The organism is Paenibacillus tabacirhizosphaerae (genome assembly GCF_040812395.1).
Classification (GTDB): domain Bacteria; phylum Bacillota; class Bacilli; order Paenibacillales; family NBRC-103111; genus Paenibacillus_E.
Genome location: NZ_JBFNXH010000008.1, coordinates 113753 through 171423 on the forward strand (window position 1 = coordinate 113753; position 57671 = coordinate 171423).

General features: G+C 48.4%; 64 protein-coding genes and 1 pseudogene (2 of these 65 running past the window's edge). 49 read left to right on the plus strand and 16 right to left on the minus strand.

What is annotated here, in order from left to right; genetic code table 11:
- Positions 1-2125, plus strand: the final stretch of a protein-coding gene (locus ABRS97_RS15940; protein ID WP_367815461.1) for an S-layer homology domain-containing protein. The gene continues 2258 nt to the left of window position 1, outside the view; only the last 2125 of its 4383 coding nucleotides appear in the window; its start codon lies off the left edge, out of view; it ends in the stop codon at positions 2123-2125.
- A gap of 932 nt (positions 2126-3057) precedes the next feature.
- Here the strand turns inward: ABRS97_RS15940 and urtE are convergent.
- The 5 genes from urtE to urtA all read right to left on the minus strand — a co-directional run bounded on the left by urtE (position 3058) and on the right by urtA (position 7881).
- Positions 3058-3753: an urea ABC transporter ATP-binding subunit UrtE gene (gene urtE, locus ABRS97_RS15945; RefSeq protein ID WP_367815463.1), complete on the minus strand. Its 696-nt coding sequence runs from the start codon at positions 3751-3753 to the stop codon at positions 3058-3060.
- Positions 3731-4540 (minus strand): urea ABC transporter ATP-binding protein UrtD, encoded by an 810-nt coding sequence (gene urtD / locus ABRS97_RS15950; RefSeq protein WP_367815465.1) that lies wholly within the window; start codon positions 4538-4540, stop codon positions 3731-3733. The genes urtE and urtD overlap by 23 nt, the downstream gene beginning before the upstream one ends.
- 47 nt (positions 4541-4587) lie before the next feature.
- On the minus strand, positions 4588-5661 hold the full coding sequence (gene urtC, locus ABRS97_RS15955; protein WP_367815467.1) for an urea ABC transporter permease subunit UrtC: 1074 nt from the start codon (positions 5659-5661) through the stop codon (positions 4588-4590).
- Between the two features lie 18 nt (positions 5662-5679).
- Positions 5680-6585: an urea ABC transporter permease subunit UrtB gene (gene urtB, locus ABRS97_RS15960; protein ID WP_367815469.1), complete on the minus strand. Its 906-nt coding sequence runs from the start codon at positions 6583-6585 to the stop codon at positions 5680-5682.
- Between the two features lie 78 nt (positions 6586-6663).
- Positions 6664-7881: an urea ABC transporter substrate-binding protein gene (urtA, locus tag ABRS97_RS15965; protein WP_483312467.1), complete on the minus strand. Its 1218-nt coding sequence runs from the start codon at positions 7879-7881 to the stop codon at positions 6664-6666.
- 342 nt (positions 7882-8223) lie between these two features.
- Between urtA and ABRS97_RS15970 the strand changes: the two genes are divergently transcribed.
- From ABRS97_RS15970 to ABRS97_RS16005, 8 genes are all read left to right on the plus strand, one after another.
- Positions 8224-8526, plus strand: coding sequence for an urease subunit gamma (locus ABRS97_RS15970; protein WP_367815472.1), 303 nt, complete (start codon positions 8224-8226; stop codon positions 8524-8526).
- Positions 8527-8551: 25 nt separating this feature from the next.
- Positions 8552-8929: an urease subunit beta gene (locus tag ABRS97_RS15975; protein WP_367815474.1), complete on the plus strand. Its 378-nt coding sequence runs from the start codon at positions 8552-8554 to the stop codon at positions 8927-8929.
- A complete protein-coding gene (gene ureC, locus ABRS97_RS15980) occupies positions 8916-10631 on the plus strand; it encodes an urease subunit alpha (RefSeq protein WP_367815475.1) in 1716 nt (571 codons plus the stop codon). Before ABRS97_RS15975 ends, ureC begins: the two co-directional genes overlap by 14 nt.
- Before the next feature lie 43 nt (positions 10632-10674).
- Positions 10675-11373 (plus strand): urease accessory protein UreF, encoded by a 699-nt coding sequence (locus tag ABRS97_RS15985; protein ID WP_367815476.1) that lies wholly within the window; start codon positions 10675-10677, stop codon positions 11371-11373.
- A 32-nt stretch (positions 11374-11405) separates the two neighbouring features.
- Complete coding sequence (gene ureG, locus ABRS97_RS15990) at positions 11406-12065, plus strand: urease accessory protein UreG (RefSeq protein ID WP_367815478.1); 660 nt, start codon at positions 11406-11408, stop codon at positions 12063-12065.
- Entirely contained in the window at positions 12058-12912 is an 855-nt protein-coding gene (locus ABRS97_RS15995) for an urease accessory protein UreD (RefSeq protein WP_367815480.1), read from the plus strand. The genes ureG and ABRS97_RS15995 overlap by 8 nt, the downstream gene beginning before the upstream one ends.
- Positions 12913-13751: 839 nt before the next feature.
- A complete protein-coding gene (cyoE, locus tag ABRS97_RS16000) occupies positions 13752-14732 on the plus strand; it encodes a heme o synthase (protein ID WP_367815482.1) in 981 nt (326 codons plus the stop codon).
- 117 nt (positions 14733-14849) lie between these two features.
- Positions 14850-15482, plus strand: a complete 633-nt coding sequence (locus ABRS97_RS16005) for an SCO family protein (protein ID WP_367815484.1) — start codon at positions 14850-14852, stop codon at positions 15480-15482.
- Positions 15483-15499: 17 nt separating this feature from the next.
- Here the strand turns inward: ABRS97_RS16005 and ABRS97_RS16010 are convergent, their stop codons facing one another.
- Positions 15500-15853, minus strand: a complete 354-nt coding sequence (locus ABRS97_RS16010; RefSeq protein WP_367815486.1) for a toprim domain-containing protein — start codon at positions 15851-15853, stop codon at positions 15500-15502.
- Between the two features lie 162 nt (positions 15854-16015).
- Positions 16016-17185, minus strand: coding sequence for an MFS transporter (locus tag ABRS97_RS16015; protein WP_367815487.1), 1170 nt, complete (start codon positions 17183-17185; stop codon positions 16016-16018).
- Between the two features lie 117 nt (positions 17186-17302).
- Here ABRS97_RS16015 and ABRS97_RS16020 point away from each other — a divergent pair, with 117 nt between their 5' ends.
- The 9 genes from ABRS97_RS16020 to ABRS97_RS16060 all read left to right on the plus strand — a co-directional run bounded on the left by ABRS97_RS16020 (position 17303) and on the right by ABRS97_RS16060 (position 27416).
- Positions 17303-17458: a hypothetical protein gene (locus ABRS97_RS16020; RefSeq protein WP_367815489.1), complete on the plus strand. Its 156-nt coding sequence runs from the start codon at positions 17303-17305 to the stop codon at positions 17456-17458.
- A gap of 74 nt (positions 17459-17532) precedes the next feature.
- The gene (locus ABRS97_RS16025; RefSeq protein ID WP_367815491.1) at positions 17533-17967 is read left to right on the plus strand and encodes a hypothetical protein; all 435 of its coding nucleotides are present in this window, start codon (positions 17533-17535) and stop codon (positions 17965-17967) included.
- A gap of 17 nt (positions 17968-17984) precedes the next feature.
- Positions 17985-19133 (plus strand): transglutaminase domain-containing protein, encoded by a 1149-nt coding sequence (locus ABRS97_RS16030; protein ID WP_367815493.1) that lies wholly within the window; start codon positions 17985-17987, stop codon positions 19131-19133.
- Between the two features lie 120 nt (positions 19134-19253).
- Positions 19254-19979: an HAD-IA family hydrolase gene (locus ABRS97_RS16035; RefSeq protein WP_367815495.1), complete on the plus strand. Its 726-nt coding sequence runs from the start codon at positions 19254-19256 to the stop codon at positions 19977-19979.
- 18 nt (positions 19980-19997) lie between these two features.
- Complete coding sequence (locus tag ABRS97_RS16040) at positions 19998-22061, plus strand: peptidoglycan D,D-transpeptidase FtsI family protein (RefSeq protein WP_367815497.1); 2064 nt, start codon at positions 19998-20000, stop codon at positions 22059-22061.
- Between the two features lie 491 nt (positions 22062-22552).
- Complete coding sequence (asnB, locus tag ABRS97_RS16045) at positions 22553-24427, plus strand: asparagine synthase (glutamine-hydrolyzing) (RefSeq protein WP_367815499.1); 1875 nt, start codon at positions 22553-22555, stop codon at positions 24425-24427.
- A gap of 35 nt (positions 24428-24462) precedes the next feature.
- Positions 24463-25203: a Cof-type HAD-IIB family hydrolase gene (locus tag ABRS97_RS16050; protein WP_367815500.1), complete on the plus strand. Its 741-nt coding sequence runs from the start codon at positions 24463-24465 to the stop codon at positions 25201-25203.
- Between the two features lie 35 nt (positions 25204-25238).
- A complete protein-coding gene (locus tag ABRS97_RS16055; RefSeq protein ID WP_367815502.1) occupies positions 25239-25721 on the plus strand; it encodes a DUF456 domain-containing protein in 483 nt (160 codons plus the stop codon).
- Between the two features lie 33 nt (positions 25722-25754).
- Positions 25755-27416: a putative polysaccharide biosynthesis protein gene (locus ABRS97_RS16060; RefSeq protein WP_367815503.1), complete on the plus strand. Its 1662-nt coding sequence runs from the start codon at positions 25755-25757 to the stop codon at positions 27414-27416.
- A gap of 5 nt (positions 27417-27421) precedes the next feature.
- Here ABRS97_RS16060 and ABRS97_RS16065 read toward each other — a convergent pair whose 3' ends face one another.
- The 3 genes from ABRS97_RS16065 to ABRS97_RS16075 all read right to left on the minus strand — a co-directional run bounded on the left by ABRS97_RS16065 (position 27422) and on the right by ABRS97_RS16075 (position 29880).
- Positions 27422-28699, minus strand: a complete 1278-nt coding sequence (locus ABRS97_RS16065; protein WP_367815505.1) for a DUF2515 family protein — start codon at positions 28697-28699, stop codon at positions 27422-27424.
- A 124-nt stretch (positions 28700-28823) separates the two neighbouring features.
- The gene (locus ABRS97_RS16070; protein ID WP_367815506.1) at positions 28824-29027 is read right to left on the minus strand and encodes a type II toxin-antitoxin system antitoxin; all 204 of its coding nucleotides are present in this window, start codon (positions 29025-29027) and stop codon (positions 28824-28826) included.
- Positions 29028-29040: 13 nt separating this feature from the next.
- Positions 29041-29880: an SPFH domain-containing protein gene (locus ABRS97_RS16075; protein WP_367815508.1), complete on the minus strand. Its 840-nt coding sequence runs from the start codon at positions 29878-29880 to the stop codon at positions 29041-29043.
- 179 nt (positions 29881-30059) lie between these two features.
- On the opposite strand from ABRS97_RS16075, the gene ABRS97_RS16080 reads away from it, so the two are divergent.
- From ABRS97_RS16080 to ABRS97_RS16110, 7 genes are all read left to right on the plus strand, one after another.
- Entirely contained in the window at positions 30060-30404 is a 345-nt protein-coding gene (locus ABRS97_RS16080) for a thioredoxin family protein (protein ID WP_367815510.1), read from the plus strand.
- A 915-nt stretch (positions 30405-31319) separates the two neighbouring features.
- On the plus strand, positions 31320-32222 hold the full coding sequence (locus tag ABRS97_RS16085; protein WP_367815512.1) for a COX15/CtaA family protein: 903 nt from the start codon (positions 31320-31322) through the stop codon (positions 32220-32222).
- 56 nt (positions 32223-32278) lie between these two features.
- Complete coding sequence (locus tag ABRS97_RS16090) at positions 32279-34042, plus strand: UbiD family decarboxylase (RefSeq protein WP_367815514.1); 1764 nt, start codon at positions 32279-32281, stop codon at positions 34040-34042.
- On the plus strand, positions 34039-34995 hold the full coding sequence (locus ABRS97_RS16095; protein ID WP_367815516.1) for a DMT family transporter: 957 nt from the start codon (positions 34039-34041) through the stop codon (positions 34993-34995). The genes ABRS97_RS16090 and ABRS97_RS16095 overlap by 4 nt, the downstream gene beginning before the upstream one ends.
- Positions 34996-35028: 33 nt before the next feature.
- A complete protein-coding gene (locus tag ABRS97_RS16100) occupies positions 35029-35739 on the plus strand; it encodes a Cthe_2314 family HEPN domain-containing protein (RefSeq protein WP_367815518.1) in 711 nt (236 codons plus the stop codon).
- Positions 35740-35746: 7 nt separating this feature from the next.
- A complete protein-coding gene (locus tag ABRS97_RS16105) occupies positions 35747-36538 on the plus strand; it encodes an SDR family oxidoreductase (protein ID WP_367815520.1) in 792 nt (263 codons plus the stop codon).
- 96 nt (positions 36539-36634) lie between these two features.
- Positions 36635-36874: an NUDIX hydrolase gene (locus ABRS97_RS16110; protein ID WP_367815522.1), complete on the plus strand. Its 240-nt coding sequence runs from the start codon at positions 36635-36637 to the stop codon at positions 36872-36874.
- Positions 36875-36898: 24 nt separating this feature from the next.
- Here the strand turns inward: ABRS97_RS16110 and ABRS97_RS16115 are convergent, their stop codons facing one another.
- Complete coding sequence (locus tag ABRS97_RS16115; RefSeq protein ID WP_367815524.1) at positions 36899-37144, minus strand: NifU family protein; 246 nt, start codon at positions 37142-37144, stop codon at positions 36899-36901.
- Between the two features lie 97 nt (positions 37145-37241).
- Here ABRS97_RS16115 and ABRS97_RS16120 point away from each other — a divergent pair, with 97 nt between their 5' ends.
- Positions 37242-37496, plus strand: a complete 255-nt coding sequence (locus ABRS97_RS16120; protein WP_367815526.1) for a YuzB family protein — start codon at positions 37242-37244, stop codon at positions 37494-37496.
- Positions 37497-37499: 3 nt separating this feature from the next.
- Here ABRS97_RS16120 and ABRS97_RS16125 read toward each other — a convergent pair whose 3' ends face one another.
- Positions 37500-38564, minus strand: a complete 1065-nt coding sequence (locus ABRS97_RS16125) for an NAD(P)/FAD-dependent oxidoreductase (RefSeq protein WP_367815528.1) — start codon at positions 38562-38564, stop codon at positions 37500-37502.
- Positions 38565-38608: 44 nt separating this feature from the next.
- Positions 38609-39709, minus strand: coding sequence for an aminofutalosine synthase MqnE (gene mqnE, locus ABRS97_RS16130; RefSeq protein ID WP_367815530.1), 1101 nt, complete (start codon positions 39707-39709; stop codon positions 38609-38611).
- Positions 39710-40047: 338 nt separating this feature from the next.
- Between mqnE and ABRS97_RS16135 the strand changes: the two genes are divergently transcribed.
- From ABRS97_RS16135 to ABRS97_RS16150, 4 genes are all read left to right on the plus strand, one after another.
- Positions 40048-40230 (plus strand): Spo0E family sporulation regulatory protein-aspartic acid phosphatase, encoded by a 183-nt coding sequence (locus tag ABRS97_RS16135; protein ID WP_367815532.1) that lies wholly within the window; start codon positions 40048-40050, stop codon positions 40228-40230.
- A 93-nt stretch (positions 40231-40323) separates the two neighbouring features.
- Complete coding sequence (locus ABRS97_RS16140; RefSeq protein WP_367815533.1) at positions 40324-40683, plus strand: HesB/IscA family protein; 360 nt, start codon at positions 40324-40326, stop codon at positions 40681-40683.
- A 220-nt stretch (positions 40684-40903) separates the two neighbouring features.
- A complete protein-coding gene (locus ABRS97_RS16145; protein WP_367815535.1) occupies positions 40904-41941 on the plus strand; it encodes a tyrosine-type recombinase/integrase in 1038 nt (345 codons plus the stop codon).
- Between the two features lie 356 nt (positions 41942-42297).
- A complete protein-coding gene (locus ABRS97_RS16150) occupies positions 42298-43362 on the plus strand; it encodes a tyrosine-type recombinase/integrase (RefSeq protein WP_367815536.1) in 1065 nt (354 codons plus the stop codon).
- A gap of 148 nt (positions 43363-43510) precedes the next feature.
- Here ABRS97_RS16150 and ABRS97_RS16155 read toward each other — a convergent pair whose 3' ends face one another.
- From ABRS97_RS16155 to ABRS97_RS16165, 3 genes are all read right to left on the minus strand, one after another.
- A complete protein-coding gene (locus tag ABRS97_RS16155; RefSeq protein WP_367815538.1) occupies positions 43511-43705 on the minus strand; it encodes a hypothetical protein in 195 nt (64 codons plus the stop codon).
- A gap of 130 nt (positions 43706-43835) precedes the next feature.
- The gene (locus ABRS97_RS16160) at positions 43836-45332 is read right to left on the minus strand and encodes a P-loop ATPase, Sll1717 family (RefSeq protein WP_367815540.1); all 1497 of its coding nucleotides are present in this window, start codon (positions 45330-45332) and stop codon (positions 43836-43838) included.
- Positions 45333-45355: 23 nt separating this feature from the next.
- Complete coding sequence (locus ABRS97_RS16165) at positions 45356-45589, minus strand: helix-turn-helix domain-containing protein (protein ID WP_367815542.1); 234 nt, start codon at positions 45587-45589, stop codon at positions 45356-45358.
- Between the two features lie 124 nt (positions 45590-45713).
- Here ABRS97_RS16165 and ABRS97_RS16170 point away from each other — a divergent pair, with 124 nt between their 5' ends.
- From ABRS97_RS16170 to ABRS97_RS16260, 19 genes and pseudogenes are all read left to right on the plus strand, one after another.
- Positions 45714-45944, plus strand: coding sequence for a hypothetical protein (locus ABRS97_RS16170; protein ID WP_367815544.1), 231 nt, complete (start codon positions 45714-45716; stop codon positions 45942-45944).
- Complete coding sequence (locus ABRS97_RS16175; protein WP_367815546.1) at positions 45941-46063, plus strand: hypothetical protein; 123 nt, start codon at positions 45941-45943, stop codon at positions 46061-46063. Before ABRS97_RS16170 ends, ABRS97_RS16175 begins: the two co-directional genes overlap by 4 nt.
- Positions 46064-46074: 11 nt before the next feature.
- The gene (locus ABRS97_RS16180) at positions 46075-46446 is read left to right on the plus strand and encodes a hypothetical protein (RefSeq protein ID WP_367815547.1); all 372 of its coding nucleotides are present in this window, start codon (positions 46075-46077) and stop codon (positions 46444-46446) included.
- 1199 nt (positions 46447-47645) lie between these two features.
- A complete protein-coding gene (locus ABRS97_RS16185) occupies positions 47646-48113 on the plus strand; it encodes a hypothetical protein (protein WP_367815549.1) in 468 nt (155 codons plus the stop codon).
- Between the two features lie 214 nt (positions 48114-48327).
- Positions 48328-49725, plus strand: coding sequence for a TOTE conflict system archaeo-eukaryotic primase domain-containing protein (locus ABRS97_RS16190; protein WP_367815550.1), 1398 nt, complete (start codon positions 48328-48330; stop codon positions 49723-49725).
- 131 nt (positions 49726-49856) lie between these two features.
- Positions 49857-50345 (plus strand): hypothetical protein, encoded by a 489-nt coding sequence (locus tag ABRS97_RS16195; RefSeq protein ID WP_367815552.1) that lies wholly within the window; start codon positions 49857-49859, stop codon positions 50343-50345.
- An 84-nt stretch (positions 50346-50429) separates the two neighbouring features.
- Positions 50430-50657, plus strand: coding sequence for a helix-turn-helix domain-containing protein (locus tag ABRS97_RS16200; RefSeq protein WP_367815553.1), 228 nt, complete (start codon positions 50430-50432; stop codon positions 50655-50657).
- Positions 50658-50713: 56 nt separating this feature from the next.
- Positions 50714-51007 (plus strand): hypothetical protein, encoded by a 294-nt coding sequence (locus ABRS97_RS16205; protein ID WP_367815555.1) that lies wholly within the window; start codon positions 50714-50716, stop codon positions 51005-51007.
- 60 nt (positions 51008-51067) lie between these two features.
- On the plus strand, positions 51068-51289 hold the full coding sequence (locus ABRS97_RS16210; protein WP_367815557.1) for a hypothetical protein: 222 nt from the start codon (positions 51068-51070) through the stop codon (positions 51287-51289).
- A complete protein-coding gene (locus tag ABRS97_RS16215) occupies positions 51286-51546 on the plus strand; it encodes a hypothetical protein (RefSeq protein ID WP_367815559.1) in 261 nt (86 codons plus the stop codon). The genes ABRS97_RS16210 and ABRS97_RS16215 overlap by 4 nt, the downstream gene beginning before the upstream one ends.
- Before the next feature lie 97 nt (positions 51547-51643).
- Complete coding sequence (locus ABRS97_RS16220; protein WP_367815561.1) at positions 51644-52510, plus strand: hypothetical protein; 867 nt, start codon at positions 51644-51646, stop codon at positions 52508-52510.
- Positions 52511-52537: 27 nt separating this feature from the next.
- Positions 52538-53059, plus strand: coding sequence for a hypothetical protein (locus tag ABRS97_RS16225; RefSeq protein WP_367815563.1), 522 nt, complete (start codon positions 52538-52540; stop codon positions 53057-53059).
- Between the two features lie 67 nt (positions 53060-53126).
- Complete coding sequence (locus ABRS97_RS16230; protein WP_367815565.1) at positions 53127-53540, plus strand: hypothetical protein; 414 nt, start codon at positions 53127-53129, stop codon at positions 53538-53540.
- The gene (locus tag ABRS97_RS16235) at positions 53500-55224 is read left to right on the plus strand and encodes a tape measure protein (RefSeq protein WP_367815567.1); all 1725 of its coding nucleotides are present in this window, start codon (positions 53500-53502) and stop codon (positions 55222-55224) included. The genes ABRS97_RS16230 and ABRS97_RS16235 overlap by 41 nt, the downstream gene beginning before the upstream one ends.
- Positions 55225-55270: 46 nt before the next feature.
- Positions 55271-55579 carry a DUF2577 family protein gene (locus tag ABRS97_RS16240; protein ID WP_367859120.1) on the plus strand — a complete coding sequence of 103 codons (309 nt, stop codon included), beginning with the start codon at positions 55271-55273 and terminating at the stop codon, positions 55577-55579.
- Complete coding sequence (locus ABRS97_RS16245) at positions 55580-56047, plus strand: HK97 gp10 family phage protein (protein ID WP_367815570.1); 468 nt, start codon at positions 55580-55582, stop codon at positions 56045-56047. It begins immediately after the preceding gene.
- Positions 56048-56049: 2 nt separating this feature from the next.
- Positions 56050-56445: a phBC6A51 family helix-turn-helix protein gene (locus tag ABRS97_RS16250; protein ID WP_367815571.1), complete on the plus strand. Its 396-nt coding sequence runs from the start codon at positions 56050-56052 to the stop codon at positions 56443-56445.
- Between the two features lie 739 nt (positions 56446-57184).
- A pseudogene (locus ABRS97_RS16255) lies at positions 57185-57283 on the plus strand (iron-sulfur cluster assembly accessory protein); the annotation flags it as partial.
- Positions 57284-57425: 142 nt separating this feature from the next.
- Positions 57426-57671: the beginning of a glycoside hydrolase family 73 protein gene (locus tag ABRS97_RS16260; RefSeq protein ID WP_367815573.1), read on the plus strand. Its footprint extends 432 nt past the window's final position; 246 of the gene's 678 nt are visible here — the first part of the coding sequence; its start codon is at positions 57426-57428; its stop codon lies off the right edge, out of view.

Here is a 57671-nt window from a genome sequence, read left to right on the forward strand (position 1 = left end):
TATGAAGCAAGTATGGGATGCTTACCAGAAGAATGATACGGAAGATACGAACTATTTTGCAGTGCAGGTGAATGGCGACAAATTAACGATCAAGTCTTTGGAAAAGAACGGTACCTTGCTTGACGAATATACAATCGATAAAGTGGCCGATACGGGAATACCGTACAAAGAGATGCCGAAGATTCCTATTGCTAAAACAGAGAACTTAAGCAGCTTTTCTGAAGTGAAGGCTGTTGGAACTGCTGTAACCATTTCTTCTGAGGTGAATGCAGCCAATGTGACTAATTATAAAGGCCGGGGGATACATATCCGCGCCCAGTTGGGATACAAGGCTGAAATGGGGACTTCCTATACATGGACAGATGCATTTTATTCAGCCGACAAGGGCAAGAACGACGAGTATAAAGCTAATTTTACTCCTGTAAAATCCGGTATTTGGAAGTACTTGATGCGATTCTCCGGAGATGCAGGGGCCACCTGGACGCAAACGGAGGAGAAGACATTGAATGCGGTCGGCGAATCGGTTCCTGAGGCACCGGGTGCGCCAGCGAATGTAACGGCTTCGGCGGGCGACGGTCAGGTAAGCCTGCAGTGGTCGAGCGTAACGGGTGCTGTGTATTACAGCATAAAGCGTGGCGCGAGCAGCGATGGCCCGTTTGCAGTGATTGCCGCGAACGTAACAAGCGCAACGTATACGAATACTGGCTTAAGTAACGGAACCACGTATTACTATGCGGTCACGGCGGCGAACGCGGGCGGAGTAAGCGCGAATTCAGTTGTCGTTCATGCAACGCCTTATAGGAGTGGGGGGGCAAGCGGTTCCGGGGATCACTCTTCTTCTACTTCATCTAATCCTTCTATTCCTTCCCAGCCGGAGCCTTCAAAGAACAGCTCGACTACTATCGATGCTCAGCCGAGAATCGAGAAAACGGGAGACGGAAAATCAGTTGCTATAGTGACGATCGAAGGAACCGTGCTCAATCAAGCGCTAGAGGTGTTGAAAAGTTCAGCCGGATCGGCAGAGCGCCGCATCCATGTTGATGTGAAGAGCAATGAGGCATTGGGCAAGGTTGAGATTCCGTCCGCTTCATTGACAGAGCTGTTATCCAAAGCGCCAGCAGTGATATTGTCCATGAAATATGGCAATGCGACTTATGATCTTCCTTTGCAAGCACTTCATATCTCCAGTCTTGCGAAATCGCTAGGTGTTTCGGAAAAAGATATCAAGATCAGTATAACTATCGAGAAACTTAGCGGCGCGACCGCAATGGGAATAGAGTCCAAAGCGAAGGAAAAGGGCCTTAAACTCCTAACCGCTTCCATTGACTATATGGTAGTGGCTGAGGCTAACGGGAAGCAGGTGCCTGTTAATGACTTTGGAACAACTTACATTTCCAGATCGCTGGATATTGGAAAAGCAATTGATATGAAGAAAGCGACAGCTGTGCTTTATGACCCTGCGACGGGTAATATGGTTTTTGTACCTGCCGTCTTTTCGATGAAGGACGGAATTGCGCAAGCAGAGATAAAACGACCGGGGAATAGTATCTACGCGGTTGTAGAGAATCTTAAAACCTTTGATGATCTGAAAGGGCATTGGTCCCAGGCTGACGTTGAACTATTGGCATCAAAATTGGTTATTCAAGGAACGACGGAGAGCAGCTTCGCTCCTCAAAAAGAGATAACCCGTGCAGAATTCACAGCTTTGCTAGTGCGAGCACTAGGGTTATCGGAGACGAAGGCGGCGCCGTTCACTGACGTGAAGACGAATGACTGGTTTGCAGGGGCGATCGGTGCGGCAAGTAAAGCAGGCTTAGCGGATGGCTTCGATGGCGGTGCATTCTATCCGGCAGCGAGTATTACCCGTGAGCAAATGGCTGTCATGCTTACACGCGCAATGAAAATTGCAGGCAAGCAGGTGGCAGCTGACACCGCAGCATTGACCAAATTCTCTGATCATTCATCTATCAGTGGTTGGGCAAAGGAAGCGGTAGCGCAATCTGCTACTGCGGGAATCGTCAATGGCGTAACCGAGCGGACCTTTGTTCCAAGTGCAAATGCCACTAGGGCAGAGGCAGCAGCGATGCTGAAACGGTGGCTGCAATTCGAGCAGTTCATGAACTAATCATTACAAAATAAAACCGGAGTGCGGCGTTTCTTTGCAGACGCCGCACTCTGTTTTTATTAACAGAAAGCATATATCGTCAGGTATGCGTGTGTGGCGGGTTCGCAGAGTGGAGAGGTTTCGCACGCATCGTGTGGTGCGAGTATTTGACAGGATGGACGTAGAAGACCCGGAAGTGCTACCTCGGTTTGGAGTATTGAAATACCACCTCGTTTTGCGATAGATCGTCTTTTTGCAAGGGTGAGCGGAACGTAGATGCGTTGAGTGGCGGTATTTTCGATTGCAGGGACGTTTCGCGGAACTACCGTGCGTTATGAGCAGGACATGCTGGGTTCTAGGAACAGTTTCGCTCATTTAACGCATCCTAGTTCCGCTTCATGGGGAGAAAAGGGACGTTACCGTGGAATAAGGCATCGTAGTTCCGTCGATATCGCTGTGCATGGGGAATAGGCGGTTCGGTAGTACCTCCTCGGTTTTCTTGCGAAGCTTGCGGAGCTGAAATGTCCCCGGAATCTTACTTTTACGGGGGTGTTTATGGGCAGGAATACCGGATGGAAGACAGGTTAGTTAAAAGAGAAGTGGAAGGCAGAACGAAGTAGAGCAGAAAAAGGCCGACCAGATATTTCTGGCTAACCTGATAATACGAAAAGGGAATGCGTATGGGGAAAAGCGATAGCGTCCGCCTTTAAAGTCATGTTCGCACTACTTTGTCCATGCAAGGAACACGACTTTAACAGCGGTTGGAACCCCATATCCAATTCACTCCCCATGCTCAAACGTAGGGGGTTAGTGCATGGTTTTTAGACAAGGACCTGAGGCGCGGCCTCAGGTTTTTCATATCCAAAATTGCATGGATCGTTCAGGAGCCAAGCCAATTCAGGGATCAAGAGGGGGAAACGGGCTCGATTCTTAGTGAGATGCGGCATGGGGGATCACACAATCAAATACTTTCTGACTTGCTCCTCGCTAAGCTCTTCGGCATTGCCCTCAGCAACAATGGTGCCGCGGTCAAGAACGTAATAGTAGTCGGCGATACTCGTGGCGAATTCAAGGCTCTGCTCGACAAGCAGCACGGCAATTTCGCGGTTGCGCTTGATGGATTCAATAATCGCTTCAATTTCCATCACAATCGAAGGCTGAATGCCTTCCATCGGCTCATCAAGCAGCAGAAGCTTAGGGCCGGCTGCCAATGCGCGGGCGATAGCCAATTGCTGTTGCTGTCCCCCGCTGAGGTCGCCGCCTTTGCGGTGGAGCATTTGCCGAAGCACGGGGAAGGTGTCAAAGAGGGATTCGGGCAGCTTTCTCCGTCCGTCCGCGGCAGCTTCTAGACCTAGGAGCAGATTGTCCTCAACCGTCAGCTGAGGGAAGATGTCGCGGCCTTGCGGCACATAGCCGATGCCCGATCTCGCACGCCGATCGGGCGTAAGGGCATTCATTTCACGCTCATTGTAATGGATGGAGCCTGATCTGAGGCGAATAAGTCCCATGATGCTTTTCATCAACGTTGATTTCCCCACGCCGTTGCGCCCCATTAAGCATACGATTTGTCCGGGTTTCACACGGAGACTCACATGGCGAAGAACCATGCTTTCGCCGTAGCCAGCTTCAACTTTTTGCAGATTCAGCACCGCGCTCCACTCTCCTCCCAAGGTAAACTTCAGCTACCCGTTCATCGTTCTGAATATCCTGCATCGTTCCTTCTCGCAGCATGGTGCCCTCATGCAGTACGGTAACGGTTTTGGCAAATTGGCGAACGAACTCCATATCGTGTTCGACGACGATGATCGTTTGGTTCGAACTGATTTCATGAAGCAGTTCGCCGGTCTTCTCGGTTTCGCTGTCGGTCATGCCGGCCGCGGGCTCGTCGAGCAGCAGGAGTTCTGGCTCTTGCATCAGCAGCATGCCGATTTCGAGCCACTGTTTTTCCCCGTGGGAAAGCGAACCGGCCCTTTCTTTGGCTTTCGTAGTCAGCCCTATCATATCCAGCCTGAGCTGCAATCGATCGAGCTGTTCGCTTGAAGTTTTGGTCCACAGTGCACTGAGCAGCCCGCGCCGCTGCTTCATGGAGAGAGCAAGATTCTCAAAGACGGTGAGCGTAGAGAAGACAGAGGGAGCTTGAAATTTGCGGCCAATTCCGAGTTGGGCGATCTGGTGCTCCTGATGTTTAGTGAGATCAATGGTATCTTTAAACAAAACCTGGCCCTGGGAAGGCTTTACTTTTCCACAAATGACGTCCAGCAGGGTTGTTTTTCCAGCGCCATTTGGCCCAATAAGGAAGCGCAGTTCGCCCTGTTTCAATGAAAAATCCAAATTTCGCAACGCTTTAAAGCCGTCAAAGCTGACTTCTAATCCCTTCACCCGCAGAATGTCCCCGCCAGGTGCAGGTTCTTGGTGTGTGGCTAATTGTCCAAGCATGGGATGGCCTCCTCCTTTGTGATTTTGTGAATGTGCAGGGTATCTCATTAATTTGCTTCTTGCGAAGAAACTGGTTTAGAAAGCGCAGGCCTTTTCCAATTTGATAGATAATGAGCGATGGTACCGGTGATGCCCTTTGGCAGCAGCAAGACGACGATAATGAACATGGCGCCGAGCATAATCGGCCACCACTCCGGATAAGCTTCACTGAACGTTGTTTTGGCTGCGTTGGTGAGAAGTGCGCCTAGTACCGCACCGCCAATCGAAGCGCGCCCGCCAATGGCGACCCATAGCACCATCTCGATGGAAGGAACAATGCCCATTTGGGCCGGGGAAATGATGCCTTCCTGCAAGACGAAAAGCACGCCTGCGAGTCCGGCAAGCCCTGCGGAGACGCAATAAATGAATACTTTATAGGCAACAGGATTGTATCCGATAAAGCGAACTCTATTTTCTCCATCACGGATGGCGGTGAGGATATTGCCCATCCGGCTCGAAACGAGCAGGGAGCATAGGATAAGGACGATCAGAACAGCAGCTAAGGTGATGTAAAAAAATAAGAGTTTGGTGGATGGCGAACGAAGGTTCATCCCTAAAAAGGTTTCAAAGTTCGTCAGCCCATTCGTGCCGCCTGTATAGCCTTGTTGTCCGACAAACAGCGTAACGGTAATGATCACAAGCGCCTGTGAAAGGATAGAAAAAAAAGCGCCTTTGATTCGATTGCGAAAGGTAAAGTAGCCCAAGATGAAAGCGACAATCATGGGCAATACAAGTGCCATGAGAAAGGCGAAGGCAGCGTTATGGAAGGGGATCCAGAACCAAGGGAGTGTTTCTACGCCGCTCCATGACATGAAATCGGGCAGTTGGTCCGGTGATGAAGCCAGTTTCAAATGCATCGCCATACAATAAGCGCCGAGACCGAAGTAAACGCCGTGTCCCAAGCTGAGGATACCGGTATAGCCCCAAATGAGGTCAATCCCTATAGCAATAATCGCATAAGCGAGAAATTTTCCAAGGAGAGATAGCCGAAACTCGGATAAAAATACAGGCGCAAGCGCAATAACGGCTAAGCAGACCGTATAAATCATCCATTTGAGTTTGGAATGTCCAGCAGCAAGCATAGAGATCACATCCTTTCTTCAATCTAAGGATCTTGAACGCATAGTTACTAGCCCCATCGGTTTCCATTGCAGGAAGGCGATGATAAGCGTGAAAACTAATACTTTTCCGAGTGTAGCGCTTGTTGTATATTCCAAAGCTGTATTAAAGACGCCAATGCCTAAAGCGCCGGCTACCGTACCGATGAGCTTGCCGATGCCGCCAAGGACGACAACCATGAATGCATCCACAATATAGTAGGTGCCAATGGTAGGGCCGATGGGTCCAAGCAAAGATAGGGCGCATCCCGCGATACCCGCCATTGCGGAGCCGAAGGCGAAGGACTGAGCGTCGACTCTTCGGGTCGAAATGCCAAGACAAGCGGCCATTTCCCGATTTTGCATGACTGCTCTCATTTTTCTGCCGCCAGCAGAGTGATATAGATACATATAGATAGCTGAGATGCATACGATGACTAGTGCGATAATAAACAGCCGCTTATAAGGCAGTATGAGATCAGCAGTCAGATGAAGGCCGCCTTCCAGCCATTGCGGCGCTTTGACCGCTACGTTAGGAGCTCCGAAGATCGAGCGGGCGAGCTGCTGCAGGGCAAGGCTGACGCCCCAGGTCGCGAGTAAGCTGTCTAGCGGCCTGCCGTACATAAATCGAATGAGCAAGGCTTCCAACAGCCAGCCAATCACGAAAGCGACAACGAAGGCGACGCCTAATGAAACGATGAAATACCAGCCGAATGCGGAGGCGGGAAGAAATTTCTGGAACCATTGCTGGACCAGGTACGCCATATAAGCCCCGATCATGATGAATTCGCCGTGTGCCATGTTCATCACGTTCATAAGCCCGAATGTGATGGCGAGACCAATGGCAATTAAGAGCAGAATCGAGCTGAGACTGAGGCCGTTGAATAATTGAAGCAGCAGAAGACTCATAACATTCCTCCCCGATATGGATGAAATACAGGACTGCCGTACGGCAGTCCTGGCTTCAAGAGATGACAGAAGTATGAATTATTTTTTCGTTACCTCTGCGCCCCATGGATATGTTTTGAGGTAAGGGTCGGGCTTCAGCGCTTGGCCTGAATTCCATATTTCCTTAATTTGCCCGTCAGCTTGAATTTGCCCGATCCGAGCCGTTTTGGAAATGTGTTGATTTTCGCCGTTAATTGTCACTTTGCCTTCCGGCGCGTTCCATTCGATGCCTTTGGCAGCGGCTTTCACCTTCTCAACTTCGAAGGAACCGGCCTTCTTCACAGCTTCCGCCCAAAGGTAAACGGCTGTGTATCCGGCTTCGATGGGATCGTCGGTAACGCGGTCTTTTCCGTACTTGGCTTTGTAGGCATCAACAAACTTTTTATTTTCTGGAATATCTGTTGTTTGATAATAGTTCCATGCGGTGTAGTGTCCATCCAGAACGGAAGCCCCAATGCCTCGCACTTCTTCTTCCGCAATACTTACGGACATGGTTGTCAAATCTTTGGATGAAAGGCCTGCATCCTTCAATTGCTTGAAGAAGGCAACGTTGCTGTCGCCATTGAGCGTATTGAAGATAACATCCGGCTTCTCTTTTTTGATCTTACTAATAATTGTGTTGTAATCCGTATGTCCAAGCGGCGTGTATTCTTCGGCTACGAGTGTGCCGCCTTCCGCTTTGAGCTGCTCTTTAATGATTTTGTTGGCTGTTCTAGGGAATACGTAATCAGATCCAAGCAAGTAAAATTTCTTGCCTTTGTTTTGCAGGAGCCAAGTGACTGCGGGGATGATTTGTTGGTTCGTCGTTGCGCCCGTGTAGAAAATATTCGGTGAAGATTCGAGCCCTTCATACTGTACCGGATACCACAGCAAGCCTTTGTTTTGCTCGACGACCGGAAGCACCGCTTTGCGGCTGGCTGATGTCCAGCATCCAAAAATGGTCACGACGCTATCCTTTTGCAGCAACTTCTTCGTTTTCTCTGCAAAGGTCGGCCAGTCGGATGCCCCGTCTTCAATAACGGGTTTGATTTTTTTGCCCAAAAGTCCCCCAGCAGCATTAATCTCATCAATCGCCATTAGCTCCGCATCCCGCACGGAGACTTCACTAATGGACATGGTGCCTGTTAAGGAGTGGAGAATACCGACAGGTACCGTTTCAGCCTTGGATTCCGCCTTAGTTTCGGTGGCTTTCGTTGCCTCAGGTGTAGTTGTCGTGGATGCGGCGGGCTCGGTTTTTGCGCAGCCTGCCATGACCATCATGAGTGCCAGACTCATCGTAACGGTAAGCCTGCTGATTGTTCTTATCTCTCTCATTCACGTCCCACTCCCTTTACAAAAATTGGATTTAGATTACATCGCCTATAATAAAGTTTAAAATAACACGATGTCAATATACATAACGTAAAAAGTTAATTATTGATGGTTAATTACAAAAATATCTCAAATATTTGTTTGTTTTATATAATCTACGAAGAATATATTCAAGAACCAAGTTTTTTATGTCATTTAATCTAACATAAAATGATTTACTTTCCATATAATCACGAATATAATTAGGTTAAGAGATTCCAATTATTCGGTTTTTGAAGAGGTGAAGATGTGCATTTAACGGAAAGAGAGAAGGAGAAATTGCTCATCACTGTGGCGGCGGATGTAGCTCGCCGCAGACTCGCGAGAGGGTTGAAGCTGAATTATCCAGAAAGCATAGCATTGCTGACGTCGGAAATTATGGAGGGCGCCAGGGATGGTTTAACGGTTGCTGCGCTCATGGCGTTCGGCACAACCATCTTGAAGGCGGATCAGGTTATGGAAGGTGTGCCTGAAATGATACATGAAGTACAGGTAGAAGCGACCTTTCCTGATGGTACGAAGCTTGTTACGGTACATCAACCCATTACTTAAATCGACGGTCGAAGGGGTGAGAAACATGGTTCCTGGAGAATATCGAACGGGTAAAGGCTTTATTGAGATGAATGCAGGCAGAAATACAGCTGAGGTTATCGTAAGCAATATGGGCGATCGTCCTGTTCAGGTAGGCTCTCATTTTCATTTTTTTGAGGTGAATCGCGCGTTAGAATTCCCTAGAGAGTTAGCGTATGGCATGCGTTTGGATATTCCGGCAGGCACGGCTGTCCGTTTCGAGCCTGGGGAGCAGAAGCCGGTTCAACTGGTGGAGCTAGGCGGGGCGAAGTTGTCATACGGTCTCAACGGTCTAAGCAGAGGGCTTGCGACGCAAGGTGGAATGACGGCAGAGGTCAGAGACAGATGGAAAGCATGGGAGGGGAAACCCGATGAGTCAAATTGATCGCAGAAGCTATGCCCTGATGTTCGGGCCTACGACAGGGGACGCGATTCGCCTGGCGGATACGGAGATATGGGCGCAGATCGAGCATGATTACACCGTTTACGGTGATGAATGCAAGTTTGGCGGAGGCAAGGTTATACGCGACGGGATGGGGCAATCCAGCGGAGCGACACGGGACCAAGGCGTGCTGGATACGCTGATCACCAATGCCGTCATTATTGACCATTGGGGCATCGTTAAAGGGGACATCGGAATCAAAGATGGTCATATTGTCGGCATTGGAAAAGCAGGGAACCCGGATATTATGGATGGCGTTCATCCGAATTTAATCGTTGGAGCGAGTACGGAAGTCATCGCGGGCGAAGGCAAAATCGTGACAGCTGGCGGCATCGATGCGCATATCCATTTTATTTGTCCGCAGCAAATAGAAACTGCGCTATCCTCTGGAGTGACGACGATGATCGGCGGAGGGACTGGGCCGGCAACGGGAACGAATGCAACGACTTGCACCCCGGGAGCTTGGCATATGCGCCGCATGCTGGAAGCAGCGGAAGCGTTCCCGATGAATCTCGGCTTTACAGGCAAAGGAAATGCAGCTTTTCTTGCTCCGCTTACAGAACAGATTGAAGCGGGTGCCATCGGGCTTAAGCTGCATGAGGATTGGGGAACGACCCCGGCTGCTATCGATGCATGCTTGGAAGCGGCTGATCAATATGACGTTCAAGTCGCGATTCATACGGATACATTAAATGAAGCGGGATTTTTGGAGGACACGCTGGCTGCGATCAAAGGGCGTACCATTCATACATATCATACCGAAGGGGCTGGCGGTGGGCATGCGCCAGATATCATCAGCGCGGCCGCTGAGTTGAATGTGCTTCCGTCTTCAACGAATCCCACACGTCCTTACACGATCAACACGATTGAGGAACATCTCGACATGTTAATGGTGTGTCATCACTTGGACAGCCGCATTCCTGAAGATGTCGCCTTTGCTGACTCGCGGATTCGTCCGGAGACGATTGCAGCCGAAGATATTCTTCATGATCTTGGTGTATTCAGCATGATAAGCTCGGATTCGCAGGCCATGGGCCGTGTTGGTGAAGTGATCATTCGGACGTGGCAGACCGCTGATAAAATGAAAAAGCAGCGCGGTCCGCTGGCCCCGGACACAGAGGAAAATGACAATTTCCGCATCAAACGGTACATTGCGAAATACACGATCAATCCGGCCATTACGCATGGGATTTCCCATATAGTTGGCTCCATTGAGCCTGGGAAATTCGCGGATTTGGTCATCTGGAGTCCGATGTTCTTCGGTGTAAAGCCAGATCTTGTGCTCAAAGGCGGCAGCATCGCTTATGCGCAAATGGGCGATCCGAACGCTTCCATACCGACGCCTCAGCCGGTCTTTGGCCGACCCATGTTTGCCGCTTTCGGCAAATCGCTCTTGCAAAGCTCCATTACGTTCGTATCTCAGGCGGCGTACGAACGCGGCATCGCACAGTCGCTCGGCTTGCAAAAGCGCGTGGAACCTGTGAAGGGCTGTCGCCATATTTCCAAGAAAGATATGGTCCATAACGGTGAAACGCCGGCCATTGAAGTGAATCCGGAAACCTATGAGGTTAAAGTGGACGGGAAATTGATCACGTGTGAGCCGGCAACGGAGCTGCCGATGGCACAGCTATATTTCATGTTTTAGAGGATGTAAAGATAAATGCAAACGCGTTTGATAGGGGGCGGCGATGACAACCATAACGAAGTTTCACTGGCTTGCCTATCAGCAGCTTCTAGATTCGGCACTCCCTATCGGCGGGTTCTCTCACTCTTTCGGGTTGGAGACTCTGGTGCAGCAGGAACGGCTGCAAACGGTCGATGAGCTGGAGGCTTACATCCGGTCAATGCTGGCGAACAGCTGGGCATCGTCCGATGCGATGCTGATCAAAGCCGCTTACGCGCATATCCCTGCGCAGCAATGGGAAGCGCTGTGGCTTATGGACCGGATGCTGCATGTTCAGCGGGCGTCTGCCGAGGCGAGGAATGGCGTCCAGAAGATGGGACGCCGCCTCCTTCAGCTGACGCGCTCGATGTATCCCCAGCTCGGCTGGGGACCGCTAGAGGAAGCAGTTCGCCTGGAGCGGTGCAGTTCCAGCCATGCGCTCATCCATGGTTGGGTGAGCTATCAGTTGGGTGTGCCGCTGGATCAAGCCGCTGAAGGCTATTTGTACAGCTGCACGGTCACTTGCGTCAACAGCGCGCTGAGGCTGATGTCGATGGGGCAAACCCAAGGCCAGATGCTGCTGGCGAAGCTGGTGCCTCTATTGGGAAGCGAGTGGCAGCGCGTGGCGCAGATGGATCCTTTGGATGCCTATACGAATACGCCAGCTGCAGATATAGCCATGATGCAGCATGAGACGCTGTACTCACGGTTATTTATGTCTTGAAATCACTCGAAAATTTCGAAGGAGGCATGTATATGTGTCAAGGACAAGGACATCATCATCACCACTGGGAGAAACCGGAAGTCGACCGTACGCGCCCGATGCGAATCGGTATAGGAGGGCCCGTTGGCTCAGGTAAAACAGCGCTCGTGGAGCGGTTGGCACGTAAGCTTACTAGCCGCTACAGTATTGCGGTTATTACGAATGACATCTACACGAAGGAAGATGCACGCATTCTGATCTCCTCGGAGGCGCTGCCGGAGGAGCGCATTATAGGCGTTGAGACCGGCGGATGTCCGCACACGGCGATACGCGAGGACGCTTCGATGAATTTCGAGGCGATTGAGGAGCTTGAGAAGCGTTTTGATCATTTGGATATCATTTTTATCGAGAGCGGCGGAGACAATTTAGCGGCGGCATTCAGCCCTGAACTGGTCGATCGCTTCATCTATATTATCGACGTAGCGCAAGGCGAAAAAATTCCGCGCAAAGGCGGACCCGGCATTATGCGCTCCGATATGCTCGTGATTAACAAGATCGATCTGGCGCCTTACGTGGGAGCAAGCTTGACTGTCATGGATGAAGATACGAAAAAGATGCGCGGAGAGCGCCCGTACATCTTCTCGAACCTGATGGGCGGAACAGGTTTGGACGATATTGTCACCTGGGTGGAGCAGGAGTTCAGCCATGCCTAAGGTGACCGGGGAGATCTCCGCCGAGTTTGCGGTTCGTGGCGGCTTGACGCACCTCGTCCGCAAATATCACGCCTCCCCGCTGAAGATTGCCAAGACGTTTCGCTATGAAAACGAAACACGAATGAAAGACGGAGACCGGGCAGAGCAGTTGGGCGTCTATATGATGGACTGCTCTCCTGGTATGATGTCGGGGGATCACTATGAGATAGACGTGCGCCTGCAAGAGGGCGCGCGCGTTTTTCTAACCAACCAGTCATTTACGAAGGTTCATCCTTCTCCACAGGGGGGAGGCAGTATGCAGCGGCAAACGATTCAACTAGAGGCAGATTCGCTTTTGGAATACATTCCTGAACCGTTAATGCTCTTCAAGGATGCGGATTTGCATGCTGAGCTGGACGTACGTCTCGCTCCTGGCGCAGCCTTGGTTTTCTCGGATGTGCTATGTCCAGGCCGAACCCAGCGAGGTGAAATCTTCGCTTATTCCAGTTATTCGAACCGGATGAATGTCTGGTACGGGCATGAACTTATTTATTATCAAAATCAGAAAATAGAGCCGAAATCGATGCTGCTGGCTTCGCCGGGCTGTTGGGAGCATGAGACGCACCTCGGTAACTTATACATTTTCTCCGATGGGTTGGAACGGAGACATTTGGAGAAAGTGCTGGAGGGGATGGAGGAACTAGCTCGTTTCCAGGTTCGCGTTGGAGCAAGTTTAACGTTCAAGCATGGCTTGATCGTAACTGTGATGGGCCGGCATGCGTGGGAGCTGCAAGCCGCGTTGTCGAAAGCATGGAATATCATTCGCAGCAGCTTATTTTCGTTAACCCCGTTAAGGGTTAATAAATAGCAGATAGATTGAGGAGCCTCTGGGCTCCTTTTTTGGCATTATAGAATTTATAAAATTTCAGGGAAGATCCGGAAGTGCCACAGCGCTTTGGAGTATTGGAAATACCGCCTCGACTGGGATAGATTGTCTTTTTGCATGGGTGAGCGGAACGTAGGTGCGTTATGCGGCGGTATTTTCGGTTGTAGGTACATTTCGCGGAACTACAGTACTTTATGAGCAGGAAATGTTGGGGTTTAGACACAGTTTTGCTGATTTAACGCACCATAGTTCCACTACAGGGGGAGAAAAGGGACGTTACCGTGGAATAAGGCTTCCTAGTTCCGTCGATATCGCTGTGCAGGGGCGTTCATGGGCAGGAATACCGGATGGAAGACAGGTTAGTTAAAAGAGAAGTGGAATCCAGTACGAAGTAGAATAGAGGGAATGGGTGTGGGGTGGAAAAGCGATAGCGGCCGCCTTTAAAGTCGTGTTCGCACCACCTTGATTATTCAATGAACCGATTTTAACAGCGGTTGGAATCCATACCCGATTCCCTCCCAATGCGCCAACGCATGGGTTTATGCCAACGACGCCGCTAGGCGTTTTCTTCATCGATAACTTCCATGCAGCGTCACAACGAGCGCCAAGTATTCGCGTGCGATGAACGGTTAAGCTGTTGGTTAAGTTATTCTTGCATGGGTATGGGAATGGAGAGCGTAATTTCCACGCATACTTGAAAGAGAATCGACAATATGATGACAACTGCCCCCGCTTCATTGTCAAACGGTGCTCGGGTTGATATGATGAGATTGTTTAAAAGTCTGTTTGCTCGGAAGTTCCAATTACAGGAGGGCAATAACGTGAGTAATGAAGTAAGTTACGACTCGGCTTCGAATGCTTCGCTGCAAGCAACCGAGCGGTCGGAATTGTTGGAAACAAGCGCAGTCAAAGCTTCGGCAGGGCCTGTGACATTGAAAGATTTTTATCGCTTGGTTAAGCCGGGCATTATTTATTCGAATTTAATGACGGCATTTGCTGGTTATTGGGTAGCAGCCCGCTGGGATGTAGATTGGCTGCATCTTCTTTTTACTATGTTAGGGACCGCTCTCGTGATGGCTGGGGGAACCGTCCTTAATAACTACTTGGACCGTGAGATGGACGCCAAGATGGAGCGTACGCAGAACCGTGCGCTGCCAAGTGGCAAAATGTCGCCGAATCTTGTGCTCGGGTACGGCATCGTTCTCGGCATTATCGGTCTGGCCGTTCTCTATTTTGCGGCGAACTCGCCTCTAGCGACGTTAGTCGGACTTGTTGGACTGTTCCTCTACGTGTGGCTCTATACAGCATGGTTCAAAAGAACATCCGTGTGGAGCACGTTTGTCGGCGCATTTTCAGGAGCTACACCGCCAGTCATTGGTTACTGCGCAGTAAGTGGAACTATTGATCTAGGTGCTATTTTGTTGTTTGCTTTCTTGTTTCTCTGGCAGCCTCCGCACTTCTGGGCGCTGGGTATCCGCCGTATGGAGGAGTACCGCGCTGCAGGCTTTCCGCTGCTTCCGGTTGTAAGAGGTTCTTATGTAACCAAGATCAGCATGGTGCGCTATGTTGTGCTGCTTGTTCCGGTCACGGTAATGATGACTGCTTTCGGCTATGTGGGCTATATTTTCCTGTTCGGGTCAACGATCCTGGGCTTGATCTGGGCCTTCATGAGCGTCAAAGGCTTTAAAGCAACAGGTGAAGCTGAAGTGTTATGGGCGAAACGTATGTTTCTGTTTTCCATTCTTTATTTGACACTCTTATCCATTCTTATGGTTGTTGATACACCTGGATTTGGATCATAGGCAAGGATCTTAATGGCAACTGCAAATTCCCATGGCGACATGGGATTTTCTTTTGCGGATGTGACATAGATGCCAGCGTCATTCATCCTATCTTATTAAAGCGAGGGATTATATCATATGAGCACTTTTTTTGCGAAAAATTGGTTTAAGCTGGCGATTGGCGTGATTTTGGTCGCCATGATTGCATCCTTTGCCTACAAGCTGGTGTTTACAGGAGGAGCGCAGGATGAGCGGTTGAAGGCGATGAAGCCTGCTCCTGCATTTGAGCTGCAGGACTTGGACGGCAAAACCGTTTCATCCAAAGATATGGATGGGAAAGTAAAACTGGTCTATTTCTTTTATTCCTTTTGCCCCGATGTTTGTATGCCAACTTCATTCTTGCTCTCTAAGGTGCAGGATTCTTTGAAACAAAAAGGGCTGCTCGGCGATAAAGCCGAGATTGTATCGATAACCGTTGATCCGACGAGAGATACACCAGCCGTTTTGAAAGAGTTTGGGACGAATTTCGAGTCGAAACCGATACCCGGGGGATGGGTATTCCTTCGCGGTGATGAGGCGAAGACACATAAGCTGGCCGAGGATTTTGGCATCATGGTGATCAAAGAGAAGGATGGCAATTTCTCGCATTCCAATGCGATTTTACTTGTCGATAAAAAAGGGATGCTCCGTATGTATTATGACGCGGGCAATCCGGAGCTGGATGAGAATCACATCGTGAAAGATGTTGTTACGTTATCTAAAGAAAAGTAAACCTGGTTAACATATATTTAATCATAAGCAGGGTCTGGAGCGGGGTAAATAATGTACGCTTCCAGCCCTGCTTTTTCTAATTGCTGAATGAGATACTCCTCAGGCGTTCCTTCGACTCCTGCATACCCTTTGCGCGTATAGATTTGTTCGGCGTCCGGGAAGGTATCCCGCAGAAGACCGCGAATTTTTTTGCCGGATGAGTCATTATCCGTGAATAAGTATACTTGCATACTGCCAACCTTTTGCCTCAAGTCTTCCAGTGTTGTCGAACTGGGAGTTCCGTACGTGCACAGGATCGCAATTTGTTCGCTTACAACCCGTTTCAATTTACTTTTGTCGTTTTTTCCTTCAACAATAATGGCAATCGACATAGGGACCCCTCGTTTCAAGTGCTTTTTTGTAGTATAACCAGTTTTGAGGAGTGATCCAAGCCTTATTTCGACCCTGCGGTATTCAGTGAAGTCGTCATTTCCCGGGAAATGACATACATTGACAGCAAAAAGACGGCTTGTTCGTTCAAGCCGCATGACGAATTAAGTGGTGAGAGGTACCTTGAATGAGCGCAACGGCAGCAATGAAAGTGCTAGCATGAGGATGAAAAATGCAATGAAGTAGGATGAAATCTGATCCCGAAGCTGCCCTGCCAGCATGGGTCCGAAGAAGGCGCCGATCGAGTAAGAAATAGAAAGCAGCGAGAAAACGCGACCATACCGGTTGCTGCTCGTAATACTTGCCAGAAGCGCTGCAAGCGCGGGGAATATGACGCCTTTGGCCATGCCGATCATGAAAAGGGAGATGGAGAGCGGGATCGGCCATTGTATCGCTAAGCCGAAGAATATGACAGCGAGCGACATGCTGCCGACCACGGTTCGGACAAAGGGAGAAATTTTGTTCAGAAACCACAGGCTGATACTGAGAAGCGCCCCGAGACTGACTAAGGTGAAGAAGACGCCGGACGTCAGAATCGAGCCTCTGGCCGCTTGCATGAGCGGAAGCTCAAAAAATAGAATGCCCTGCGAGCATGAAAGCGCCACGGGGATCAGAAAGAAAAGCCATGGGATCGCTACATCGGATGTTGGTTGAAGATCTTCCTTTAGACTGCTATGACCATGGTGATGATTCATAAGATCTGATTTATCGACGGCATGTACGGATTCTTTACTCTCTCTTACGCCGACTATCGCGAGTAAGCCCGTCACGATGAGTATCCAACCGAGGACCGAAAAGGCTGTCGTGAAACCGATTTTGGCAACGAGCAAGGCGCCGGCAGCGGGAGAAACGACGGAAGCTAGCGTATGGACTAGACCATTACCCGCCATTAGCTTGCTTTGATGAATGCGATCGCGGGCAATCCGCGCGAGGAGCGACAAGCATGCCGGGGAAAGAAAGGCCAGCACGAAACCGCTGATGGAGCGAATATACAGCAAGTGCCAAGGGTCTTTCACATTGGATTGAAAAAGCAGGATAATCCCTGCTACAATCAGGCTAAAGACGATGAAAAATTTGCTGCCGTATTTATCCACGCCATAGCCTGCAATCAGATTGCCAGGCAGGTGCGTGATGGAGTATACGCCCATAATCAAGCCGATGAACGAGGGGGCCGCCCCTAAAGATAGGGCGAAGGGTGACAAGATAGGGTACTGCGCGTGCAAATCAAAAAAAGCGACAAACATAAATAAGTACAACCAGATCGCTGTTCGCATGTTCTCACCGCCTACATCATATTGAGTCTTGTCTCTCCTTAGATGTACGCCGCTCGTCCATGCGTTATGACCTTTCCACGCAAATGACACAATTTCAATGAGGAGGCTTCGATCGATTTGGATTCATTTGCAATTTTGCTATTAGCCGCCGTTGCGGTATTTCTAATTCTGCGGTTGAGACAGTCGTTTCGCAAAACGAGAGGGCAATTGGATAAAACCGAAGAAATTCAACATAAGCTTGAGCAGCTGAGGAAAAAAAGAGATGAAGAGTAGAGATACGCTGTAGTATGATAGGAAAGACCTTTTTGCCATGCAATCTAAGTAATCTAAACTAGGAGGCGTTTTGATTGGATCAGTGGATTTCTTTTGCTCAAGATCGATGGTATTTAATTGTAGCGGCCATCATTGTCCTTTTTATTGTTATCGGTATCGTAAAAACGGTTGTAAAATGGTTGATTATCCTTGTCATTGTAGGCTGTTTGGTGTTATATGGGGCCAACTATAAGGATAAACTGCAAGATATAGGGGCTAGTGTGGTTAGCCAAGTTGGCGACGAAGTGAAAGATAAGGCGCTAAGCGCCCTGACCTCGGAAGCGAAAGATGCCCAGTTCAAAGCGAGTCCGGACGGTTCCTTCCAGATCACGACGAAAAGCTTGAAGGTAGAAGGCAAAGCGGGTTCGGATGAAGTGAAGGTGACCTTCCTGGGCCAAACATTCAGCATGAATGCGAATGCGGCAATCAACGCATTGATTGAACAAGCCAAGAAAAACGAGAAGCAATAAACGGGAGGCGTTTCATCATGACAGATATGACATGGGCGCAACTATCTTCATTCAACCTCATATCGATCGTGATCGTACTCACGTTTGCCGGGTCTGTCATTCAGGGCTTTTTTCGCGGGGGATCCGGTTCGGCCAAGCATCTCATGTTCATGCTGGTGGAGGCCGTAATCGCCATTATCTCCATGTTCCTGGCTTGGAAGGGCGTCCAACTGGTATCTCCGCTTATCCAAACCTGGTTAAAAGGGCAAGATCTTCAGATCCCTTCAGGTGAAATCGGGATGTTAAAACAAATTTATTATACGGCTATGACGAGTGTGCGAGATTTTCCGCTGTTGCGATTCGGCGTACTATTCCTCTTGGGTTATATGTTGGTTAAGCAAATTCTCAATTTTCTGCTCGATCCTTTGATCGCGTCCTTGCTTGCAAGACGCAATGCGTACAGGACGGACAGCAGATCGTTCATCAGTTCTCTTACGGGAGGGGCGATCGGTTCGGTGGCCGGCTTTGCTCGCGCGCTGCTGGTGATTGCCGTGCTTTTCATTTATGTGACGTTGTTCCCGCATTCCTTGGTTACCCCTTACATTCAATCATCGCAAATGTATCAAAAGGGAGCAAAGGAAGTTATATCGCCTTTTACCGGTGACTTTATTGCAGATAAAGCGCCTGTGTTTACCCGGGCTGTGGAACAGGAATTTACGAACATCCTGCAGCGCAAATATGAAGTGTTGGATGCCAAAATCCCTGGTGATATTGCCGAGGCAGCCAAAGAAGTCACCGCCAGCGGGAAAACGGACGAAGAGAAGGCGAAACAGCTGTATAAGTGGGTAGGTACGCGAGTCCAGTACGACTGGGATAAGGTCAAGCTCTATGAGGATCAGCGCATATGGAAGGAACAAACGCCAGAGGATACGTATCTTACTCGCAAAGGCGTTTGCATCGACTATTCCCGGCTGTATGCATTAATGGCTAGATCGGCTGGCCTTGATGTGAAAGTTGTGACGGGGCTTGGCTATGACGGGCAAGGCAGCTACGGTCCTCACGCTTGGAATGAGGTCTATTTGAAGGAATCGGAGCGCTGGGTACCGCTGGATTCAACGTGGGTGGCGAGTGGAGGCAATTGGTTCAACCCGCCTAACTTTGACCAGACGCATATTAAAGAAGCGTGACCCTTAAGGGTAAGCTCAATGAGAAGTCACTCCCTGCATCTGCTAAGGGAGGACTTCTTTTTTCTTCCTTCGCAAGTGTGGTACACTTAGATTTGGCATTATATAAGATGAGGAGAACTTATGCGTAAACCACTACAGCAGTACCAAATGATTTATTTTGATGCGGGGGATACTTTGCTTACCATTCCTGCTGCGCAAACGATTTTGAAACAGTATTTGCAGCTGCGTTCCATGGATAGAGATGAATCCCATATTAGTGAACTTTTTACAGAAGCCTTTCGTCTATTTTATTATGTGAAGAAGCATGATTCATTCGAGGTTTGTACACCGGAGTCGGATCGGGAATTTTGGGTGAATCTATATAAATACGTGCTCCACAAACTGGGGATTCACGAAGAATGGTCAGAGAGCGAGATTTATGACTGCTGCCATGAACTGTACGACATCTACACAGCGCCAGAATATTATGAGCTGTTTGACGATGTGAAAGAGACCCTAGATCGGCTGCTCGGGATGGGCTTCAGATTGGGGATTGTGAGCAACTTTGCTCCAACGCTTAAGGCTATTCTGGAGAGCAAAGGCATTCTGCACTACTTTGAGCCCGTTCTCGTCTCGACAGAAGTCGGTTTGGAGAAGCCGGACCCCGCTATTTTCAAGCTTGCCTTGGATAAGGCCCAGTTGGAGCCGGAGCATATTCTCTACATCGGCGATCATGAGACTAACGATATTTGGGCACCGAATCAAGTCGGTATCGATGCGGTCCGGATCCTTCGGTATTCTTATCATACGGGAGAAGGCATACACTCTTTACTGGAATTGTTCGATGAAGAACAGGCAATCGTGTGAGAAAGGAAATGAGAAGCAATGAAGTCATCCATCATGGATGATCCGAAAAAAAATGAAATGACAAAGAAGCGGCACTTTTCGTTTCGGATCAATATTTTTTTCTTTTTGACCTTTGTGCTATTTTCCGTTTTGATTGTTAGACTGGCCATTCTGCAGTTCGTGCAGGCCAAGGATTTGAAGGCAGCAGAAAATACGAACACGAACCAGACGACGAAGATTGCACCAATTCGCGGCAATATTTATGATTCCACAAGATCGCCGCTGGCTTATACGATTCCTGTTCAGTCGTTGTTTTTCCGGATTGAGCCGTCACAGATCAAAAAAGAAGATGACGTCATTGCTTTAGCCTATAAGCTGCAAGAGGTGTTCGACAAATATGGCAAGAAGGAAGCCAAAAAACTGACGCCTGCGGAAATCGTGCTAGCCATGGATCTGGGATACGATATTGACAAGAAAAAGGTCAAAGAGCCCAGCTATTATTGGGTTCCGCGCCGGATTAAGCCTGATTTATCCAAAGAAGAAATCGCTGTTCTTTTGGAGCGGCGCGACGAGTTTAAGTGGTTGGAAGTGAATGAAGAGAGTATCCGTACATATGAGATGGACGATGATAATAAAACGACGATTGCTCCCCAATTACTAGGCTATCTGAAATCCTACTCCACAGAAACGGCTAAAACCATTTACAAAGATAATCCGAACAGCAAGGAGTATCTGGATTCAGAAAATGTTGGTTTTGACGGTATCGAGCGCATGTATCAGGATGAGTTGAGAGGCAAAAATGGCTCCAAACTGTATCCCGTCAACGCCGCTATGAAGATTATCGGTAGAGCCACAGTGACTGCTCCTACAAAAGGCAACAATCTGTTTCTTTCCATCAATAAGGATATACAGAAAACGGCGGAGAAAGCGATTGAAGACCAAATTAATTTCCTGCATACGCCTTATGCGAGGAACGATGCCTATATCAAATATGGTGCAAATGCGCAAGCCGGTTATGCTGTAGCCATGGAAGTTGATACAGGACGTGTAGTCTCGATGGCGAACTATCCGGACTATAACGCAAACGATTGGACGGGCGGCATCTCCCCGACAACGTATGAAGAGATCGGTTCTTTTATCCCCAATGGCACGATTACGACCGCCTATCCGAAATATACGGATAAAGAGCGGCCGAAGCATCCTTCTTCTATCGTTTTCATGGGTTCGACGATCAAACCGCTGTCGGTTTTGATCGGTCTGAATGAGAAGCTGTTCGGAGCATATGATTCTTATAATGATTCGGGTTCTTTTTCCTTCGGTAAAACAGGAAGTGCAAGTACGATTACAAACTCAGGTAAGACCGCTTACGGAATACTGAATGCTTCCACAGCAATTGAACATTCATCGAATACGTATATGTCCGCAATGGTCGGTATCCCTTTCTACTCGAAGTTTGGCGGTGAGAATCCGGCGGTAACCGATAAATGGGCGGAGTATTTAGCCAAGTTCGGGATTGGCGTCAAAACAGGCAGCGGGTTGCCGAACGAATTCGTCGGCGGGAATGATTTTATCAAAAATGCCAAAAAAGACAGCTACCAGTCAGCGATGGTATACGCCTCCTGGGGGCAGAATGAGAAGACGACAACTTTGCAGCTCGCCCAGTATGCGGCAACGCTTGGCAATCGCGGCAAACGAATGAAGCCTTTATTCGTAGATGAAATTCAGAGCTACGAAGGCGAATTGATTACAAAGGTGGAACCGGAAGTGCTGGATGATTCCTCGGCGGCATTTTCCAAAAACGATTGGAATACGATCATCCACGGGATGAAGAGTGGAGCCGAAGGCATCGATGAGCTGCCATACAACGTTGCCCGGAAAACGGGAACATCCACGCAACAAGTTTCTGGAGGAACGATTGATAATGCGGTGTTCATCGCCTTCGCTCCTGTCGAGAATCCGAAGCTGGCTGTTGCGGTCGTAGTTCCTGAGGGCGGTTTTGGTCGCTATGGGGCATCTCCGATCGCGGCGAAAATTTTCCAAGCGTATGATGCGGCCAATGACGGCATTTTAACGAAGCTAGGCGGCGGCAAAAAGCCGTGGTAATTCATTTATGTAAAAAAGAGCTTGCTGCGGCAAGCTCTTTTTCATTTTCAGAGATGAGGAAGCCAAAGCTGAGTAGCCAATAACAAAGGTGATAGTTCCGGCGAGAGGAACGTGGGTACGTTATGGATCGCCATTTGAGTTAGCAGGAGGGTTTTGCGGAACCTGGGTACGCTATTTATGGGGAAAGTGGTGCCAATCTGAAATGACACATTAATGGTTGTTCGTGCATAAAGTAGTGTAAGGATTAGAAACTTTTGCCATCCTAAATGTTGCCTTCGGTAAACTTTTGTGCACAAAGGAAAGGTGGTGGATCTTGTGAAAAAAATTCGGGTGTCTTCCTCGTTGAAAAGACTCATCATTACCTTCATCTTTCTATAAGAATCAGCCATATTGACCCTCGCATCGTATTTCCAGTATGGACAGCTGATATGGTATACTTATGTATCGATAATCCAACTGATTGATGATGGCGCGGAGGAGTGAGTTTCACCATGTGTGGTATTACGGGTGTAATGTATTTTGAAGATAGAGAACCGGCAGTCGCGATGTTAGAGCAAATGACGAATGTCATTGTGCATCGGGGACCGAACGATTCAGGATTTTGGACAGATAATCGGATTGGACTCGGTTTTCGCAGACTGTCGGTTATTGACCTTAAAGAAGGGCATCAGCCTTTAACGAACGAAGATGATTCCGTATGGATCGTTTTTAACGGAGAAATTTATAATTATAAAGCTTTGCGCAAAATGCTTCAGGAGCGCGGCCACCAGTTCCGCACCCAAAGTGATACAGAGGTCATCGTTCACCTCTACGAGGAATATGGAGAAGAATGCGTCAAGCATATGCGCGGCATGTTCGGTTTCGTGATTTGGGACAAAAAGAAAAAACAGCTTTTCGGGGCGAGAGATCATTTCGGCATTAAGCCGTTTTATTATCATGTCAATGATCGTCAATTCCTTTTTGGTTCAGAAATCAAGAGCCTGCTTGCTGCGGATGGGATGAACCGGCTCATTCATACGGACAGCTTGCTGAATTACTTGACGTTTCAATATGTGCCTGAGCCAAATACGATGTTTCACGGCATCCATAAATTGCCGCCAGCTCACTATGTGAAAATAACGTTTGACGGCGAAATGTCTATACATAAGTATTGGGATCCGATGTTTGAACCGGAAGAGCGTCCATTTGAAGAGTATGTGGAACAACTTCGTGAAACCTTGAAGGATTCAGTAGAGCATCACATGGTCAGTGATGTGGATCGCGGCTGCTTCCTGTCCAGCGGTATCGACTCCACCGCGATTGCTACGCATATGCGGAACATCGAACCGATCCGCACGTTTTCCGTTGGCTTCGAGGGCGCCAACAACGAAACGCTGATTGCTGCCCAAACGGCGGCAGCACTTGGCACGGAGCACTACGACAAAATCATCACACGAGATGATTTCTTTGGCACGCTGCCGAAGGCGATCTGGCATCAGGACGAGCCTGTCGCTGATCCTTCGGCCATTGCGCTCTACCACGTTGCGCAGCTTGCGCGCGAGCACGTGACGGTCGTTCTGTCCGGCGAAGGCGCGGACGAGCTGTTCGGCGGCTATCGGATTTACCGCGAGCCGACGTCCTTGCGTCCGATCGACCGGCTGCCGCACTCGGTGAAGCGCATGCTGAACAGCTTCGCGCGGATGCTGCCTAGCGGCATGAAGGGCCGCAACTATTTGCTGCGCGGTACTACGCCGCTGGAGGAGAGGTTCCTCGGCAACGCCAAAATCTTTTCCGAAGACATGAAAGCGGAAGTGCTTCGCCTCGACAGCGAAATGCTGAAAGCTTACAAGAATCCTTTCCAAATCGCCGGCGATTTCTACGCGAAGACTCGCCATCTGGATCCGGTGAGCCGGATGCAGTATATCGATATGAATCTCTGGATGCCGGGCGACATTCTGATGAAAGCGGACAAAATGACGATGGCGCATTCGCTAGAGCTGCGCGTGCCATTCCTGGATACGAAGCTGTTTGACGTTGCACGCCGGATTCCGGCGAAGTATCGCATTGCGAATGGAACGACGAAGTATATTTTCCGCAAAGCGATGGAAGGCATCATCCCTGATTTCATTCTGAACCGTCCGAAGCTCGGCTTTCCCGTGCCGCTGCGCGAGTGGGTGCAAGGCCCAATGGGGGATATGCTCCTTGAGCAGATTAAGTCCAGCGGCATTGAGGATTACATCAATACGACAGCCGTTCAGCGTATGTTGCAGAAGCACCGCAGCGGACAAGGCGACTATGCCCGCCGGATTTGGACGATTTATGTGTTTGCCCTCTGGCATATGACTTATATGGAAGAACTGCCAAAGAAAGTATTAACAGCATACTAGGTCTTATGAAGGAACAAGAACAGGGGATGAAGAACATGGGAGCTTATAAACTTATAGCGCTCGATATGGACGGAACACTCTTGAATGAGGACAAGCAAATATCCACTGAAAATCGTGAAGCGATTCATGCGGCTATCGAAGCGGGCAAAACCGTCATCATGTCTACGGGACGAGGCGTACAGAGTGCGATGCCTTATGTCAAGGAGCTAGGACTTTCCACGCCGATCGTGGCCGTGAACGGCAGTGAGGTGTGGGAATCGCCAGAGAAGCTGCTTAGTCGCAAATTGCTCGCCACAGAGACCGTGCGCAGTCTGCATAGCCTTGCGCAAAAATATGACGTATGGTGGTGGGCCTACGCGGTCGAAGGCATTTTCAACCGTGAAAGTGAATCTATGGAAATGGAAGATCTGCATTGGTTGAAGTTCGGTTATTACACGGAGAACTTAGAGAAGCTAAAGCAAATCCGGGAAACGGTCGAGGGTTGGGGCACACTCGAAATTACGAACTCGCATCCTTGCAATTTAGAGCTAAATCCGCTTGGAATTAGTAAAGCCAGCGGTGTCGACGCTGTATGCCAACTGCTCGGCATAGAAATCTCCGAAGTCATCGCCATGGGCGACAGCGAGAACGATATTACGATGATTCGCGCCGCAGGCCTTGGCGTTGCCATGGGGAACGCGCAGGACGAAGTCAAACGCATTGCTGATCTTACAACGGTTACGAATGAAGAGCATGCTGTGGCAAAGATTATTCACCAGTACTTGTTAAAAACGTAGTATCCACACCTGCTTGACAGAGGGAGCTGCTAAAAATGGTTGTACTAGGATGGATTTTAGTTGTTCTATTATTTGCAGTGGGTATGCTGGGTGCCGTTTATCCCGTGCTGCCCGGGGTTTTGGCGATATATGGAGCCTTTTTCTTATACGGGTGGCTGATTGGCTTTGAACCGTTTGGCGTTTGGTTTTGGTTGATTCAGTCATTGATCGTGCTCATTATTATTGTGGCCGATTATGTTGTTAGCGCCCTAGGCGTTAAAAAATTTGGAGGTTCCAGAGCATCCGTGATAGGAAGTACGATTGGTCTAATCATTGGACCTTTCGCCATTCCTGCGTTTGGTCTTATTATTGGCCCTTTTTTAGGTGCTGTTATAGCCGAACTCATCATAGGGACTCCGTGGAACAAGGCGTTTAGCGTCGGGCTTGGCTCGGTGCTCGGATTTTTCTCCAGCGTTGTTGTCAAAATTGTGCTGCAGCTCCTCATGATCGTCATTTTCTTGATCTGGGTCTTACACTAATTAAAGCGAAATAAAAGAGAGTAGGAACGGACGTTGACGAAAGAAACGAAGGATTCTCTAGTAAAAGGTACGCTAATTCTCACCGTGGCCGCGCTTGTAGCGCGGTTTCTCGGTGTTTTTCAGCGAATTCCGCTGGTTCACTTGCTTGAAGATAAAGGAATGGCCAGTTATACGATTGCTTTTAACTTATATTCGATTTTGCTCGTCGTAGCGACAGCCGGCATTCCAAGCGCGTTAAGTAAAATGGTGTCCGAGAAGTATGCCATCGGCCGTCATGAGGAAGCCGAGCGCATTTATCGGGCTTCTGTCTGGTTCGCTGTCATTGCAGGTTTCGTGATGACAATTCTGCTATATGTGTTTGCCCCGCTTTATGCGGAAACCATCTCTCATGGTGGACCGGATGCTACCTTAGCAACGCGGGCAATTGCTCCAGCGATGCTTTTCTTCCCGCTGATTGCCATCATGCGGGGGTATTTCCAAGGTAGACGCAATATGATGCCCAATGGGATATCCCAAGTGGTAGAGCAAATATTTAGACTTATTGTATCTATCGCTTTGGCTTATTTCTTACTCAACGTCAGCTTGGGCTGGGGTGTGGCAGGGGCTTCATTCGGGGGTGTAATCGGCGGGATAGCTGCGCTCGCAGTAATGGTTTACTACGCCTTAAAGCTAAAGCGCAGAGATGTGTCAACAGCACAAGAAATAGCTGCCACTGGAACAGCTGACGCGAAACAGGAGTTAGCCAGCTACCGTTCCATTTATCGAAGCCTGCTCACACTGTCGATTCCGATTGTTGTGTTCTCGGTGACGGTGACGCTCGTTTATCTCATCGACACTTCCATTATCATTCGACTCTTAGAGGGTAAGATTGGCGCCATTGAAGCCAATGGGCTTGTCGGTATTATTGGAGGGCGCGCACAGTCATTAGCAGGGATTCCGATCATTTTAGCTGTCGCCTTAAGTCAATCTGTAGTTCCCATTATATCCGGCGCATATTCCCGCAAGGAAATGAAGCAAGTGGGCAATCAAACGACGAGAGTGCTGCAGTTAGCTATTTTATCCGGTCTTCCCGCTGTGCTGGCCATTGGTATTGCTGCCCGTCCCCTCGATTTCTTCCTGTTTGGGCATGAAGATACAGCCTATGGGATGAGCCACGGTCCTCATATGATTTCCTTGCTTACCCTCAGTGCCATGTTCCAGATTGTCATGCAAACCTCGGGAGCGGTGCTCATGGGGATGGGACGCATGAAACCTCTAATGGTGCATGTGGGAGTTGGTATTGCCGTTAAACTAGTGGGCAGTTTTGTATTGAGCCAGTGGTTTGGCATCTATGGCATAATTGCGTCTACAGGGCTTTGTTTTATTGTGATGTCCTGGTTGAATCTTCGTGAATTGCGGAAGGAAATCGAATTTACCATTCTGGGTCGCCGCTTCCTCGGGTTACTGCTCACGATCGCTGTTATTGTGATTCTGGGTCTAGGGGCTGAATGGTTGACTCACACCTATGTGCATCCTTTTGCGTGGTATCGGCTGAATGAAGGTATCAATGCGATTCTGGTTTGTGGATTTACCGCGGCATTGTATCCATTGATGCTTATGATTACGCGTGTTATTAACAAAGACGATGTGAAGAACTTCCCTGCGCCACTGCAGAAGCTTATAGCCAAAGCAGGCAGGTTGATTGGGCGCTCATAAGGTTCTTATGGTATCTTGAGCGCCTGTGCCGCTAGTATAGCGAGTTCGATTTTGTTCAAACCGAAGTAAGCATCACGGGTGAGATCGTACGGAAATGGAACTGGAATGGGCTGCATATGCTGCAGCGGCTCTTGGACATTTACAAACCAATCGCCAAGCTCCACAGGCTCAAGCTTCCGGTCTGGCCAAGCAAGATCTAATGTAGGACTATAGAAGGGCATAGCTCCAGTCTTCAGCATGCTTCCGTCAAGCCTCTCCTGATATGTGATATCGGGAGGGGCTTTTCGTATGGCTGCGAATAGATGAGGCCAGTAATCTGATCGAGATCCGGTATGGGGTGTTCGTTCTGTGAAACGTTGTACGCCTTGAAGAACTGGCCCAATGCCGAATAGGATGGCATATAAACTTTTGCCGAATTCAATTCGCTCGGAAAGGTGTGAGAAATTTTCTAGAATGAGACCGGCCAGATGCATGGGCGTTAAGCCCATAATGTTCACGGGCTCTTGAGCTATCAAGGGAAAGAAAACCTGATTCAGCTGAAGCCAGGCTTGTGTTTTGAATAGCGGTTTATCTAGAACGGTTTGTTGAAAGTGCTTGTTGTGCACCACGCGTTGTTCGATGTAATTTTGCTCGTTAACGATAAGTGAAATCGTGAGCACGGCAGATTCTGGGTGGGACCAGAAGTCATGCCATACAGGCTGCATCCATGCGGATACACCTAGATGCGGCAGCAAATGAAACAGACTGCGCTTTCGTTTCCGGCTTTCTTCATACAGCAGCAGTTGCGGATAAGCATCATGGAAGATGAGGGCGTTAGCGCGCTCCAGAAAAGCAAAGATATGAATGGACTGCTCTTCATTAAGCAATTGCGGAAATAAATCCCCTCGAAGGTCGGTCATGCACCAGCCGCCATTTCGTGAAACGAGATGGGCGAGCAGTGCCCAATGGATGGTCGGGTTTGCCTGATACGCAGCCCAGTACGCTTGAGTGCGCGTCACGTTGTTCCGGTTTCTATGCTGAGTTTTCTTCGTGATTTCTTGCAGGATATGGCTTTCCTCAAAAGAAAGTGGCGAGCTCATGACACCAGCTTGCCGAAGCTGCAGCTGCCGAGCCCATTCTTTCTCCAGTCGCCGCATCGTATTTTCTGAGATCGGAATGGCAAGACGCGAATCGCCTGTTTCGGTGTTTAGAAGCTTTACAGTGAGAGGCTTCAATAAGCGCAATAGTGCATGCTGAAGCTGCTCAACCTTTCGGAAAACACGCTTATTGTTTGTATGTCCCAATGTCCGAGCCTCCTTTATTTGCAGACTTCTGCATGTCTAGTAGTGTTTGCCTATTCCTGAACAGGTATGTGAATGCAAAAAAACCATCCCACACTGGACCTGTAGAGATGGTTTTTTCGTTTAGTTATTGCTCGTTGTCCTCATGGGGCGGCGTCACGGGGCTTGCTCCTGAGCCGGGCTTAGGCAGCCGGCCTGCTCGCTGTAGCGATTCACGGAGCAAATACTCGATGTGCCCGTTTACGCTGCGGAACTCATCCCCAGCCCAACGCTCCAACGCCTCATAGAGCTTAGGATCGAGCCGCAGCGGGAAATTTTTCTTGGGAGCCATGGCAATCGTCCCATTAGTATAGCGTACCGGTATTAATGACCGGGCTCGCTGAACGGTCAGACACAATCGCTACCAGCAGATTGTTGATCATTGCCGCTTTTTTCTCTTCATCCAGATGCAACCCCTCGGCTTCCAGTTGAGCGATAGCCATTTGGACCATGCCGACGGCGCCCTCCACAATTTTCTGGCGAGCAGACAGAATGGCGGAAGCTTGTTGACGCTGGAGCATAGCGCTAGCAATTTCCGTTGAGTAAGCAAGGTGAGTCAGGCGGGATTCGATGACTTCTACACCGGCAACGGCTAGGCGCTCCTGCAGCTCTAGGCTGAGCTCAGCGGCGACCTCGTCGGCATTGCCCCGCAGCGAATAACCGTCGCCTTCATAGCGGTCATAAGGGTATTTGCTTGCGACATGGCGCAGAGCGGTTTCACTTTGAATTTCAACGAATTTATCATAGCTGTCCACTTCAAAAAGGGCTTTATACGTATCGACAACTCGAAAGACGACAACAGCAGCAATTTCAATCGGATTGCCTTCCACATCGTTAACTTTCAGCTTTACACTGTTAAAATTACGCACGCGAAGGGAAATTTTCTTTCTAGTCGAGAAGGGCACAACCAACCACAGACCGCTTTTCCGAATCGTTCCAGTGTAACTGCCGAAGAAAGTGATGACGGAAGCTTCATTGGGCTGAATGGCTGTAATCGTCGAGACGAAAATAAGGCCAAGCACGACGAGAAGTACGCCCAGAACAACGTATTGTTGCGTAAGTAAATAAATGCCAATGCCAGCCCCAATAATAAACAGGAGCAACCCCAGAAATCCATTTAACGACCAGGCTTTCGTTTCTTTCATAACTGACCAGCACCTTTCACTTGATTATATTGTTTTGATATTTATATGATATCACTTTTTACTTTAAATGTAAATCCCGATGAAAACCCACCCGGTTCCTTGTATTCACCTCACCACCTTGACACTGGTTTTCGGGCATGCTATAAGTTAGTAAATTCCATTCCAATGAGGTGTCCGTGATGCGTAAAGTATCGAATGAACAGGATTTTCAAGCAGCTGTTTCGCAATCTCCAATGACAGTCGCTGTTTTCAAAACAACATGGTGCAAAGATTGCCACTATATTGAGCCGTTTATGCCGGATCTGGAAAAAGTTTACGCAGATCGTATCTCATTCATCGAACTGGATCGTGATGAAGTGCCGGATCTCTGTGAGCAATTAAATATCTTAGGCATTCCTAGCTTCATCGCCTTCCGGGAGGGCAACGAGCTGGTCCGCTTCGTCAGCAAGCTTCGCAAAACACGTGAAGAAATCGAGCAGTTCCTTGATCGCGCCCTTGAAGTGTCCGCTGCTCTTTCTAAATAATCGTAGATAAAATAGGTACTACGGAACATGTGACGGCCAAGCGACCCTGGATAGGGTCGTTTTTTCATCCGCGGCGCGCCAAGCCAAGCTAGGCACAACTAGCTGATGAAAGTCCGGTCGAGCTAAGAGCCAAGTTGCCTCGTGTGTTTTGGAGCATTGAAATGTCGCCTCAATCTGCGATAGATCGTCTTTTTGATGGGTAAGCGGAATGTAGATGCCTTAAGAGGTGGTATTTTCGGATGTAGGGACGTTTCGCGGAACTACCGTATCTTATGAGCAGGAAATGCTAGGTTGTAGGCACAGTTCCGCTCATTTAACGCACCCTAGTTCCACTTCAGGGGGAAAAAAGGGACATTGCGGTGGAATAAGGCATCGTAGTTCCGCCGGATATCACTGTGCATGGGGAACTGGCGGTCCGGAAGTACCTCCTCGGTTTTCTTGCGAAGGCGAAATGTACCCGGAATCTTATAGGGTGTTCATGTTATGAAAACTGGATTGACCGGATGGAAGACAGGTTAGTCAAAAGAGAAAGTGGAAGGCAGCACAAAGTAGCACAGAAAAGGGAATGGGTCTGGGGTGGAAAAGCGATAGCGTCCGCCTTTAAAGTCGTGTTCGCACCACCTTGTCCAGTCAAGGAACACGACTTTAACAGCGGTGGAACCCCATGCCCAATTTCCGCTCCATGCTCAACCGTATGGGTCTAGACAAGCACCTGAGCCACAGCCTCAGGTTTTTTCCATCCGTAGATTCATGCAGAATAACCTGGACATCGGCAAGGTATTCCTAGGCGGCCTGCGGTTTCGGAGCTTTGTAACATTTGCGAATGGATTTGGGCTTCATTTACAGATATAATTGAAACGGAAAGCATTTTCGACAAATGGTTACAGAAGTTATGACATAAAAGTAGGTGCATTCATGCAAAAATGGATACAACGATTAGCGAATCTTTCGGCGATCGGCATGTTTCTCATCCTGGCGATGGGCGCGCTTGTCACGAAGGCTGACGCTAGCAGGGGCTGCGGCGACGATTGGCCGCTGTGTAATGGCAAATTTGTGCCGGCTTATACGATTTCCTCTTTTATTGAATACAGTCACCGTCTAGTAGTCGGTGTTGTGACGTTACTATTAGTTGCAACGTTCATTCTTGTGTTTCGCTATGTGAAGCGTGCAGATGCCAAATGGTTCATTACCGGCACAGTCGCGATGACGCTGATCCAAGCGGTTATGGGTGCGTTAGCCGTCGTTTGGCCGCAATCGTCGATTGTATTGGCACTCCATTTTGGACTTTCGCTGCTGGCTTTCGCTTTTGCACTGCTGCTGGCGCTGGTCTTTACCCCATGGGGGCAGTTCCAACGCAACAAGAGGATCAATCCCGGCTTTAAAGCACTGGTTTGGATCACGGCTATATACAGTTATGTAGTTGTTTATCTAGGCGCATTCGTCCGGCATACCGTATCCTCGGGCGGTTGCTCGGGATGGCCGCTGTGTAATGGCGAAGTGATTCCGGAATTGAGCGGGGCTACGGGCATTGTGTTCACACACAGAGTAGCCGCATTACTTTTGTTTTTCTGTATTTTGTTTCTGTTTTTGCAAGCGAAGCGCCGCTATGAGTCTTCGGATCGATTGGTTTCCGGGAGCAAATGGTCGCTGATTTTCGTTTTGCTTCAAGTATTTAGCGGAGCAGTCGTGACTTGGTCGATGGGCAATGAAGTCGCCTATTTATTTACAAGCATGATACACGCAATGATTGTTGCCTGTATGTTCGGTTTCTTATGTTACCTATGTGTATTAACGTTATTTGATCGCAAAGCCTTCTAACCGAAGGCTATTTTCTCTTTCATACCCCATTAATTATCGCTAAAGGTGGATCTTAAATGGTACCTACAAATTTACGCGCTTTTCTTGAAATACTACGCAAAGAAAATCAATTGATCGAAATATCAGCTCCGATTGATCCTAATCTCGAACTAGCGGAGATTCATCGCCGTGTCATTGACGAGCAAGGCCCTGCCTTGCTGTTTACCAACGTAAAGGGCAGTTCGTTTCCTGTAGTGAGCAATCTGTTTGGAACGACCCGCCGCGTCGACTTGGCGTTCGGCCCGAAGCCGGAACAATTCATGAAAGCGGTTATTAACGCGACAAGCACGCTGATGCCTCCAACGCCAAAAGCCCTATGGGGCGAAAGAGAGCTTATTCTTGACCTGATGAAGGTCGGCACGAAGCGCGTGCAATCCAGCCAAGCGCCGATTCTCGGCGGATTGAAGCGGGACAAGCCGCTCGCCGGACTGCCGGTTCTGACGAGCTGGCAGGAGGACGGCGGTCCGTTCGTGACGCTGCCGCTCGTATATACCGAGCATCCTGACGGCGGCCATCATAACCTGGGCATGTACCGCATGCAGGTCTATGATGACAGCACCACAGGGATGCACTGGCAAATCCATAAAGGCGGCGGCTTCCATTACCACGAAGCCGAGAAGCGCAGTCAGGCGCTGCCCGTCACCGTGTTCCTTGGCGGTCCGCCTGCGCTCATCGCCTCCGCGATTGCGCCGGTGCCCGAGCACTTGCCCGAGCTGATGCTCGCATCGCTTATCCTCGGGCAAAAGCTCCCCATGGTGGACAACCCCCATGGGGGGCACCGCCTCGTTGCTGAGGCGGAGTTCGCGATATGCGGCTCCGTGCCGCCGCATCTGAGACGCCCCGAAGGGCCGTTCGGCGACCACTTCGGGTACTACTCGCTCGTTCATGATTTCCCCGTGTTCAACGTGAATCATGTGTGGCACCGCAGAGACGCGATCTACCCGGCGACGATCGTTGGCAAACCGCGCCAAGAGGATTATTTCCTTGGCGAATTCTTGCAAAGATTGCTGGAGCCGGCGTTCCCGATGGCAATGCCGGGCGTCAAAGACTTATGGACGTATGCAGAGACCGGGTTCCACCCGCTTGCTGCTGCCGTCGTCCGCGAAAGCTACAGCCGTGAGGCGTTGGGTACGGCCTTCCGGATCCTTGGTGAAGGTCAGTTATCACTCACCAAGTTCCTGATTGTTACAGACCAGCCGGTTGTCCTAGCCAACTTCACACAGCTGCTGGAAACAGTGCTGGAACGATTCGACCCGCACCGGGATCTTTTCATTTTCAATAAAACTTCGCATGATACGCTTGACTATACAGGAGGTCAGCTTAACCACGGCAGCAAAGCCGTTCTGCTTGGCACAGGCAGCCCCGTGCGTGAATTGCCGAGAGCGTACACGGCAGGCGAGCTGCCGGAGATCAACGACATCGCTGTCTACTGTGGAGGTTGTCTCCTCGTATCCGGCGCTGCATATGAGGCCGAGCCGGAGCTGCCGCAGCGCTTAATCGCGAATGCCGCGAGCCGATTAACCGAGTGGCCGTTGGTCATTCTCGTTGACGATGCAAGTGCAATTGCGCATGATCAAACCCAATTCCTGTGGACGGTGTTCACACGTTTCAACCCTGCTACGGATATGTACGCGCAGTCGAGCGTGAACCGTCACCACATCGCCTATGAGCTGCCGATTGTCATCGACGCTCGCATGAAGCCTGGCTATCCGGATGAACTGTTCCCGCGCGAGGATATTGTAGAGCTTGTAGATACGCGCTGGAAGGAATATTTCGCATGAGTTCGGATCGGTTAAGACAATTGGTTCCGCACATAGGTTTCGTTCTCGTCTATATGTTATGGGGGATCAATCTGGCCTCGATGAAAATTGGGGGCAGAGAATGGGATCCCCTCGTGTTTAACGGCTTGCGTTTTGCAAGTATGATTCCCATTCTGTGGGTCTATACTTACTTCTATTATCGTTCGCGCAGTCTGAAGTTTCATATGGCGACACGCGATCTCCTTCTTGTGTGCGGTTTGGGCGTTCTGAACGCGGTAGGAATGGAGGCGCTGCTGCAGTATGCTTTGCAGTTCTCCAACTCGGCGAATGGGGCCGTTCTCGGACGAGGCTTCATGCCCGTCATTACCGTTGTCATTGCCTTAATGGCCCGCCAAGTGAAGCTGACATGGCGCATTATTGTGGGGATTCCGCTTGCGCTGCTCAGTGTCATCATCATCGTTTCTGGCGGAGCCGAAGGGTTTCATCTCGGAGCGGACACGCTTCGCGGGGATATCTTATTGCTTATGCGCAGCGTCATGGGCGCGATCTACCTAATCGGCATGAATCGGCTTGTACTGAAATATCCGCTGCCTATCCTAATATCGCTGGAAATGACAGCGGGAGCGCTGTCTTTGCTGCCTTTCGTTTTATGGCGGGCGGATGGAGCTTATTTCGCCGCAATCTCATCGACCGGATGGACAAGCCTAATTTATACGTCATTACTAGCCACAGCGCTGGGGTTCTCGATTCATAATTGGAGCCTTGCCCGGCTTGGACCTTTTAAATCTTCAGCCTATGGCTATTTACTGCCGATTACAGCAGCCATTGCTGGTTATTTTATCTTGCGTGAATCCATATCGCTTTACCAATGTATCGGAGGGGCGGGCGTTCTAGCCGCCATGTATTTAGTGCAACGGGACCGCGCTCAAACCGTGAAGCGTTCCGCTCCAATCGGGCAAACGGCACAGCAATAATGAACATAGATATTTACAAAAAGAGGTGATCTCATGCTGCGCATATTGTTTAATGAACCGAAACGCAAGGACAGCGGTCAACTTCTGGAAGCCGGCAACGCCGTTAGAAGCTATATCAAGTCGCTAAAAGCTGCGGAGATGAGCAGCCCGTCATCGGAATACAAACGGCACCACCGATTGGCTATTTGGAGCAAAGGGTTTCTCGATGCCCTTGATGAGTTGGAACAAAGTAAATATTGCTCGGAGCGTTACGCCGAACATATCTCTAAAGCGTTTCTGGAGGAAATGAATCCTGCGGAGCTTGAGGATTACCATCGCTTCGTTTATTTTTATAAAAATGCCTTCATTCGTTTATTTTCAATTTTAGATAAATTGGGTACGTTTATGAACGATTTGTTCGAAATGAAGACGGAAACGGTCAAAGCCCGATTTTCGTACTTCACAGTGCTGCGGCGCATGCATGAACATCATATTCACAGCTCGCTGGAGCTCCAGCTCTATAACCTCAAAATTGACTATAAAGCTGCTCTCGATCGGCTGCGCAATCAACGGAATATGGAGATTCATTATATTAATGCCGAAATGCTTGACGACCTGATGCAAAAGGAGCCTATTCCCGGCGAACGCATACATGTTGAGAATGTTAGAATGAATATCGCTGATCTGCAGCAGGGATTTGACATGGTTTGCCGAACGTTAACAGTAGCTTTTACTTATATTACGGCTACGATCGCAAAGGGGTAAAAGGACCATGGATTTGAAAGGCCGAACGGCTCTGATTACTGGCAGTGCCAAAGGTTTGGGAAAAATGACCGCGCTTACGCTAGCGAAACAAGGCTGTCATGTTGCTGTGAATTATGTGAACAGCGAAAAGGAAGCCTGCGAGCTCGTTGGCCAGCTGGAACAGCTCGGTGTTCGCAGTGCCGCAGTTCAAGGAGATGTTGCCAGACGGGAAGACATTGTCCGAATGGTGGACGAAACGGCTTCGAAGCTGGGGGCGATTGACATCCTGGTCAATAATGCCGGTCCTTTTTTCAGAGAAAGGCGCTTTTTTGCCGATTACCAGCTGGATGAGATTGACTACTTAACACGTGGCAATCTACTCGGCGTTATGGAGCTTGATCATTTGGTTCTGCCCATGATGAGAGAGCGTCGTTGGGGACGTATCATTCATTTTGGCTTTGGAAAGGCGGCTGAAGCGAGAGGCTGGACACATCGAGCCGTATATGCAGCGGCTAAGGTCGGATTAGTGTCTTTCACGAAGACGCTGGCTGAAGAAGAAGCTGGCAATGGCATCACGGTGAATATGATTTGTCCTGGCGATATTCGCGGCGGGAACAAAGAACGGACCATGCAGGAGGCTCGATTGGAAGCGGATGGCGAGACTCCGGTCGGGCGCCCGGGAACCGGTGAGGATGTAGCGAGGGTCATTGCCTTCCTATGCTTGCCAGAATCTGATTTTATTACAGGAAATATTATGGATATTTCCGGAGGATTAGATCCGATTCAACCTTTGCCTGTACTGAATCAACGAAAAAAATAGCTGCTGCGTATTGATAAAATTGGGCAAGCATTTGATCACAGATCAGATGCTTTTTTTGTCGCTTCAATGTGATATAAAACAGAGGGGAGCAAGTACATGAGCAAACGTTTTTTAGCACATTTAGCCGTGCATGTTTTTTTTGAGGTGTTTCGTTGGGAAGGCGCTCCAGTGAATATGGAACCGAATAAATGCGACGAATTGGTTTGGTGCCCGCTGGATCAGCTTCCTGCCAATGTTATCCCTTATATTCGCCGTGCCTTGGATAACGTTCAATCTGGCAATTACTTTGACAGCTTTGGCTGGGAGCACGAACAAAAAGAGCTTACCCCAAGGTAAGCTCTTTCTTATGAAATAAACGTTCTAGAATACTTGAACGACTTCAGTTATGCCTTCTACTTCTTCAACCAACGCTCTCTCGATACCGGCTTTAAGCGTGATTGTGGAACTCGGGCAGCTGCCGCAAGCACCCATCAGTTTCAGTTTAACAACACCATCTTCCACATCAACGAGATCAACGTCACCGCCGTCGCGTTGCAGAAAAGGACGAAGCTTATCTAAAACCTCAAGGACTTCATCATAAATTACTTCTTTTGTTTTTTCAGACATTTGATTCATCTCCTTTCTTTTATTATTATAGTACAATACTTAATAAATGAAAATGGTTTTCATCGCGATTATCTAATGCTAAGGTGGAATTTTTATCATGAGACCGATTATCGAATTTTGTGCCAGCAACATGCACCATGGAACGGATAAAGTATTGAAAGCACTTGAACTTAATCCCGATTACGACGTTATCGAATACGGCTGTCTCGGCAATTGCGGACAGTGCTATATGGAGCCTTACGCTCTTCTGAATGGAGAAATCATTGCGGCGGAAAGCGCCGACGAGCTTCAAGAACGTATCATAGAGAAAATTAAAGAGATTGAAGCCATGTTCGATCTGCTGGGTGACTGATTGTTATCCAAAATGGCGCTTGGATTTCCAGAGCACCCCGCTTTTAATCGCACGGGCGATTTTACCCGTCATGAGTGTGCGCTTGCCCATGATTCCGAAGCCGCTCTTTTTGCCGAGCGAACCAAGTGTTCCACGCAACTTGATTTTACCAAGACGTGGTGTATCGCCTTTCCAGATGGACAGCATCGCCTCAGCAATTTGCTTGCCTTGCGCTTGTGCTGCTTGGGCACTTGGGGAGAAAGGCAGGGAAGCGCAGTCTCCGACGACATATACTTCCGGATAATCAGGAATTTGATGATACTCATTCAGGACGATGCGCCCCTGCTTATCCTTGGGCACATTGAGGGCTTGTACGATTGGCGTAGGCTGAATGCCTGCTGTCCATATCGTTACATCCGTCTTGATAATTTCATCTTGATTGTACAAATCTCCGCCATCCAAACGGACTAACGACACTTGCGGGCGGAGCTCGATATGATGCTCGACCATCCACTCACGCACATACTGCTGCAGATTGCTTGGGAAAGACGACAGCAAGCTTGGTCCGCGATCGATCAGTCGAATATTCAGATCGGGCCTGCTTTCGCGCAGCTCGGCAGCCATCTCAACGCCGCTTAAGCCGCCCCCGATAATCGAGATTTGGCCGTAAGGCGCAATGTCGTTCACACGTTGATACGTAGCGCGGGTTTGCGAAAGCGTTTGAATGCTGTAGGAGTGCTCCTCAGCGCCAGGAATGCCGTGGTAGCTGTCAACACAGCCTAACCCGATAGCCAGCCAGTCATACGTAAGCGGTTCTTTGTCCGAGAAAAGAATCTGCTTATTTGCCAGATCTACCTCCGTAACCTCTCCATAAGTAAGAATTAATCGAGGATCAAGCGGGTAAGCGACGCGAATGTGCGTCTCCGCTATCGTTCCTGAAGCCAAAGCGTAATATTCAGTTTTTAATCCCTGAAACGGGCTTCTGTCCACCAAGACAAGCACGGTATCCTCAGGCAATTCCTTCTCTAGTATGTTTAAGGCTATGGTCAAACCGCCATAACCTCCTCCAAGAATGACAAACTTTTTCATGCTCTCAATATCCCTTCTGATCCTTATCTCTATAGGTAGTATGACTAATATACTTTGATTTCATTATAAAAGGTGTCGCGTTCAACGGCCTGGCGTCCCGCGCCTTGAATGAGCCACACGAGCTCGTCGCGGGTTAAGCCTTCTGGAGATAAGGCTCCTGCTGCGTGTGAAATACGCTCTTTTACAATAGTCCCGTGAGCATCTGACGCGCCAAAGGCGAATGACAACTGGGTTAGCTTCGTGCCAATGTTAATGAAATATGCCTTAATATGCGGGAAATTATCCAGCATCAGTCGGCTGATGGCAATTGTTTTCAATTCATCGAACGCAGGGACACGGCGTTTAAGTCCGGCATTTTTACTTGCAGGCTGAATGGAGTTGGGAATGAAGACAAGGAATCCTCCGGTTTCGTCCTGCAGTTCGCGGAGCAGCATCATATGGCGGATTCGTTCTTCCTTTGTTTCAATTGAACCGTACAACATCGTTGCGTGTGTTTTCATGCCGAGTTGATGCGCAGCGCGATGAACGTCAAGCCATTCTTCAGAGGACGCTTTCTCCACTTTCATTTTTTCACGATAGCGCTGAGTCAGAATCTCAGCTCCGCCGCCAGGAAGTGTAGATAACCCTGCGTCCATAAGTGTCTTTAATACCTCTTTATAGCTAAGTCCGCTAATGCGCGAGAAAAATTCGATTTCCGCCGCAGTGTGCGCCTTGATCGTAACGTCAGGATAGGCTTGCTTGAGCTGGCGGATGCAATTGACGTAATACTCAAATGGCAAATGCGGGTTATGCCCTTGACTGATATGGAATTCCCGAAGTTCGGGATGGAAGTTCTCAGCTACATAAGCCAGCATCTGGTCTGGAGTAAGCGTATAAGCGCCTTCCTCGCCCTCGTCGCGGCGGAAATGGCAGAATGCGCAGTGCTCCTCGCACACATTGGTGAAATACAAGCTCATGTTCTGAACAAAATAAACCTTGTTGCCGTTCAAACGCGTATTCACGATATTAGCCAATTGACCAATGGTCAGAAGATCTTCCGATTCGTACAGAAAAACGCCGTCCTCCAGGGATAAACGTTGGCCATTTTGAACCTTTTCAGCGATTTCAGCCATGCGTTTATCTGGATTCGTGATCACAATACTCATGATTTCTTCCTCCTTATGTGGAAAGTGGTTGGTTGTGTGCCCATACAAAATGGACGCATTCGGTCTTAGAACCGTGAATGCGTTCGAGGCGTGAGTCGTTCAAGTACCCGTATTCCGTATCGGTTCAAGAATTCATGCCTGTGTAATAAAAAACGCGCAATCCATCCATCTTATTATAAACCTACTAAATGGGAGGGGCAATATTTAGATCGCGATTAACCGACAATCGACACAAATCCCGGATTCAGCATGATAATCTTGCAAAATATATTCCCAATATTGCCATATTCCTGTATACTAATTCAATGTGATTATGTAAGGCAAAAGGTGATTATAACGTGCTACCTATACTCGTGACTGAACCACAAGAACGACTGAATACAGAGATTGAGCAGCTTCGTGGCCAGATGGTGACACTTGGAAATGCTCACGGCTTTCTTCATCCGGATGTGCAGCTATGCAGCAGACAGCTCGATCAATTGCTTCTCCAATATTACCATTCATTGAGAGGCAGTCCATGACTGCGAGCTGTGTCCCAGCCCTTGAGCAATGAGTTGAATAGGAGTATACTTATTAGTAAGCATTACAGTAGTAACTTTAGGAGGGATTTCCTTATGATCACGATTAGCGAATCTGCTTGCGATAAAATTAAGGAGCTTCTCGCTTCTGAAGAATCACCGAACCTGTTCTTGCGCCTTGGCGTAAAAGCCGGAGGCTGCAGCGGCTTTTCCTACGGCATGGGCTTTGACGACGATCAGAAGGATGATGATAAAGTAATGTCCATTCATGGCTTGAAGGTCGTTGTGGACGAAGATAGCTCCAAATATTTATACGGCGTTGAGATCGACTACACAGATGCTGGCATGGGCGGGGGTTTTTCCATCAATAATCCGAACGCCGTAGCATCCTGCGGTTGCGGTCAGTCGTTCAAGCACAAGGAAGACGCTGGAAAACCGCAAGAATGCGACGAATAAACCGCGCTGTATCAACGTTTCCCGGTTCGGTGACCTAATCGTTGCCTAAACGGAGCCTGAACGTTAGCCGAAGCGGTAGATTGCGGATTGTACCGGAAAAACTGCGGATTAACAACCGTGAACTATGTACGATAACAACCCTAAAACTGGCGTTTGTGGGTTGCGGACTACGACCTCCTGACGGATATTCTACGCGAATATTCTTCGGGAGGTTTTTGTTTTGACGTTAAAAAAGAAGGAACGTAGAGTACCGGTCGGCGCGCGCTCAAACGTTCAGGAGTATCCGCAGTTAACTTTCGAGCATGCTTTAGATCTCGTAATGAGTGCGAAGAGGGCGGAGGGTGTTCGCGATCGAACGCTGCTTGATTACGGGAAGCATTACGGTTATTTTCTCAAATGGTTACGCGGAGCGCATCCGGAAGTGGCGTACGTGAATGATGTTACTGCGAGTATGGTGCGCGATCACGTCAACTTTATGCGGTACGATGCTGTAAGGTATGACGGTCACATAAATATTCCGACGGAGAATCAGCGCGTTGGATTATCGGATACGACCGTCAACATCAGACTTAGAACGTTGAAAGCAATATTTAACCAGATGCAACGGGACGAGCTTATCGAATTTAGTCCGCTTAATAATGTTAAAACGCTCAAACAGGATATTGACCTGACGAATTGTTTAACGGACGAAGAAGTAAAAGCGATACTAGCTCAGCCGAATCAGCGGGATTATGTAGGGTATCGCGATTACGTAGCGATTATGTGGATGCTAGATACCGGTCTTCGTATATCGGAGTTATTGAGTTTAAGGATAGCTGACATCGATTTTCAAACGCGATTCGTAACGCTGCCAGGCGATCGAAATAAGAATCGTAAGCCGCGACTTATACCGTTCTCTCCTCAAATAGCGAAGCTTACACTTAGCGTAATAGAAGAGAATCGACAGCACTTTACAACAGATCGTATTTTTATGTCGTGTTTCGGGGAACCCCTTGGCGCGAATCAATTTAATAAGCGGCTCAAATATTACGGCCAAAAGGCTGGAGTAACCGCGGCAAAAATTACGGCCCATGTTTACCGCCACACGTGGGCAAAGAATATGATACTCAACGGGTGCGACCCGTTTACGCTACAGAAAATGGGCGGGTGGTCTGATATTCGTACGATGCGTCGTTACATTCAAATGGATACGTCGGACATGCGGAGCAGTCATGACGAGTACTCTCCAGCGAGTAAATTCGTAAAGAAACGTATTTGAGTGGATTTCTCCGGCATTGGCTCGCGCAAGAACTGCGTAGGGCGGCCGGACTGCCGCAAGAATAACGAAATAGGAGCGTCGTTTGACCGTTTAATAGCGGTTGGGCGGCGCTCCTTTTTTGCGTTTAACAGTCTGTAGCCTCATGTTAAAACGAATAACGATATGAAACGTTGACCAACGGGAATTTATGCTAAAATAACGTATAGAGGAGGTGGCAGCATGAAGAAGCGACGATTAAGGCCGAAATCAGAACTACGTAACGTAAACACAATTACACGCAATAGCAACGAATATTGACGAACCGTCCACGCAATTATGCGCAGGGCGGTTTTATTATTTCTAGGGGGTCTAAAATCGTGGCTGACAGAAGAATAGGTAAACGTTACCACAACGGAAGAAAAGAACAATCAAAGTATCCGCACCTCTCTATTTTGTTTGAAGCGTTTTATAATGCCAAGATTGCGGAGGGAGTTTCACCGCGAACTCTAGAGACTTATCAAAAATGTTACGAGTATTTATGTGAGTATTTAACATTAATTAACAAAATTCATTACTTGAATAGCGTAACAACGGAAGTTCTGCGCGGTTACATAACTTGGATGCTTAAATCCAAGAGAAAATGGGAAGGGCATGCACATAAAGCTGAACGCGATAAAACGGTGGGTCTTTCGCCTGTAACCGTTAATACTCGATTGAAGGGCTTGCGGACAATGTTTAATTTCTTGTTTGTGGAAGAAATAATTGCTTCAAACCCGTTCGATAAAATTAAGCCAGTTCGTGAGCCAGTAAACAAAATCGTCATAATGAATTCGGATCAAATGCGGAGGATTTTAAAGGAGTCCAATAAACGTACATATGCTGGATTCCGTGATTACGTTTTCATGACGCTTTTGATCGATGGATTTTTCCGTATAAGTACAGCATTGAGTATAAAAAGAAGTGACATAAATTTCGGTACCGGTATAGTACGCATCTCGGCAGAAAGACTGAAATCACGTCGTTCAATTGCAGTTCCTGTTGAACGGAGTACCTTACGTCTGATTATGGAGCTTATCAAAGAAAACATGGAAGCCGGATTCGACTCGGAATTAATCTTCCTTACGAATTTTGGCGAGCCTATATCACGTAATCGCATGCGGGATCGTATTAAGCAGCACGCAACTGCCGCCAAGGTCGAAATTAACGTATATCCCCATTTATTCCGCCATTCCGCGGCCACGCTCTTTATTGAGAATGGCGGAGATCCGCGATATCTGGCTGAGATTTTAGGTCACTCGGACTTGCGTCAGATTATGCGTTATACGCACCTATCAGAGGACTCAATTAAGGAACAGCACGCGAAATTTTCACCAATAAAGAATGTTATCGGCGGAAAAAGTAGCTCAAGGCGGATAAAACGACTACGCGAGGCGGAATTTTAACGGCAAATAGCCTTATTTATCGCAATATCGAGCTAGCCGATTATCGGTAAGGAAACAACGCTAATTTCCCGTCTTAAATCGCTCAAATAACGCAGGATATCTATACGGAAGAATAACAAAGAAACGCCAGACAACGGAGGGTATTCCGCTATGCTGGCGTTATTACGTGGAATTCGTATAAGTTTCGCGAGAACCAAGTATCGTTTATTTTCACGGAGTCCTCGTTGTACTCGCGTAGGAGCCCGGCATACTCAAGCATCTCGTTTTTACTAACGATTACGTAAGTTTGCGAAAGTGCGGCCGCGAAGAGATCGATATCGGTGGATAACGTTTTGTTCATCATGCCAATCCTCAAGCTTTAATATAAGGCAATTTCGAGATTACCATGTGCCTAAAAAACCGGCGGTTTCTTCTTTGCTCCTAAGATGCGTTCGACAATTGCGCAGTACTTACCAAACAATAGGATTTGATATTTACAAATCAGCAGAACCTTGTACCAAACTGAGGGAATCTCGATACAAAAATGGAACCCAAAACGTCGGATATTGCTTCGTGCCTCTAAACTCAAAAAAACCTATTTCAACCAATTCTTGAGCAATTGTAAGGGCATCCTGCTCATCAATTCCCCATATATATGACAAATTCTTTTGAGTTTGCTCGGTTTTCTCCCCACTAAGTTTTTCTAAATATGGTTGATATTTAGGGTATTCAGCGTAAAATGTCTGTTTTAGTCTCACTCTGGATACTTCTGGCAAAGCTTCTTTAATTGCTGAGCGCTCAAAAAGAGCATCGCCAATTGGTTCTTTATTGCCATTTTCAAGATATCTAAGTTGAACTTCTCTTGCAGATGAGAGTAAGTGAATCAATTCTCTTGGGGCGCTTTGCTTATGACCGTCATAAGTTCTACTAAGCATCCAATCAAAAGTTTTTGGTTTCTTTTCTCCGCTCTCTACTTGGTCTGGGAAAATTTTATAGAATAGATTTTGCTGCTCGTTGTTGTTGCGTAGGATTTCTTCGGGTTGTACTTTGTAGTAGGTTACTAATTGTGGATTTTTCAGTACTCGACGTATTAGTAAATTCATCAAGGATTGGTCATCCCAAGTCAAGGTTACACTACGAGTAATATGACTTGCTTCTCTGAACCCGGTCTCGGAGACTCGATTCCAGATATCGTTTCTTATGAAGATTTTAATAGATATATTCAAATGACTAAGTAAGTCTAAATAGACTTTAAACAGTGCTCTGATAGCGTTCTTTTCAAGAGTTTGTGACTCTACAAATGCAACATCCAAGCGGTCTATAACCAACCAAATATGTAAGCTTTGGCCGATAAGAATATCATTTACTTGATCAAATAAACTATCGACCGAAATGAATCCCTTATCGCGCAGACTCTTCGTTGGTTCCCGAAGTGTTATCTTTCCAGTAAATCCGCTAGGCATTCCAGTGGAAGGGTCTAACTGCAATCCACCTTCGAAAGACTCTGGTCTAGTTAGTGCACGGACATAGTCAAATACATTTCGTAATGCCCATCTGCGATTTTCAGATTCATTTGTAAGTACTCCGGACTTTTCTAAAATCTTTCTAAGTTTATCTAAGGGTTTATTATCCTTTACATCCTTCAATTGCTGAGCAATTAGGGATAGAAAATAAAGCTTCCAAAGTCCTGAAAACTCTAATTCCGTAGTAGGAGGGTCAGAAACCAATTCACTAAAAGCAGTTGTACCACGTGGATTCTCAGCTGGAATAATTAGAATTCGTCTATCCAGTAACTCGGATTTCCTATTGAGTAGTAAGGAGTAAATTGCGCTCTTACCGGACCCTTTAGGTCCATAAACAACGTCTACTTTTCCTGAGAAAATTCGATTCCACTGGTCTGTCTCAACAAAATATGAACTAAGCTCAGAAAGCTCATCTTCTGCTACACGCTCCCCAAAGGTAAGGTTATTTATTATTTCCCGTTTACTCATCAAGTCCCTCTCCTGACATGTCATTAGGTATTATCCGGTAAATATTGAAGTAGATCGCCTGGTACGCAGTCAAGTGCTTCACACAGTTGATTGAGGACCTCGATACTAACGGCTTTAACATGCTTGTCTTCCTCACGTAATTTTTCATTGTTAACCCATTGACTCAAGGTGTTCGGTCGAATGCCGGTCTGCTTGCTAATTTGATACATGGTCATGCCACGTTTTTCTAACATCTCCGAAAGCTTAAAACGAATCAATGAAAACCACGCTCCTATTAATTTCCATTTTACCACATTAGAAACGCTTGACGTTATTAACGTTTTGGGTTAATATCAAATAAAGATAATAACTCAAAACGTTATTAATAGGAGGCCCCACGCCATGCCAAACGTACACATTCGCTATACCCTGCACTTATCATCCGGTACCATCCACGCGACACTATTCACCGGAACCGACCGCCAAACAATCGCTGTTCAACGCGGATTCTTTTGCGCCATCACAAACGTTGGCCGTGACGCTGTTCTCGGCGCGGTTGAGGTTACGCCATTTATTGCGGCAGCTCTAAGTTTCATCGTACCAGTCGCGGTAGAGGAGGTTGCAACCGCATGACCTACGGAACAACGTTCTATCCTCCGCCAACTAGCCGCCGCCGTCGCATATCTGGAAAAACTCTTGCGAAGCTGCTGGCGTTTACGATCGCAGAAGTCATCCGCCAACTATTAACTTGAGGAGGGCCGCCATGAAACCGATTAAACTACGTATGAATTTCGTCCGTTCTCAGGAACCGTACCGCGACGCATATTTGCTCGATGACGGCCGTCACGTGATGACTGCTATCAACGGAGAGATGTTTCTGCTAGCGGTGGTTCCCTCGGTTTACCCCGATTTATACGCGCAAGATAGTGAGCCGATATTCCTCGGCAAAGTTAGTCGCGATTGCGATCTGGACGTTATGCGTGATCTATACGAACGGATGTTACGTATATCTGCGTACGCGCTTTTCACCGAATACGATCGTGATAAAGCCGGCAGTAACGGATTTATGCTCATAAACGAGCCGGACGATGAAAGCCCGCCAGAATCACCGTTTCACGAATACGGACGACGCTAGGGAAGCGATCGTCTTTCTTTTTCCCGGAATAGGCCGGAAAGGGGGTGATAGTTATTCGCAAGATCACGGTATGGATGATGCATCGCGACCACGTTGCGGACGAGACGCTAATATTTGATTGGATCGCGTACCTATTAACAGATAACGTTGCCCTAATTCTCGCACCGGAAGACGAAGTTGTTAACGTAGCGCGTGTCAAGTTACGTGATGACGATTGGAATACCATTACTTTAAGTAATAGTAATCGCGGCAACGATTGTTAACTGGTAATTGTCTAGACGGAGGAGCAAGCGCCAAATTGCTCGAACGCCAACTCCGTGCTTTTTGTAACGACGTTGTTGCATCTCCGGTGCCTGTGTAGCGCCAACTATACGGAATCGCCACGCCGGATTACTCCGCGGTTCACGCCAATGTTCCGCGGACGTTTGTCCCGTAACGCCAATTGCGGGACTTCCTTACGCTAATTCCTTCAACGTGGAGCGCTGCAACGCTCGTTAGGCACGCGTTGAGTTTCCGATAAATGTCCGGTAATAGGCAACCGGATAGCTGAACGGGTGGGGTGACGACCTCGCCCGTTTTTCTTTATGTCATCTAATACGCAAATAACCGAACATACGTTTCATTTATTAGTAATTTTTTTATTTTTTCTCAATGTACCAAAAAGACGATGAGCAAGTGTGTATTTAAGAAGAAGGGAGTGCGGATGTACCAAAATTGATTACGCAGCCTAGGTATTATATGTGTGCGGAAATAAGAGCCGTGTAGTATCTAATAGTGAAAGCAATTTCCGCGGAAAGTGTGCGAAATCATGTTTAGCCTTGTGTAATATTGTAGGTCGCTTACTGTGCGGAATTGAAATTTAATCGTTATTACCTATAGGAGGTGTGTGCGAAGTGACTTCGACGTACGTGTAATATAGTATGGCGTAAATTTTCGCGGTAACTGTGGAATAGCCCTCGAAAAGTGTGCGAAAGTCAAAGTAACCGTAGATTAATGTAATGTGGACGCAAAAAGTTACCGCTAAAAATGTGCGAAACTCATCCGACCGTACATTAACGTAGCATAGGTTCACGGAAATAAAATCTCGCGATAAAGTGTGCGAAATTGAAAAACGCGGATATAGTCTAGTATAAGGAACAACGCGTAAGTGCGGCGCGAGATAGCGAGCGTACTAAAACTAATCTAAGGGAGCGATTTGAATGAGTAACTTACAAGGAACATCGGTCTTGCTTGAAATGGAAATGGAGGCTTTCGGCTTCAAAACAGAAGTGGCCCGATTTGCGGTAACTTTATGCACAATTGTGAAAAAATATAACAGGGCATTCAAAAGGTACTTTAGCGCATTCGACCTACTTCGAGAGGGATCGATAAGTTTTGACGGCCTCGCTAAGCTACTGAGTTATGAACTTTCAGAAATGGAGCAAGCAACAAAGTCTTACAATATGCTGGCTGCTCCTCGTGGGTATAAAACCATTTACAGACGCATCTCCCGAGAAATGAAAGTCTGCTATACATTCGCGTTTCTTGCTCAAAGAGATTATGGAGAAGGATGTACGGTGTCGGCGGTAGATAGTTTAATAACAGCAGCTAGGGCATGTCAGTCCGCTAACGATAGATTAATCGAAGTTTTTCATTCTTGGTTAGATAGGGTGAGTATGGAAGTATAGAACTAAGTTTAAGGAAGGAGGCACCATACGATTGAAAACGTACTTCTTCTGTTATGACGTTGTCTTAAGCCGAAAACTCCGCGATAAAGGTATCCGATACATAACAGTCGCGGTCCATCCGAAGACTCACCGGATGTTCTGGCTCTATGAGCAAACGCTAGAACTATCGGAGGCTCTGTATCAACTCAAATAGCGGAGGGGTGCGGGTTAAACAATGCAGAAACTGATAGACAAATTGTTCGAGTTTTATTTGATCCAAAATACGCATTATCTTATTCAAATGAAAGACGGAAGCTTCATAACGCGGAACGATCGCAGTAAGCCCTTGCGTAAGTTTCATGTTCAGAACCATCTCGACGGTAAGCTACCAATCGGCACGTTTTCCGGCGCGTACCTCACGAAATTTATCTGCTTTGACGTAGATTACCCGGATGATCCGGACACGGCGAAGTGGGTCGCGTATAAACTGGCGCACACTCTCGACGAACTCGGCCTTCATAATTATGCGATATCATTTAGCGGCACGAAGGGTTATCACGTCGAGCTATTCTACGATAAGGCGATCAGCGTCGATGCATCCCGCCAGTTCTTCGATTTTATCGTTCAACGCGCGGAAATAATCAGCGTCGGTTCCGGCAAGACTGAATTCGTTCCGTACGCGACAAGGGGCGTCAAGTTACCACTCGGCATCCAGCAGAAAACGGGCAACTTTTGCGGCTTCTGTAGCGTTGAAGACGGTCTGCGCGTCATGGATCGCGCCGAATCGATCGCGTATTTTCTCAGCGTAAAGAAGACGGACCATGCCGCAGTACTCGCGCTAATTTCAGAAGAACGCGCGTACGATAGCCGAGCCGCTGCCGATATGGAGAACGCGATAAGCCGGTATAAACCGTTCAAGGCTTACGATCAATCCGAAAGTTACATGTTATCGCACGCGGCCGCACGCTATAACGAAGGTTTGACGGCGCCGGGCCAACGCCATAAATCCTTTCTACTCCTCGCGCGGTTAATGAATCACAACGGGGTCGAGCGGTCGGAAGCACTGGCGGCTATTGCGGAATGGTTCACGTGGCAGGATAAGCGGCTTTATAACACGGATTGGCCCGGTTGCATTAAAGACCTGCGGGAATGCGTCGATTACATTTACGACCATAATAAAACACTTATCGCCGAGCCTTGCGATCTAACGGTTACTTTTCCTGAGATCGACGCCATAATCCGGCAGTGTCCGCAAAAGAACCAAAAGGCGATTGTGTACGCGATGCTCGTTCATTCGAAACGGTGGGGGAACGGAGTGTTCTACATGTCTTATGTTCAGATCGAAGAGGCGACGGGGGTTGACGATAATACGGTCGGACGGCAGATAAATAACCTCGAAAAGCTAGGCGTTATCGAAATAGTACGGCGGAATCAGAAGCAAAAGGGGACGTTCAAGAAAAAACCGAATTTTTACCGGATGACATTAGATGTCAGGGAGAGTTTAGATGAGCGGAGTTACGAGGCGACCGATGCCGCCGGTCTTGGGGACTGTTTGCGGTATTTTTATACCGATAGAGAGATACGGGCACTATTACCACGGAGACAGAGTGAGGCGGTATTGACGGTATCCTAGTACGTCTTAATAGATGAAATAAACCTATTTATACCCCAAAACGTACATAATAATCCCAATGTATCATTTGTTAAAAATGTACCGCATCGACGCTCATAAGTCAAATAATTAGACAAACGGGGGACTTAAAAATGGCCATTTCGGATATTGAGCCTGGCACCGGTGCAGTCGAGTACGCCCGCAGCCTTACAGCAGGCATGACCCGTGAACAAGCAGCGATTGCATTGTCGAGGGCATATCGTATAAATGACGCGCGAATCAAGAGGTGCGATTACTGCGGGTACCTCTTTCGTGACGAGAGTAAGCGGAACCTTCGGCAAACATGCTGCGGAGAATGCAAAACGGCGCTGAAAACGCTGCAACGACGGCAGCAACGGGCGGACAAGGCGTTACTCACTGGTGAGCCGCCGAAGGTAAAGCGTAAGACGAAGCGCGATGTTTATTATGTATGGTGGCTCGAATATCCTTTCTGGCTTAGTGAGTACGAAATGTTAAAGCAAACGTGGAAATATGAAGTGTCCCACGACACCGAGCTGATGGACGCGATTCAGGAAAAGAACATGACATACGGGGCGGGCAACCGTAAACGAGGCAATTTAAGTGGCGACAACAGAGTATAGGTGAAGGGGAGTTATTCCCTGATAATTTTTATAATCAAATTGTACGAAAAAAGCACTACCACAATACACGAAGGAGGAATCGATATGAAGTTAACACCGGGAGTCATCGTCATTTGCCGCAAAGCGATCGGATGGACACAAAACAGACTGGCACGCGCGTCCGGAATTACGTGTTCGCTGCTTGGCTCAATTGAACGCGAGGAGCGCGCTTTATTGCCACATACGGAGACTAGGATTAGAAAAGCCCTTCCGCTTACCGACGATGAGATAACAGAGCTTGTTCGCGTAAACCGATTAGCAAGTAACAGATAACGCAGACGTCGCGAGACTGAGGCGTTTTTATTTTGCCATAAACGGAGGTACGCGTAATGGGAACGCAAAAAACAGAAGATCGATTCGTAAAGGTACGCCACTCGATCGAAGACGGACGCCACATGGTCCGAATCTATCCGCCGAATAGTGACCTTGAATTCCGCATTGGGCGGCGCCCTGTAAGCGAAGAGGCGACGTCACTTGACGCAATAGTAAACGGATATATGGACGCTGATGAATGGGTCGAAAAGCTCGGCGGAAATGGGATCGTAGTTTACTCAACAGATACGAAAGCGCTCGAAGCGTTTGGTCGTGAGATGGATAAAGTGAACGGCGACTCCAACCCATGAGCGCGAGAGACGATGAGGCGCGTTGTGGTCAAACGAAGAAAATGAGCGGAGGTCGGGCGAATGCCTAGACGCAAGCCGGAAATAGTCCGCGCGATGATATGCAGTGGCGGTCGTTTTTACAGCGGAAGCAAAGTAAAGGTCGCCCGCGTGCAGCTTTCGGACGGTCGGATCGAGTTTTATCGGATAGGTGACGTTGCCGATGCGTATGCGATGGCGATTTTGCTTCCGGTCATGGTTGGGGAAGCGAAAATAAAACCAGTAAAAATGGAGGATATACGATGAGAGAACGTATAAACACATGGAAAGGCGGCGAAGGGACCGCGGACGAACTCGACTGGATCGTACCGTTCGAAGGCTACGTTAGGAAACGCGATGAAGCCCCACGATCGCAACCGCTCCACGAAAAGAGATTGACCGGTAAGGTTACGCGGCGGGTCGGCGGCTACGGTTTCATTCGTTCCGACAGCGGCCGGGACTATTTCGTCCACGTATCGGATAGTACGGCGGGCCGGGCTTGGCGACAGTTTAACGTTTGGTGAACGCCTGTCATTCAAAGCGCAGGCAAAAGATGACGGAAAAGAATACGCGGTCGACTTGTGGGAGACTCGCTAATAAAAACCATAGGGGGAAAAATAAATGTCAGTTCAAGAAATTAGAGATTTAATTGGAAGAGCGCAAGAAGTAGCACATAAATCCGCGGGTGTTTATTTACGATTTCAACAGGATTATGTCACGAGAAAGGGGCAGATTTTCCGCAAATACAAGCCGGACGAGGCCGCTAAAGTTTCAGAATATTTCGCTGGCGTTAAGAAACGCGAGCTAATGCTATCGCTGCGGGAACAGAAACGTGAATATACCGAAGCGCTAACAAAAGCTAAGCAGATGACCGAGCGTTTGATCTATGCCAAGGTACCGAAGGTTGATGCGGAAAAACAAGGTAGATTTGATAAGCGCCTAGTCGAGTTACGTACGGAATTGCTCCTCGCCAATCCTAAGACCGCCCGTGACAAGCTGGCCACGTTCATTCAATCGATCGACGAGCCGGCATTAGCCGTAAAGGTTCGTGATATCTTCCCGGAACTGATTACGCCGATTCTTCAAGCGGCAGGATCGGAGGCGGCTACTTACCGGAACCAACTTCTCGGCTTGTTCGAGACGGTGAAAACGTCGACATTACCGGAAGAAGCGCAGGAGGCCGTCGTGTTACTAGAAACAAGTGACTTCCTTCTAAATTCTCGCGTTATTGGGTTGCAAACGGAATTGTCAATTAGGGAACATTTCGGACCGCGTGTTTCATCATACGTGAATAGTCCTGACGATTATTTCGCGTTGAATCCGGACGATGACGCACCGGTTAAGCCCGAGGAAACCGCGTTTATCTTTGAGGATCCTATGGCGCGAGTTCCTGCGCATAGACCGCAGACAACGCAAACGTCATACTCAGCAAGAAATAGTGGGAGATCAAGCGGTATGAACATTATTCCGCCAAGTCCATTCGATTGATTTTAATACTCTAAAGGGGGATTTAACATGGCAATTCCAAAAATCGATAGAAAAACGGTATCAGGCACCGGTAACGGCACGGCGGACGCGACGGGGTATCCATACGCGAGGGTGTTCGTCGATAAAGGAGCGATTACGGTAAACTCAAGTAATGGTTCATCGTGGGTATGCGACGGAGAGCGTATTTCCGGCGGCGTCATTCTCAACGTTAGAGACGCTATGAGCGGATCACCTTTCGCGGCTAGCTGGCGAATCGAAATGCAAAAAACGATTCCGAACGTTAATCAATCCGTCCTAATAATGAACATGAGCGAATCTGGCCTTACTATTTCTGGCGACGATAACGTATATTTTCGAGGTCAGGACGTTGACCCTGCGACGGTTGATATCACGGGCATGCCGATCAATCTCGAAGCTCTCGGTAAACTGTTTAACCGGGCACTTGTGGAAAGACCGGTCGATGACCCGAATGGCGTAAAGATAGCCGCGAAGTACTGCAAACTTAAAGACGCGATCCTCAATGCGGACGCGTTTAAACCGAAATCATAGAGCATAACGAAGGCTGGCGCTTAATCGCGCTGGCCTTTTTTAATTTACACGAAAGGTGAGGTAAAGGATGACGCAATTAAACGCTGAAACGTGCGCAAAACTCGACCGGATGGCGGAAATCACCCGAGTTCTTGCGCAAATAATCGATAGTCGAAGACCCGGCGAGTACCGTTTTGAGACGGATTATCCGGCGGAGCATCGCAAGTTCTTGCGTATTGCTACGCAGTTTCGATCGATTGGAAATCCGGAATTGAATACGTATGGCTTCCGCGCTCAAGTAGTTTTACGAGAGCTAGCGGAAACAGACCGAACATATCGCACGGCGTGGATTGAATCGCGAGCAGCACGTAAGCAAATGGCGCTGCTCGTTAAAGCGGTCGGAAAATTCCGCGAAGCCGCCGAAAGGTTAAGTGCGGCCGAGGAGAGAGGAGAGTTAACGTATGAGCTTCGACCTGGTTGCGAAACTAAAGTTAACGGATAATTTTACCGGACCATTGCGAAAGGCGACGCGGAGTATGAGCGAGTTAAATAGTAGCGTTAGTACGACGGATTCGCTCATTTCGCGTGCGGCTCACGGAGCATCCGGATTAGCTAACGCGCTCAGATCAGCGGGCAGTAGCGCGGGGACGTCGTTTGGCAAGGTGGCGGCCGGGGCGGGCGCAGCGATCACCGCTTTTAAGGCGTTAGATATGGCGAAGTCCGGGCTGGACAAATCTATGACGCTGTCATCCGATGCGGCTACGGCATCTATCGCATTCGAAACGATGTTAAAGGACGCGGGAAAGGCCCGGCAGTTTATCGCGGATATGACGGACTTCGCTGGAGCGACTCCGTTCGGACTCGATAATGTGCGTGATTCTTCGAAAAAGCTGCTCGCGTTCGGATTCGACGTTAAAAAGGTACTGCCTATGCTTAACGCAATCGGTGACGCATCGGCCGGCCTTGGACTCGGCGGCGACGGAGTTGACCGGATTTCTCGCGCGCTCGGTCAGATGAAGGCGAAAGCGAAAGTTTCATCGGATGAAATGTTACAGTTAACGGAAGCCGGGGTCAACGGTTGGGATATCCTAGCTAAACGGATGAACGTTTCGACGGCGGAAGTAATGAAATTATCGGAAAAAGGCCTGATCCCGGCCGATAAAGCTATTTCAGCGTTAATTGACGGCATGAACGAGCAGTTCGGCGGCATGATGAGCAAGATGGCAGGGACAACGAAAGGTTTGCGCGATCAACTTTCGGACACATTCGATAATAAGCTACTCGTCAAATTCGGTGACGGTATCGGGGCGGCAATCCAACCGCGTTTGAAGAAGATCGTCGAATGGGTCGATAAAAACGACGCTACTATAGCACGGTGGGGAGCGAATATTGAGCGCGTGGCCGAGAGCGCAACCGACGCAATCGCACAGAAATTCGAGGATGCAGCGCGCTTCGTTAAATCGCGTTACATCGATAACCCGGAGTTCCAGAAGCTTACTACGTTCGGGAGCCAGGTTGATTTCGTTTTCAAAGACGTTGAGTCCGCGTTTGATAAATACATGGCGGAGTCAGGCAGTGCGAAACTAACGGAGATATCAGCTAAGATCACTTCTACACTCGCGGCCAGTCTCGGTTCAGCCTCCGGTCCGATTACGGATGCCGCATTAAAAATCGGCGGATCGATTGGTGCGGGAATGTTAAGCGGCCTAAAAGATTCTGTAAAAAATCATCCGATTCTATCCGGAATGGCCGCTGGAGCCGCTACGCCGGGACCGTGGCAGATTAAGGCAGCAAGTGGAGCATCCGTACTCTTTTCCGGCAATATGATGAAATCATGGGAAGGCTACAAGAAGCTGTTCACGACCGGCGAAATCATGGATTCCGAGACAGTATTTGGCGAAAAGAAATATCTTTGGGGTAAGCCGGATAAACCTGACGGATCGTATGCGGGCGGATTGGACCGCGTTCCTAATAACGGATTTATCGCACGGCTGCATAAAGACGAACGTGTGCAGACGAAGGCCGAAGCGGATCAAACGCGTGCCGGTCGCGGTGGCAACAACAGCGTCTACATCGCGAAAATCGCCGAACATATCCATATTCGAAACGATTCTGATATCGAGGCAATAGCCGACAAGTTATCGGAACGATTACGCTCTTATAGGACGGTGCTTCTTAATGGCTAGGCCAGAGATTTTTACCGAAGGTTCCGGAATTGGAAGACTAGCATCCGTGATCAAGTATCTTGGTTATAACGACTTCGACGCGCTTGAATTCGCAACTGTAACGGCAGCTCCGCCTAATCTACGTATCAAAATCGACAATATGAAAATCGAATGTGATGCGGATGATCTTGTTGTTTCCGAGTGTCTTACGGATCATATTGGCGTCATTAAGCGCGCGGACGGAACAGATGAGACAATTACGTATATGGACAGTTTGAAAGTCGGGGATCGCGTAATCGTTTCAAGTATGAACGATGGGCAAGCATACGCGATTCTTGATAGGTTTAAAGTTTATAGACCGGAAGGAGGCATATAAATGGCGAAAAGTTTCGAACTCGATATTTCCGCGTTCCTTCACGCGCTCGATGACGCAGGCGACACAATTGCCGACGGAGCCAAGCGCGGCATGCATAAAGCTCTTGAGGAATGGCAACGCGATGCTGTTAACCTTGCTCCGCTCTACGTGCGTAAGGGACCGAAAGATAAGCGGCCTTCCGGCGCGCTCCGTGCCAGTATCCATACGAAAGTTGAAGGCGACGGCCTCGATGTTACCGGCGAAATAAGCGCGGCCGTGGTCGAAACCGATAAGCGCGGCCGACGATTCGATTACGCGTACTACTTGCACGAAGTTTACCCGCAGAAACACGGCCGCAGCTTTAAGCATCCGTCAACGTCCGGTACGATTCCGGAATTTATTGAAACGCCAGCGGTCTATAAAAGCGACCAATGGTTGCACGATATCGAGAACGAAATCAAAGACGAGCTAAAGCGGAAGGGGTGGTAAGTTTGTTAAAACCGGAGCAATACGTAGCCATTGAGTGGCTATCGCAAATTAAACACGGAGGAAAAACGCTAGAAGAGATCGCAGAGCTTTGCGGAGTCACGCGGCAATGTCTGTGGTCTTGGCGCAGAGATGACGAATTCCAACACGAATTGAAACGCGAGATCGTACGTAATACAATGAGTCGCTTACCGGAAGTATTAGAAGCAATGGCGGATTCGGCGATTACGTTAAAGTCCGCGGCGGCCGCTAAGCTGATACTACAGGCTAACGAGATCATTACGGATAAAGTGCTGATCGAGCAAAAACAGCAGAGAGAATCCGAAGTAGATACGGAGGCACTACGCGCCAAGCTCGAACAGTTTAAAGCGCGTATAGCGAAAGAAACGCCCGCGATGTAAACTCGGTAACATAACGCACAATGCCCGCTATAGCTACGTATATCTCGTATAATCGCGAGAATACGCCTGCTATGGCGGGCTTTTTTCGTTAACAGACGTTTACATTTGCATATGTGAATCGTTGTGACTATTCCGAAAAACGGGGGTACGACCCCTTTTTACGTGACCCCTCCGAAAATTTCGGGGGTCGGAAGTGGCTCGATTGGCGTTAATCTATATGTATCAACGGTTCGCGCTGCCGATTACTTCCGTTCTTAAAGCGAACATCAACCCGTAATCCGGCGTGCATAAACGCTGCATACCGCTCGCTTGGCGTTATATAAGGAATCGCGTAACGACGGGGTTTTCACGTGAGTGCATACGCGTGTATAAACGTTGATTCGCGTGGGGACGGCGGGAATGGCGTAGTGGCGGGGTGCGAGCGGTTTTTAGCGGGATTATTAATCACATATCCGCAATCCTGCGCAATGTATATTCTATGAATCTTTAACGCGGTAAAGCGTAGCCCCCCAAGTGGGCCCTTTTTTGACCCGTTTTTAGGTGCGGAGAAAATCAGCGTATCAAAAATATTGTCGGGGGTTATTGCGTAAATCCGTCCGTTTGGGTACAATAGAATTAACGTAAATAACCGTCAGGGCTAGTCGCAGTCCGCAGTATATTGATACAATCCGCAATCCCGTTCGTAAGTTACAAACGCTGGCCTACCGCGGTTTTAGCCTATCGCTAGCCGAACGACAAATTTTCCATCAATAATCCGAACGCTGTAGCATCCTGCGGTTGCGGTCAGTCGTTCAAGCACAAGGAAGAAGAAGGCTTGGCTCAACCTTGCGAAGATTAATTTATATTTGTAAAGCAGATTCCCTCTGGTGTATAACCTTACATCGCTGGGAATCTTTTTTTTTGTAAACGGAAGGAAAACATACTCTTTTATTTTTTCAGAGAATAAGATAGAACTAGGAAGTGGAAGGGAGGGTGAGTACATGACGAGACAGGAATTCATACAATTACTTGCGCCAATTGCAGTTAAGCTGCGTCTGGAAGGTTCTCCGATTTATCCGTCTGTGCGTATTGCTCAAGCCATGCTCGAGACAGGGGCGAAAGTGAACGCGTGGAACAATTTGGTGGGCTATAAAGTGGGAAGCGGGCAGCTTACTCCCTACTGGCATGGAGAGCATGTATCGACGACAACCTGGGAAGTTATCAATGGAACTCGTTATGACGATGTG

Coding starts and splice junctions, on each gene's coding strand:
- ABRS97_RS16220 (WP_367815561.1), top strand. CDS start 51,644: ATGTCAGTTCAAGAAATTAGAGATTTAATTGGAAGAGCGCAAGAAGTA.
- asnB (WP_367815499.1), top strand. CDS start 22,553: ATGTGTGGTATTACGGGTGTAATGTATTTTGAAGATAGAGAACCGGCA.
- urtD (WP_367815465.1), bottom strand. CDS start 4,540: ATGCTTGGACAATTAGCCACACACCAAGAACCTGCACCTGGCGGGGAC.
- ABRS97_RS16095 (WP_367815516.1), top strand. CDS start 34,039: ATGAGTTCGGATCGGTTAAGACAATTGGTTCCGCACATAGGTTTCGTT.
- ureG (WP_367815478.1), top strand. CDS start 11,406: ATGTGTCAAGGACAAGGACATCATCATCACCACTGGGAGAAACCGGAA.
- ABRS97_RS16030 (WP_367815493.1), top strand. CDS start 17,985: ATGACAGATATGACATGGGCGCAACTATCTTCATTCAACCTCATATCG.
- ABRS97_RS15975 (WP_367815474.1), top strand. CDS start 8,552: ATGGTTCCTGGAGAATATCGAACGGGTAAAGGCTTTATTGAGATGAAT.
- ABRS97_RS16110 (WP_367815522.1), top strand. CDS start 36,635: ATGAGCAAACGTTTTTTAGCACATTTAGCCGTGCATGTTTTTTTTGAG.
- ABRS97_RS16010 (WP_367815486.1), bottom strand. CDS start 15,853: ATGTCGATTGCCATTATTGTTGAAGGAAAAAACGACAAAAGTAAATTG.
- ABRS97_RS16100 (WP_367815518.1), top strand. CDS start 35,029: ATGCTGCGCATATTGTTTAATGAACCGAAACGCAAGGACAGCGGTCAA.
- ABRS97_RS16120 (WP_367815526.1), top strand. CDS start 37,242: ATGAGACCGATTATCGAATTTTGTGCCAGCAACATGCACCATGGAACG.
- ABRS97_RS16225 (WP_367815563.1), top strand. CDS start 52,538: ATGGCAATTCCAAAAATCGATAGAAAAACGGTATCAGGCACCGGTAAC.
- ABRS97_RS16080 (WP_367815510.1), top strand. CDS start 30,060: ATGCGTAAAGTATCGAATGAACAGGATTTTCAAGCAGCTGTTTCGCAA.
- ABRS97_RS16070 (WP_367815506.1), bottom strand. CDS start 29,027: ATGGCTCCCAAGAAAAATTTCCCGCTGCGGCTCGATCCTAAGCTCTAT.
- ABRS97_RS16175 (WP_367815546.1), top strand. CDS start 45,941: ATGACCTACGGAACAACGTTCTATCCTCCGCCAACTAGCCGCCGCCGT.
- ABRS97_RS16190 (WP_367815550.1), top strand. CDS start 48,328: ATGCAGAAACTGATAGACAAATTGTTCGAGTTTTATTTGATCCAAAAT.
- ABRS97_RS16195 (WP_367815552.1), top strand. CDS start 49,857: ATGGCCATTTCGGATATTGAGCCTGGCACCGGTGCAGTCGAGTACGCC.
- ABRS97_RS16170 (WP_367815544.1), top strand. CDS start 45,714: ATGCCAAACGTACACATTCGCTATACCCTGCACTTATCATCCGGTACC.
- ABRS97_RS16015 (WP_367815487.1), bottom strand. CDS start 17,185: ATGCGAACAGCGATCTGGTTGTACTTATTTATGTTTGTCGCTTTTTTT.
- ABRS97_RS16235 (WP_367815567.1), top strand. CDS start 53,500: ATGAGCTTCGACCTGGTTGCGAAACTAAAGTTAACGGATAATTTTACC.
- ABRS97_RS16210 (WP_367815557.1), top strand. CDS start 51,068: ATGCCTAGACGCAAGCCGGAAATAGTCCGCGCGATGATATGCAGTGGC.
- ABRS97_RS16185 (WP_367815549.1), top strand. CDS start 47,646: ATGAGTAACTTACAAGGAACATCGGTCTTGCTTGAAATGGAAATGGAG.
- urtB (WP_367815469.1), bottom strand. CDS start 6,585: ATGAGTCTTCTGCTGCTTCAATTATTCAACGGCCTCAGTCTCAGCTCG.
- ABRS97_RS16180 (WP_367815547.1), top strand. CDS start 46,075: ATGAAACCGATTAAACTACGTATGAATTTCGTCCGTTCTCAGGAACCG.
- ABRS97_RS16115 (WP_367815524.1), bottom strand. CDS start 37,144: ATGTCTGAAAAAACAAAAGAAGTAATTTATGATGAAGTCCTTGAGGTT.
- ABRS97_RS16085 (WP_367815512.1), top strand. CDS start 31,320: ATGCAAAAATGGATACAACGATTAGCGAATCTTTCGGCGATCGGCATG.
- ureC (WP_367815475.1), top strand. CDS start 8,916: ATGAGTCAAATTGATCGCAGAAGCTATGCCCTGATGTTCGGGCCTACG.
- ABRS97_RS16200 (WP_367815553.1), top strand. CDS start 50,430: ATGAAGTTAACACCGGGAGTCATCGTCATTTGCCGCAAAGCGATCGGA.
- ABRS97_RS16160 (WP_367815540.1), bottom strand. CDS start 45,332: ATGAGTAAACGGGAAATAATAAATAACCTTACCTTTGGGGAGCGTGTA.
- urtA (WP_483312467.1), bottom strand. CDS start 7,881: ATGGTCATGGCAGGCTGCGCAAAAACCGAGCCCGCCGCATCCACGACA.
- ABRS97_RS16050 (WP_367815500.1), top strand. CDS start 24,463: ATGGGAGCTTATAAACTTATAGCGCTCGATATGGACGGAACACTCTTG.
- ABRS97_RS16215 (WP_367815559.1), top strand. CDS start 51,286: ATGAGAGAACGTATAAACACATGGAAAGGCGGCGAAGGGACCGCGGAC.
- ABRS97_RS16205 (WP_367815555.1), top strand. CDS start 50,714: ATGGGAACGCAAAAAACAGAAGATCGATTCGTAAAGGTACGCCACTCG.
- ABRS97_RS16005 (WP_367815484.1), top strand. CDS start 14,850: ATGAGCACTTTTTTTGCGAAAAATTGGTTTAAGCTGGCGATTGGCGTG.
- ABRS97_RS16230 (WP_367815565.1), top strand. CDS start 53,127: ATGACGCAATTAAACGCTGAAACGTGCGCAAAACTCGACCGGATGGCG.
- ABRS97_RS16040 (WP_367815497.1), top strand. CDS start 19,998: ATGAAGTCATCCATCATGGATGATCCGAAAAAAAATGAAATGACAAAG.
- urtC (WP_367815467.1), bottom strand. CDS start 5,661: ATGCTTGCTGCTGGACATTCCAAACTCAAATGGATGATTTATACGGTC.
- mqnE (WP_367815530.1), bottom strand. CDS start 39,709: ATGAGTATTGTGATCACGAATCCAGATAAACGCATGGCTGAAATCGCT.
- ABRS97_RS16090 (WP_367815514.1), top strand. CDS start 32,279: ATGGTACCTACAAATTTACGCGCTTTTCTTGAAATACTACGCAAAGAA.
- ABRS97_RS16155 (WP_367815538.1), bottom strand. CDS start 43,705: ATGATGAACAAAACGTTATCCACCGATATCGATCTCTTCGCGGCCGCA.
- ABRS97_RS16055 (WP_367815502.1), top strand. CDS start 25,239: ATGGTTGTACTAGGATGGATTTTAGTTGTTCTATTATTTGCAGTGGGT.
- ABRS97_RS16245 (WP_367815570.1), top strand. CDS start 55,580: ATGGCGAAAAGTTTCGAACTCGATATTTCCGCGTTCCTTCACGCGCTC.
- ABRS97_RS16035 (WP_367815495.1), top strand. CDS start 19,254: ATGCGTAAACCACTACAGCAGTACCAAATGATTTATTTTGATGCGGGG.
- ABRS97_RS16075 (WP_367815508.1), bottom strand. CDS start 29,880: ATGAAAGAAACGAAAGCCTGGTCGTTAAATGGATTTCTGGGGTTGCTC.
- ABRS97_RS15995 (WP_367815480.1), top strand. CDS start 12,058: ATGCCTAAGGTGACCGGGGAGATCTCCGCCGAGTTTGCGGTTCGTGGC.
- ABRS97_RS15985 (WP_367815476.1), top strand. CDS start 10,675: ATGACAACCATAACGAAGTTTCACTGGCTTGCCTATCAGCAGCTTCTA.
- ABRS97_RS16105 (WP_367815520.1), top strand. CDS start 35,747: ATGGATTTGAAAGGCCGAACGGCTCTGATTACTGGCAGTGCCAAAGGT.
- ABRS97_RS16125 (WP_367815528.1), bottom strand. CDS start 38,564: ATGAAAAAGTTTGTCATTCTTGGAGGAGGTTATGGCGGTTTGACCATA.
- ABRS97_RS16140 (WP_367815533.1), top strand. CDS start 40,324: ATGATCACGATTAGCGAATCTGCTTGCGATAAAATTAAGGAGCTTCTC.